This window comes from Micromonospora sp. NPDC048040 (assembly GCF_055587185.1).
Genome location: NZ_JBVJGT010000030.1, coordinates 1 through 57,222, shown reverse-complemented (window position 1 = coordinate 57,222; position 57,222 = coordinate 1). Strand labels below are relative to the sequence as shown.

General features: G+C 70.9%; 50 protein-coding genes and 4 pseudogenes (1 of these 54 only partly in view). 20 read left to right on the top strand and 34 right to left on the bottom strand.

All coding sequences use genetic code 11. From position 1 onward, the window contains the following. The 7 genes from ACZ6O2_RS24330 to ACZ6O2_RS24300 form a co-directional block, all read right to left on the bottom strand. On the bottom strand, positions 1–424 hold the 5' portion of the coding sequence (locus ACZ6O2_RS24330) for a hypothetical protein (protein WP_466024394.1). It extends 200 nt beyond the left edge of the window; only the first 424 of its 624 coding nucleotides appear in the window; the start codon lies at positions 422–424; its stop codon lies beyond the left edge, outside the window. A 127-nt stretch (positions 425–551) separates the two neighbouring features. Beyond that, positions 552–1,445 carry a hypothetical protein gene (locus ACZ6O2_RS24325; protein ID WP_466024393.1) on the bottom strand — a complete coding sequence of 298 codons (894 nt, stop codon included), beginning with the start codon at positions 1,443–1,445 and terminating at the stop codon, positions 552–554. 266 nt (positions 1,446–1,711) lie between these two features. Beyond that, entirely contained in the window at positions 1,712–3,499 is a 1,788-nt protein-coding gene (ltrA, locus tag ACZ6O2_RS24320; RefSeq protein ID WP_466024392.1) for a group II intron reverse transcriptase/maturase, read from the bottom strand. Between the two features lie 94 nt (positions 3,500–3,593). Then, positions 3,594–3,728, bottom strand: a complete 135-nt coding sequence (locus ACZ6O2_RS24315) for a hypothetical protein (RefSeq protein ID WP_466024410.1) — start codon at positions 3,726–3,728, stop codon at positions 3,594–3,596. 205 nt (positions 3,729–3,933) lie between these two features. Further along, positions 3,934–5,616 (bottom strand): Kelch repeat-containing protein, encoded by a 1,683-nt coding sequence (locus tag ACZ6O2_RS24310; protein WP_466024391.1) that lies wholly within the window; start codon positions 5,614–5,616, stop codon positions 3,934–3,936. 23 nt (positions 5,617–5,639) lie between these two features. Continuing rightward, complete coding sequence (locus tag ACZ6O2_RS24305; protein WP_466024390.1) at positions 5,640–7,166, bottom strand: Kelch repeat-containing protein; 1,527 nt, start codon at positions 7,164–7,166, stop codon at positions 5,640–5,642. Between the two features lie 68 nt (positions 7,167–7,234). Then, positions 7,235–9,970, bottom strand: a complete 2,736-nt coding sequence (locus ACZ6O2_RS24300; RefSeq protein WP_466024389.1) for a S8 family serine peptidase — start codon at positions 9,968–9,970, stop codon at positions 7,235–7,237. Between the two features lie 114 nt (positions 9,971–10,084). On the opposite strand from ACZ6O2_RS24300, the gene ACZ6O2_RS24295 reads away from it, so the two are divergent. The 4 genes from ACZ6O2_RS24295 (at position 10,085) to ACZ6O2_RS24280 (ending at position 16,511) form a co-directional block, all read left to right on the top strand. Beyond that, a complete protein-coding gene (locus ACZ6O2_RS24295) occupies positions 10,085–11,209 on the top strand; it encodes a helix-turn-helix domain-containing protein (RefSeq protein ID WP_466024388.1) in 1,125 nt (374 codons plus the stop codon). A gap of 165 nt (positions 11,210–11,374) precedes the next feature. Continuing rightward, positions 11,375–12,040 carry a GntR family transcriptional regulator gene (locus tag ACZ6O2_RS24290; RefSeq protein WP_466024387.1) on the top strand — a complete coding sequence of 222 codons (666 nt, stop codon included), beginning with the start codon at positions 11,375–11,377 and terminating at the stop codon, positions 12,038–12,040. Between the two features lie 220 nt (positions 12,041–12,260). Beyond that, positions 12,261–13,448 carry an amidohydrolase gene (locus tag ACZ6O2_RS24285; RefSeq protein WP_466024386.1) on the top strand — a complete coding sequence of 396 codons (1,188 nt, stop codon included), beginning with the start codon at positions 12,261–12,263 and terminating at the stop codon, positions 13,446–13,448. 441 nt (positions 13,449–13,889) lie between these two features. After that, positions 13,890–16,511, top strand: coding sequence for an ATP-binding protein (locus tag ACZ6O2_RS24280; RefSeq protein WP_466024385.1), 2,622 nt, complete (start codon positions 13,890–13,892; stop codon positions 16,509–16,511). Positions 16,512–16,620: 109 nt separating this feature from the next. Here the strand turns inward: ACZ6O2_RS24280 and ACZ6O2_RS24275 are convergent, their stop codons facing one another. The 8 genes from ACZ6O2_RS24275 to ACZ6O2_RS24240 all read right to left on the bottom strand — a co-directional run bounded on the left by ACZ6O2_RS24275 (position 16,621) and on the right by ACZ6O2_RS24240 (position 25,943). After that, positions 16,621–18,087 (bottom strand): aminotransferase class V-fold PLP-dependent enzyme, encoded by a 1,467-nt coding sequence (locus tag ACZ6O2_RS24275; protein WP_466024384.1) that lies wholly within the window; start codon positions 18,085–18,087, stop codon positions 16,621–16,623. Beyond that, a complete protein-coding gene (locus tag ACZ6O2_RS24270; RefSeq protein ID WP_466024383.1) occupies positions 18,080–19,381 on the bottom strand; it encodes an amino acid adenylation domain-containing protein in 1,302 nt (433 codons plus the stop codon). The genes ACZ6O2_RS24275 and ACZ6O2_RS24270 overlap by 8 nt, the downstream gene beginning before the upstream one ends. Further along, positions 19,378–20,586, bottom strand: coding sequence for a cytochrome P450 (locus ACZ6O2_RS24265; RefSeq protein ID WP_466024382.1), 1,209 nt, complete (start codon positions 20,584–20,586; stop codon positions 19,378–19,380). The genes ACZ6O2_RS24270 and ACZ6O2_RS24265 overlap by 4 nt, the downstream gene beginning before the upstream one ends. Then, complete coding sequence (locus tag ACZ6O2_RS24260) at positions 20,583–20,819, bottom strand: phosphopantetheine-binding protein (protein WP_350708107.1); 237 nt, start codon at positions 20,817–20,819, stop codon at positions 20,583–20,585. The genes ACZ6O2_RS24265 and ACZ6O2_RS24260 overlap by 4 nt, the downstream gene beginning before the upstream one ends. Continuing rightward, positions 20,791–21,882: a condensation domain-containing protein gene (locus ACZ6O2_RS24255; protein ID WP_466024381.1), complete on the bottom strand. Its 1,092-nt coding sequence runs from the start codon at positions 21,880–21,882 to the stop codon at positions 20,791–20,793. The genes ACZ6O2_RS24260 and ACZ6O2_RS24255 overlap by 29 nt, the downstream gene beginning before the upstream one ends. Then, positions 21,875–23,206, bottom strand: a complete 1,332-nt coding sequence (locus ACZ6O2_RS24250; RefSeq protein ID WP_466024380.1) for an MFS transporter — start codon at positions 23,204–23,206, stop codon at positions 21,875–21,877. The genes ACZ6O2_RS24255 and ACZ6O2_RS24250 overlap by 8 nt, the downstream gene beginning before the upstream one ends. Then, on the bottom strand, positions 23,203–24,384 hold the full coding sequence (locus ACZ6O2_RS24245) for a condensation domain-containing protein (RefSeq protein WP_466024379.1): 1,182 nt from the start codon (positions 24,382–24,384) through the stop codon (positions 23,203–23,205). Before ACZ6O2_RS24245 ends, ACZ6O2_RS24250 begins: the two co-directional genes overlap by 4 nt. Positions 24,385–24,653: 269 nt before the next feature. Further along, entirely contained in the window at positions 24,654–25,943 is a 1,290-nt protein-coding gene (locus ACZ6O2_RS24240) for an MFS transporter (RefSeq protein ID WP_466024378.1), read from the bottom strand. Positions 25,944–26,234: 291 nt separating this feature from the next. Between ACZ6O2_RS24240 and ACZ6O2_RS24235 the strand changes: the two genes are divergently transcribed. Continuing rightward, positions 26,235–26,456 carry a hypothetical protein gene (locus ACZ6O2_RS24235; RefSeq protein WP_466024377.1) on the top strand — a complete coding sequence of 74 codons (222 nt, stop codon included), beginning with the start codon at positions 26,235–26,237 and terminating at the stop codon, positions 26,454–26,456. Between the two features lie 213 nt (positions 26,457–26,669). Here the strand turns inward: ACZ6O2_RS24235 and ACZ6O2_RS24230 are convergent, their stop codons facing one another. After that, positions 26,670–27,287 carry a hypothetical protein gene (locus tag ACZ6O2_RS24230; protein ID WP_466024376.1) on the bottom strand — a complete coding sequence of 206 codons (618 nt, stop codon included), beginning with the start codon at positions 27,285–27,287 and terminating at the stop codon, positions 26,670–26,672. A gap of 602 nt (positions 27,288–27,889) precedes the next feature. Between ACZ6O2_RS24230 and ACZ6O2_RS24225 the strand changes: the two are divergent. Further along, a pseudogene (locus tag ACZ6O2_RS24225) lies at positions 27,890–28,381 on the top strand (helix-turn-helix transcriptional regulator); the annotation flags it as partial. Here ACZ6O2_RS24225 and ACZ6O2_RS24220 read toward each other — a convergent pair. The 3 genes from ACZ6O2_RS24220 to ACZ6O2_RS24210 form a co-directional block, all read right to left on the bottom strand. Continuing rightward, positions 28,328–28,561, bottom strand: a complete 234-nt coding sequence (locus ACZ6O2_RS24220) for a hypothetical protein (protein WP_466024375.1) — start codon at positions 28,559–28,561, stop codon at positions 28,328–28,330. The pseudogene ACZ6O2_RS24225 and the gene ACZ6O2_RS24220 sit on opposite strands and share 54 nt — an antisense overlap. 69 nt (positions 28,562–28,630) lie before the next feature. Beyond that, on the bottom strand, positions 28,631–28,999 hold the full coding sequence (locus ACZ6O2_RS24215) for a nucleotidyl transferase family protein (protein WP_466024408.1): 369 nt from the start codon (positions 28,997–28,999) through the stop codon (positions 28,631–28,633). 113 nt (positions 29,000–29,112) lie between these two features. After that, the gene (locus tag ACZ6O2_RS24210; protein WP_466024374.1) at positions 29,113–29,319 is read right to left on the bottom strand and encodes a DUF6817 domain-containing protein; all 207 of its coding nucleotides are present in this window, start codon (positions 29,317–29,319) and stop codon (positions 29,113–29,115) included. An 89-nt stretch (positions 29,320–29,408) separates the two neighbouring features. On the opposite strand from ACZ6O2_RS24210, the pseudogene ACZ6O2_RS24205 reads away from it, so the two are divergent. Beyond that, positions 29,409–29,621 (top strand): annotated as a pseudogene (locus tag ACZ6O2_RS24205) (transposase); the annotation flags it as partial. 37 nt (positions 29,622–29,658) lie between these two features. On the opposite strand, the gene ACZ6O2_RS24200 reads toward ACZ6O2_RS24205, so the two are convergent. The 4 genes from ACZ6O2_RS24200 to alr all read right to left on the bottom strand — a co-directional run bounded on the left by ACZ6O2_RS24200 (position 29,659) and on the right by alr (position 33,665). Next, on the bottom strand, positions 29,659–29,961 hold the full coding sequence (locus ACZ6O2_RS24200; RefSeq protein ID WP_466024373.1) for a M15 family metallopeptidase: 303 nt from the start codon (positions 29,959–29,961) through the stop codon (positions 29,659–29,661). 337 nt (positions 29,962–30,298) lie between these two features. After that, positions 30,299–31,474, bottom strand: coding sequence for a UDP-N-acetylglucosamine--N-acetylmuramyl-(pentapeptide) pyrophosphoryl-undecaprenol N-acetylglucosamine transferase (locus ACZ6O2_RS24195; protein ID WP_466024407.1), 1,176 nt, complete (start codon positions 31,472–31,474; stop codon positions 30,299–30,301). Next, positions 31,474–32,502 carry a D-alanine--D-alanine ligase family protein gene (locus ACZ6O2_RS24190; protein ID WP_466024372.1) on the bottom strand — a complete coding sequence of 343 codons (1,029 nt, stop codon included), beginning with the start codon at positions 32,500–32,502 and terminating at the stop codon, positions 31,474–31,476. The genes ACZ6O2_RS24195 and ACZ6O2_RS24190 overlap by 1 nt, the downstream gene beginning before the upstream one ends. After that, positions 32,499–33,665 carry an alanine racemase gene (gene alr, locus ACZ6O2_RS24185; RefSeq protein WP_466024371.1) on the bottom strand — a complete coding sequence of 389 codons (1,167 nt, stop codon included), beginning with the start codon at positions 33,663–33,665 and terminating at the stop codon, positions 32,499–32,501. Before alr ends, ACZ6O2_RS24190 begins: the two co-directional genes overlap by 4 nt. A gap of 381 nt (positions 33,666–34,046) precedes the next feature. Between alr and ACZ6O2_RS24180 the strand changes: the two genes are divergently transcribed. The 3 genes from ACZ6O2_RS24180 to ACZ6O2_RS24170 all read left to right on the top strand — a co-directional run bounded on the left by ACZ6O2_RS24180 (position 34,047) and on the right by ACZ6O2_RS24170 (position 36,904). Continuing rightward, complete coding sequence (locus ACZ6O2_RS24180; protein WP_350708091.1) at positions 34,047–34,787, top strand: response regulator transcription factor; 741 nt, start codon at positions 34,047–34,049, stop codon at positions 34,785–34,787. Further along, positions 34,784–36,445: a sensor histidine kinase gene (locus ACZ6O2_RS24175; protein ID WP_466024370.1), complete on the top strand. Its 1,662-nt coding sequence runs from the start codon at positions 34,784–34,786 to the stop codon at positions 36,443–36,445. The genes ACZ6O2_RS24180 and ACZ6O2_RS24175 overlap by 4 nt, the downstream gene beginning before the upstream one ends. Before the next feature lie 81 nt (positions 36,446–36,526). Then, positions 36,527–36,904, top strand: coding sequence for a hypothetical protein (locus ACZ6O2_RS24170; protein ID WP_466024409.1), 378 nt, complete (start codon positions 36,527–36,529; stop codon positions 36,902–36,904). 72 nt (positions 36,905–36,976) lie between these two features. Here ACZ6O2_RS24170 and ACZ6O2_RS24165 read toward each other — a convergent pair. Both ACZ6O2_RS24165 and ACZ6O2_RS24160 read right to left on the bottom strand, forming a co-directional pair. Continuing rightward, a pseudogene (locus ACZ6O2_RS24165) lies at positions 36,977–37,182 on the bottom strand (IS630 family transposase); the annotation flags it as partial. Positions 37,183–37,184: 2 nt separating this feature from the next. Continuing rightward, positions 37,185–37,529 (bottom strand): annotated as a pseudogene (locus ACZ6O2_RS24160) (helix-turn-helix domain-containing protein); the annotation flags it as partial. Between the two features lie 462 nt (positions 37,530–37,991). On the opposite strand from ACZ6O2_RS24160, the gene ACZ6O2_RS24155 reads away from it, so the two are divergent. Further along, complete coding sequence (locus tag ACZ6O2_RS24155; RefSeq protein ID WP_466024369.1) at positions 37,992–38,900, top strand: aldose 1-epimerase family protein; 909 nt, start codon at positions 37,992–37,994, stop codon at positions 38,898–38,900. 463 nt (positions 38,901–39,363) lie between these two features. Then, a complete protein-coding gene (locus ACZ6O2_RS24150) occupies positions 39,364–39,789 on the top strand; it encodes a DUF6924 domain-containing protein (RefSeq protein ID WP_466024368.1) in 426 nt (141 codons plus the stop codon). Positions 39,790–40,085: 296 nt separating this feature from the next. On the opposite strand, the gene ACZ6O2_RS24145 is transcribed toward ACZ6O2_RS24150, so the two are convergent. The 7 genes from ACZ6O2_RS24145 to ACZ6O2_RS24115 form a co-directional block, all read right to left on the bottom strand. After that, the gene (locus ACZ6O2_RS24145; protein WP_466024367.1) at positions 40,086–41,051 is read right to left on the bottom strand and encodes a ribokinase; all 966 of its coding nucleotides are present in this window, start codon (positions 41,049–41,051) and stop codon (positions 40,086–40,088) included. After that, on the bottom strand, positions 41,018–41,920 hold the full coding sequence (locus tag ACZ6O2_RS24140; RefSeq protein ID WP_466024366.1) for a nucleoside hydrolase: 903 nt from the start codon (positions 41,918–41,920) through the stop codon (positions 41,018–41,020). The genes ACZ6O2_RS24145 and ACZ6O2_RS24140 overlap by 34 nt, the downstream gene beginning before the upstream one ends. 39 nt (positions 41,921–41,959) lie before the next feature. Then, entirely contained in the window at positions 41,960–42,739 is a 780-nt protein-coding gene (locus tag ACZ6O2_RS24135; RefSeq protein WP_466024365.1) for an ABC transporter permease, read from the bottom strand. Then, positions 42,736–43,752: an ABC transporter substrate-binding protein gene (locus ACZ6O2_RS24130; protein ID WP_350708077.1), complete on the bottom strand. Its 1,017-nt coding sequence runs from the start codon at positions 43,750–43,752 to the stop codon at positions 42,736–42,738. Before ACZ6O2_RS24130 ends, ACZ6O2_RS24135 begins: the two co-directional genes overlap by 4 nt. 68 nt (positions 43,753–43,820) lie before the next feature. Then, positions 43,821–44,576, bottom strand: coding sequence for an ABC transporter permease (locus ACZ6O2_RS24125; RefSeq protein WP_350708075.1), 756 nt, complete (start codon positions 44,574–44,576; stop codon positions 43,821–43,823). A gap of 86 nt (positions 44,577–44,662) precedes the next feature. Then, the gene (locus ACZ6O2_RS24120; protein WP_350708073.1) at positions 44,663–45,463 is read right to left on the bottom strand and encodes an ABC transporter ATP-binding protein; all 801 of its coding nucleotides are present in this window, start codon (positions 45,461–45,463) and stop codon (positions 44,663–44,665) included. Further along, a complete protein-coding gene (locus ACZ6O2_RS24115; protein ID WP_466024364.1) occupies positions 45,460–46,467 on the bottom strand; it encodes a LacI family DNA-binding transcriptional regulator in 1,008 nt (335 codons plus the stop codon). Before ACZ6O2_RS24115 ends, ACZ6O2_RS24120 begins: the two co-directional genes overlap by 4 nt. Positions 46,468–46,917: 450 nt before the next feature. Between ACZ6O2_RS24115 and ACZ6O2_RS24110 the strand changes: the two genes are divergently transcribed. The 7 genes from ACZ6O2_RS24110 (at position 46,918) to ACZ6O2_RS24080 (ending at position 53,485) form a co-directional block, all read left to right on the top strand. Continuing rightward, positions 46,918–47,928: a dihydroorotate dehydrogenase gene (locus ACZ6O2_RS24110; protein WP_466024363.1), complete on the top strand. Its 1,011-nt coding sequence runs from the start codon at positions 46,918–46,920 to the stop codon at positions 47,926–47,928. 29 nt (positions 47,929–47,957) lie between these two features. Further along, positions 47,958–48,782 carry an IclR family transcriptional regulator gene (locus ACZ6O2_RS24105; RefSeq protein ID WP_466024362.1) on the top strand — a complete coding sequence of 275 codons (825 nt, stop codon included), beginning with the start codon at positions 47,958–47,960 and terminating at the stop codon, positions 48,780–48,782. Beyond that, positions 48,779–49,402 carry an orotate phosphoribosyltransferase gene (locus tag ACZ6O2_RS24100; RefSeq protein WP_466024361.1) on the top strand — a complete coding sequence of 208 codons (624 nt, stop codon included), beginning with the start codon at positions 48,779–48,781 and terminating at the stop codon, positions 49,400–49,402. Before ACZ6O2_RS24105 ends, ACZ6O2_RS24100 begins: the two co-directional genes overlap by 4 nt. A 115-nt stretch (positions 49,403–49,517) precedes the next feature. Beyond that, entirely contained in the window at positions 49,518–49,991 is a 474-nt protein-coding gene (locus tag ACZ6O2_RS24095; protein WP_466024360.1) for a hypothetical protein, read from the top strand. After that, positions 49,988–51,286 carry an allantoate amidohydrolase gene (locus ACZ6O2_RS24090; protein ID WP_466024359.1) on the top strand — a complete coding sequence of 433 codons (1,299 nt, stop codon included), beginning with the start codon at positions 49,988–49,990 and terminating at the stop codon, positions 51,284–51,286. The genes ACZ6O2_RS24095 and ACZ6O2_RS24090 overlap by 4 nt, the downstream gene beginning before the upstream one ends. Next, positions 51,280–52,131 carry an iron-sulfur cluster-binding protein gene (locus ACZ6O2_RS24085; protein ID WP_350708060.1) on the top strand — a complete coding sequence of 284 codons (852 nt, stop codon included), beginning with the start codon at positions 51,280–51,282 and terminating at the stop codon, positions 52,129–52,131. Before ACZ6O2_RS24090 ends, ACZ6O2_RS24085 begins: the two co-directional genes overlap by 7 nt. 40 nt (positions 52,132–52,171) lie before the next feature. Further along, positions 52,172–53,485 (top strand): dihydroorotase, encoded by a 1,314-nt coding sequence (locus ACZ6O2_RS24080; protein WP_466024406.1) that lies wholly within the window; start codon positions 52,172–52,174, stop codon positions 53,483–53,485. Positions 53,486–53,503: 18 nt separating this feature from the next. Here ACZ6O2_RS24080 and ACZ6O2_RS24075 read toward each other — a convergent pair whose 3' ends face one another. Then, entirely contained in the window at positions 53,504–54,178 is a 675-nt protein-coding gene (locus ACZ6O2_RS24075) for a DUF6891 domain-containing protein (protein WP_466024358.1), read from the bottom strand. Between the two features lie 589 nt (positions 54,179–54,767). On the opposite strand from ACZ6O2_RS24075, the gene ACZ6O2_RS24070 reads away from it, so the two are divergent. Then, complete coding sequence (locus ACZ6O2_RS24070) at positions 54,768–55,085, top strand: hypothetical protein (RefSeq protein ID WP_466024357.1); 318 nt, start codon at positions 54,768–54,770, stop codon at positions 55,083–55,085. A gap of 1,332 nt (positions 55,086–56,417) precedes the next feature. On the opposite strand, the gene ACZ6O2_RS24065 is transcribed toward ACZ6O2_RS24070, so the two are convergent. Further along, positions 56,418–56,759: a hypothetical protein gene (locus ACZ6O2_RS24065; protein WP_466024405.1), complete on the bottom strand. Its 342-nt coding sequence runs from the start codon at positions 56,757–56,759 to the stop codon at positions 56,418–56,420. Positions 56,760–57,222 lie beyond the last annotated feature (463 nt).

Sequence of the window (57,222 nt, the reverse complement as noted above, 5' to 3'; positions counted from 1 at the left end):
TCAACCCGGTCAGCTCACGCTCACCGGTCAGCGCGACCAGTACCTCGTAGGTGTCGGTGCCGCTGTCCCGCACCGCAAGCGTGCAGCCGAGATCTGCCAGCACACCGGACAGATGATCGAGCTGGCGGACCGGGAAATCACCGCGGCGCAGAGTCGGGTCGGCCTCGGCCGCGTGGTAGAGGGCGTTGGTGTCGACGTCTGTCGGCTCCGCCCCGAAGGCGCGTACCCGACCAGCCACGAACGCCGCCAGCTGGCCTGGGTGATCCCCACCGGTCCAGTCCATCCTGAACATCACACTGTCAACTCGGACCCCCCGAACCCGCTCGCCGGGGGTCAGGACCAGCTCTTCCAGCTCTGCCACGACGATCACGTTATCAACTGCCGGGCGGCGGACCCGTACCGTTGTTGTGCCGTTGTCGCGCATGACCAACACCAGCCCCCGCGCCCATCTGCGCCGACCTCTCAGGCACTCAGATGATCACCGATGGGCTGCGAACCCGTCACGCTCGGGTGGCCCGCGACGACGAAGCCATACCGACCGGCTCGCTCCGTCAACGGGCGTGGCGTTGAAGCCGATGGTCGTCGGCGGTGGTGAGCCAAGAGCCGTCGCCGAGCGGTTCGAAGTCGTACTGTTCAGCAGAGAATGGGGCCAGCTGCCCTCGGACCTCGCCGGTTCGCGGGTCGACGATGTGCCGCTCGCACCACTCCTCCTCATCGTCGGCCTCGCCGATGACGGTCACGACGGCGGTGTCGTCGTCGAGGTAGCCGCCAACCCACTCGACGCACACGCCGTCGGGGTCATGGCCGAGCGACTCCGCCGTTACTCGCGCGACGACTGCGCCGTCGGGATACGCATGGAAAGCGGCGTCCTGCTGATCGTGGTCCACGGTCATGAAATGGCGGCCGTCCGGCGCTACGGCGACAAGGACCCGATCCGGCCACGGATACTCGGTCAGCTCGATCCGACCGTTCTCGAGGCGACCCCGGTAGATCAGCGAGCCATCCTGCCCTTCCCCCACGTTCAGCAGCATGTACCTGCCGTCTGGATGGGCGAAGTGTTTGCCCCCGTGACCGGCCGAACACAAGTCCACCTGCGCCATCACCCGGCCGGTACCCGCGTCGACGGCCAACCACTGATCGGCGCCGGTACCGCGCGCCATCGCGTCAGGTCGGAACACCCACACGATCATTCCGTCCAACGAGTAGGCGCAGCAGCTGTGGGCGATGGGCCACGGTGCCGCAGCGGGGATGAAGTCAAGCTGCCACAGCCTCCGTCCGGTACGGTCGATACACGTCACGTGGTCGGGCATCGCGTACACAGCGCGGCTCAGGTCGGGTGCCACGGCATGGTCGTCCAACTTCGTGTCCGCCCCGACGGGAAAGGTCGCTGCGGGCACCACGTCCGACACCGGCGCTGAGCCGACAGGAATCTCGTAGGCCAGCACAAGCCCATCCCGGTACCGGGATCGCACATGAAATCGCGTCATGGCGCGGGACGGTAGCCGACCCGCAGGCGGGCCTCGCGACCGGCGTGCCAGCCCAACCTCGCTGGAATTCGATCGCCGAGGCGGGGCCCTCTCAGCGGCACGACCACCGGGCGCCCGGATGCGCACCGGCGCAGGATCGAGCAATTGGTCGGGTGGCCCCGGGGAGTCTCACCCCGGGGCTCCCACAGAACGGAGCGTGACAGTCTCCCGTCACTCCGCTCTTCTCATCGAGTCCACACGAACTCGCGCGCCCAAGCCCAGTGCATGAACAAGCCGGATTCTCGTTCGAGGATCCCGGACCACCACGCCTTGAACCGTTTGAAGGAGCGCAGCCTTCGGTACTTCTTGCGCGCCCATCGCATCAGGTAGGTGTTGATGCGTTGCAGGAGTCGATTCAGTGCCGACCGGTAGAACCGGCCGTAGTACGTCATCCAGCCCGCCACGATCGGGTTGATCGCTTCGGCGAGCGCGTCCAGGTCGAGTCCGGTGCGGTGGTGTAACCGCCAGGATCGGATCTGCTGCCCCATCGACTTGAGGGCCTCCGGGCTGACCGCGGGGAGGAAGCCCGTGTAGAACTTCCCTTCCTTGGCGCGTGCCGCCCGGGGGCGGAACGTGTACCCGAGGAACCGAAACGCGACCTGCTCGAACGAGCCTCGCCGTTTACTGTCCTTGCAGTACACGATCCTGGTCTTGTCGGGGTGCAGCCGCAACCCGACCGATTCCATCCTCTCGGCGAGGGCGGCCCACACGGTCCGAGCCTGCCGCTCGGTCACGCAGTGCACCACCGCGTCATCCGCATAGCGCTCGAACTCCACGGTCGGGAACTCCCGAGCCAGGAACATGTCGAACGCGTAGTGCATGAACAGGTTGGCGAGCACGGGCGAGACCGCCGACCCCTGTGGAGTCCCCCGGTCCCGCTCACGCAGGGTCCCATCGGGTAGTGCCAGCGGCGCGACCAGCCACCGCTTGACATACAGCACCACCCACCGCTGGTCGGTGTTCGCCTCCACGGCCTTGACCATGAGGCTGTGATCCACGGAATCGAAGAACTTCTGGACATCAAGATCTAAAACCCAGTCCTTCTTCCAACACCGCGCCCGGCACCGCTCGATCGCCTGCAACGCCGACCGGCCCGGCCGATACCCGTACGAGTCCTCGTGAAAGATGGACTCCGTGCGGGCCTCCAGCGCGAGCGCGACCACCGTCTGGGCGATTCGATCAGCCACGGTTGGCACCCCGAGAAGCCGGGTGCCTCCCCCGGACTTCGGAATCTCCACCGCCTTGACCGGAGGCGGAAAGTACGTGCCCGACGACATCCGGTTCCAGATCTTGTAGAGGTTGTTCCTCAGATCGGCCTCGAAGTCTTCGACAGACACCCCGTCCACCCCGGCGGCACCCTTGTTCGCCTTGACTCGCTGGTACGCCTCCCACACCAGTCGCTTCGGAATATCGAAAGGCTTGTCCTGTGGACCTGACATGTCCCGCCCGTTTCCTCCCGGCGCACGGCCGGTTGTTCGCGCGAACAGATCATCGATGAGCCGGCCCCTTCGCTCCACACCCATTACAGGCGCTTCGCCGCTACTACGAGCCGGTCCGTCAGCGAACAGCGCGACGGTACTCAACGCCTCGCAGTTTCTGCTGCCGGGCGCGCTTCCTCTCGCCACCCCCACCGGCTGACCGGTGCGGGCTTGGCCGTGTCGCTGCTCGCCTTCCCACGTTCCGTGCAGGAGCCGCAGACCGGGCTCACGCCGCCTCCATGCCGGACACCACCTGGCCAGTAGACGGGCACCCGCCAGGCTCATCCCGGGACTACTTGAAGGCCCCGGTTTCGATGTCAGCTGCACATTTCGACACGTCGTCAGCGGTTCGCTCACGCTCGTCTTCCCGATCCCCACCTGACGCATGACCTGCGCCTTTTCCTCAACGCTCACCACGACGGTCTTCAACCAACGCAGCTTGAGGTGGTTTGACGCCTCCCCCCGCAGGGCGACGCCGAAGGGCCAGACCTTCATCTCCTACACAGCACCGCATCCAGTGGGTCTACCTACATCGACCTCACCTTCCTCGTTCGTGGCGCACTCAAGAGTTGTGGATGCAGTGGTCCTGTCAGGCGCTCCGGCCTGGCAGTTCGGCGTTGTCGGTCTCGGCCAGGGCGTTCTTCGCGCCGGGGTGGGCGGACTTCAGTGGTGCGGCGAGGACGTTGGCGATCTTGTGCACCCGGTCCCTGCGTCGGCCCGACATGTCCTGACCACAGCGACGACGGCGGAGTGCTCCCCGCGAGAGGAGGCACCCCGCCGTGGTGTGAGGTACGCAGCTGATGCTCGGCTGGTACTCCAGCTTCGCGTTCTGCGATCATTCGTCAGGTCAGCACCGCCGGCGCTGGGGCAGGTTGGGTGCCCGGGGAGGCCGACTGGCTGGTCCCCGGGCACCCCGAGCAGGCTGAGGGTTACCGGCAGGCCGGGTACGGGTTCAGCCTGAAGGACGCGGTGGCGCCCTTGCCCTTCTTGATCTTGACGTCGACGGCGTCCGCGCGCCAGCCGTCGCTGCTGGCGATTACGGTGACCGGGCTCTGGTGCTTGTCCAGCCAGAGCGCGTAGCCGCCGTCGGGGCCTGTCTTCAGCACCTCCGTGACGTCGCCTGAGGTGACCACCACCGTGGCACCCTCCAGAGGCGTGCCACCCGCACACGAGGCCCTGGTCACCACGCCGCTGAGCTTGCCGAAGCGGGCGGGCGCCTCGACGATCATCGTCACCTTCACCGGGTCGACCAGGTCGCCGGCGTCGGTGCCGATCCTGAACGCCGCGGTGAAAGTGCCGGGCTGGGCCACTCCCGCGCTGTCCATGGTGACGGTCACCGTCCGGGTCTGCCCGGGCGGCAGGTCGAACTGGGCGGGGTCGGCCGACAGCCAGGGCACGTCGTCGCCGCACGCGTCGTAGCCAGGAAGCACCTCGGCCGCCGTTACGCCGGTGAAGTCGCCGGTCGAACCGCCGACCCGGTAGAAGCCGCACGTGCTGCCGCCCCGCCGCAGAAGCTGGCTGGAGTTGGGCAGCGGCGTCCAGCTGGAGGTCTGCGGGTCGAACCGGAAACCCACGTTGGTCAGGCCCTCGGCGGTGGAACCGCCGGAGACGAGCAGCTGGCCGCCCGCAGCGGCGTAGCCCGAGCCCCACAGTGCGGTGGGCATGGGCGCCAGGGCGCTCCAGCTGTCGGTGGCCGGGTTGTACACATGCAGGTTTGCGGTAACTCCCGCGCCGTCGCTGAGCCCACCCGCGCAGTAGATCTTCCCGGCGATCGCGCCGCACGACAGCCAGGAGATCTCCTGCGGGTAGGCCGCCTTGGCCGTCCACGCGTCGGTCTTGGGGTCGTAGGACTGGACGGTGGTCTTGCCGCAGTAGCGGTCGTCGCAGCCGCCGACGACGTACAGCTTGTCGTCTACGACCGCCGCGGCCGAGGCAGCCAGCGGCTCGGGATTCGGCGCTGCCTTACTCCATGCGCCCGTCGCCGGGTCGAACACCTCGACGTCCATGGCCGTGCCGCCGGTGTCTGCCCAGCCACCGACGACGTACAGCTTGCCGCCGACGAAGGCGCCCGTGGGCTTTTCCCTCGGCCTGGAGAGCGGCGCGATCGCGGTCCAGGCCTGGTTAGCCGGGTCGTAGGCGTAGCCCGCGGCGGTCATGGCGCTCCTGGTGACACCGGCGACGGAGTACACCTTGCCCTCGTGGACGGCCATCAGGTTGTCCATGATCGGGATGGGGTAGGCCGCCACGTCCACCCACGGCGCGGCCGCGGCCTCCACCACCGCCCCTGCCTGGGCCGTTGCCTCGGTGTCCGCGAGCCGGTGCCAGCCGCCCTCCGTCGGGACGACCTTCGCCGGTACGGCGGCAGCGCCCTGAACCTCGGCGGCTCCCTGGATCGTGAAGGTGCCGTTCGCTTCGGACACGGTGACGCGCCTGGCCGTGGCCGAGGAGTTGGTGACGGTGAAGGTGGCCTGGCTGGCCTCGCCCATCGGATGAGTCACGGTCAGTTCGCCGGGAGAGAGCACGATGTCCGGCGACGCGGCGTACGCGCTCGACGCCGTGGACAGTAGCGCGACCAGGGCGAGGGCGGTCCCCGCCCGCATGAGGGGTTTCATGACAGTTCCGATCTGTGCGGTCTTCATCGGGCCGAACACCCGCCCGCCGGCTTCAGCGTCAGCTCCGCCCTGGCCGCGCCCTGCGTGACGTGGACGGTGATGACGGCCGAGGTGAGGCCGTCCTTGCTGGCGATGATGCGGACGTCGGGCTTGCCGGCGACCGGCAGCCAGACGACGGCCCTGCCGTCGGCGCCGCTCTTGCGGGCGGCCGAGCCGATCTCCAGGTACGCCGACGGCAGCGCCGTCTTCGTCCCGTCACAGGCCTGCGCGAGGACGCTGACCTCGACCTTGGCCCAGCCCGGTGGGGGCGTCACGTCGAGCGCGACGTCCACGCCGGCGGGTGCGTACGGCGAGTCGCCCATGACCACGACCTGGCCCTGGTGCCTGCCCGGCTGCTCGAGCTTGGTCGTGTCGAAGGTCATGCTGATGGTGGTCTTCTCACCTGGGGCCAGAGGGCTTGCGGGAACCTTGGTCGACAGCCAGGAGCCCTCGCCGGTGCCGCAGCCCTCGTAGCCGGGCAGCACCTGCGACCTGGCCATGTCGGGCCAGCCGCCGGCGGCGCCGCCGATGATGGTCAGACCGCACGTGGCGCCCGCGCGGTACAGCGGGTACTTGGTGTTGGGCAGCGACGTCCAGGCGTTGGTGGCCGGGTCGTAGGCGTAGCCCTGGTTGGTGACGAGGCCGTCGGTGATGCCGCCGCGGATCCCGCCGGAGACCAGCAGCTTGCCATCGCCCGCGCTGTAGGCCGAGGCCCACGCGCCGACGGGCAGGTCGGCGATGGGCGCCCAGTGGTCGTAGACCGGGTCGTAGGAGTAGGCGGAGGCGACGGGGCCCGAGGCGGTGGAGTTCATGCCGCCCGCGCAGTAGATCTTCCCGTTGATCGCGCCGCAGGAGGCCCAGCCGACGTTGGCCGGATACGGCGCCGCCGTACGCCAGGTGTCGGTGGCCGGGTCGTAGACCTGGACGTCGGTCCTGCCGCAGTCGCCCGCGAGCGTGCCGTTGCCCGAGCCGCAGCCACCGATCAGGTAGAGCTTGCCGTCCAGGACGACGGTGCCCGCGGCGGCCAGCGGTTTGGCGGGGCTGGCAGCCACGCTCCACTGACGCTTGGCCGGGTCGTACACCTCAGTGACGCCGACGACCTTGACGGAGGCGTCCCAGCCCCCCGCGACGTAGAACTTGCCGTCGATGAACGCGCCCGAGGCCCGCTGCCTGGCCACCTGCATCTGCGGGATGCTGTCCCAGCGCTCGTTGGTCGGGTCGTAGCTGTAGCCGGTGGCGACGGTCTTCGCGCCGTCGAAACCGCCGACGGAGTAGATCTTGCCGTCGTGTGCGCCGACGGTCGGGTCCATGATGCCCACGGGGTAGGGGGCCAGGACCGACCAGTCGCCCTCCTGCCCGGTCGCGGTGACGTCCGCGTCGGTGCGTGGCGGCTGCTCGGTGCTCGGGGTCAGCGCACTCGGCGTCACGTCCGCCCGCACCTCGACCGACGGCTGCCCGGTCGCGGCGAGGGCCCGCGCACCGCCGGAGACCGCACCGGTGCGCGGGCGCAACGGAGCGGTGCCCTTGTTGGTGACGGTGACCGTGGCGGTGCCGGTGGTGCCCAGCTCCTGGCCGGCCGTCAGCTTCGCGGTGGACAGCTCGGCCAGACCGGCGGCCAGCGAGAAGTCGGCCTTGGTGATCGCACCGGGGTGATCTGCACCGTCTTGCTCTGGGCGGTGAACTTCTGGTGCGTGGCGGCGAGCTCCGCGGTACGGGGCAGGAACGCCCAGTAGAACCCGTCACCGGTGGCGGCGTCCTCCGGCGTGGCCCGGGAGCGACCGGCCTGCGAGCCGGCTTCGGTGGAGGCCACCTCGGTTGCGCCGAGCCAGGCGCCGGTGTTGCGGTCGGTCACCTGGCCGACCACCAGGCCGCCGGTGACCGGGGCGCAGGAGGGCTCGCCGACGAGGACGTCGTCGATCTCCCACCACATGTCGAACGAGCCGGTGTAGTGGAAGCGGACGCGCACGTCGCTCTTGCCCGCGGCCTGCGGGATCGGGACCGTGAGGGTGTTCTTGACGGTGCCCTTGGCGCGGGTCCACACCGCGGCCCAGTTCTGACCGCCGTCGGTGGACAGCTCGATCGTCGCGGTGGAGCGCACCCAGGAGGGGGCGAAGTACTCGGTCGCCAGCCGGATCACGGGTTCGCTGGCGGCGGAAAGGTCGATCGCCGGGGTGACCAGGTAGGTGTCCTGCGTCTGCTGGTAGCCGTGCATCTCACTGTTCACCGAGGCGAAGTTGCCCTCGCCGCCCGGCGTGCGGTTGCCGAGGGGATCGGGGTCGTCGAAGACCCACATGCCGCCGTCCGTCTTGGACTCCACCGACCAGCCGGCGGGCGTCTCGGTGCCGTCGAAGGTCTCGTAGAGGCCGTTCACCTGGTAGCCGGGCGCCTTGCAGCGGTTGGCGTCGATCTGGAGGGTGAAGTCCCTGGCGAGGTCACCCGCGAACGCCACGGCCACGCTCAACTTCTGGTAGCCGGGGTAGACCGCCTGTACGTCCAGCGTGTAGGCGGTGCCCTCGGGCAGCACGATCTCGTACGCGCCGGTCTGCGGGTCGGTGAACCACGGCCCGGCGGCGAGCCCTGCCACGCTGACCTTCGCGTACAGTGGCCAGCCCTGGCCGGACCCGTCGCGGACCACGCCGTGGAGCTTGCCCTGGGGCGCGGTCTCCAGCACGAAGTCGGCCGAGACGGTCGCGTCCGCCCTGACGGTCACGTCCCGGTTGACGTCGACATAGCCGAACATCGACGCGGTGATGGTGTAGTCACCTGCCAGCAGGCGGACGCTGTAGCCGCCGTCGATCCCGGTGACCAGGTCACGCTCGAGTGGGCCGTCGACGTGCACCTTGACGCCGGCCAGCGGCTTGCCGGTCTTGGCGTCGGTCGCCTTGCCGTTCAGCGTGCCGATGTGCTGCAGCGGCGCGGCGGTGACGGCGGCGAGCACGTCGAGCTTGCCCTCGCCCCAGACGTTGTTGTCCTGCGCGGTGCCGCCGCAGGTCGTGTCCGCGACGTCCACGGCGGTCTGGTCGAGCAGCTTCCTGGTGGCGGGGATGTCGCCGACCAGCGGCGGAGCGGCCGACCACAGCAGTGCGATGGCTCCCGCGACGTGTGGGGTGGCCATCGAGGTGCCGTTCATCGAGGCGTAGCCGTTGCCGGGGACGGCCGAGCGGACATTGACGCCCGGAGCGGCGATGTTGGGCTTGATGTCGCCGTCCTCGCCGGAACCGCGGGAGGAGAAGAGCGCGATGGCGCCGTTGGCGTCGAACGCGCCCGCCGCATAGGTGTTCTGGTAGTCGCCGGGGCTGCCTGCGGTGTTGCAGCCGGGGCCCTCGTTGCCGTTGGCGAACATCGGGAACATGCCCGCGGCGATCCAGGCGTTGACCACGTCCTTGAACCACGGCTCCACGATGGGGCCGTTGGGGCTGCCCCAGGAGTTGTTCACGACGTGCGGGCGCAGCTCGGGGCGGGGGTTGTGGCCGTTGAGGTCGGTGGGCGCCAGCATCCACTGCGCCGAGGCCATCAGCGCCGACTCCGGGCAGGTACGGTCTGTGCAGCCCTTGGCGGCGATCCACTGCGCGCCCGGCGCGACGCCGATGCGACTGCCCTCGCCGCCGTCACCGGTCATGGTGCCGATGGTGTGCGTGCCGTGCCCGGTGTTGTCACATGGCACCGGGGACGGCGAGGCGCAGCTCAGCGCGGGGTCGTACCAGTTGTAGTCGTGGCTGAAGGTGCCGTCGCCCCGCTTGCCGCGGTAGGAGTTGACCAGCGCCGGATGGTCGTGCTGGGCACCGCTGTCGATGCTGCCGACGACGATGCCCGCGCCGCGGGCGCCGAAGTCGGTCCAGACGCGGTCGGCGCCGATGGCCTTGATGCCCCACTCCACCGTGTCGGCCGCGGCAGCGGCCGTATCCTTGCCCTGGGTGGGCTCGGGCAGCGTGTATACGTGGTCGGCCTCGATGGAGGCGACCTCGCTCTCGGCGGCCAGCGACTGGGCCAGTTCCAGGGTGCCCTTCTTGACGTACACGGTGTTGGACGCCCAGAACACGTCGAAGTCCGCGCCCGACGACTTGAGCTTGCCGATCACATCGCCCTGGCTACGGGCCGCGCTGCGGCGCAGTTCCTTCATCACGGCTTCGCCGCGCCCGTTCCAGTCCTGCTGCGCGGCGGCTGCCCCCAGGTCGGGTCGCTCGGTGAACCGTACCCAGTACGGCCCTGTCCGCTCGGACTGCAGGGCCGAGCGCAGTTCCGGCTTGATCTTGTCGTTTGCCTCCGCCCGGCTGGACAACGCAACGACGGCGGCGGCGCTGGCCAGAAGGGACATCACCACTCCCAGGCGGAGCGCCAGCCGTCTTCTCAAGAGCATCTCTCTCATGGGATGGCACGATCCCGGCTGCGATACGGCCGAACAAGCGGGATAGAGGTACGGCTTTGCGACATGGCGGTTTTCCGCCATGCTTCATGCGTATCGCTGAGTCGGAGGCGCGCCATGCTCGTACACGTGCTCGGGTTGACGAACGAAGAGTCGCGGGTCTACCGCGAGTTGATCAAGCTACCGTCCTGCGCGCCCGCGGACCTGAGCTCCGGGCTCGACATGGAGACAGCTCAGGTGGCGTACGTGCTGGGACGCCTGGCAAACCTCGGCCTGGCCGCGCGCAGCGGCGAGGACACTGGGCGGTTCGTGGCGTCCCCGCCTGCCGTCGCGCTCGGCGCACTGCTGGTTAAGCGGCAGAATGAGATCAGGCTTGCCGAGCTGGAGCTCAACGCGCTGGAGGAGACCTACCGGGCGGCGGCCACCCAGCGGACCATCGCCGACGTGATCGACGTGGTGCAGGGCGCGGAGGCGATCAGGCAGCGCTTCGAGCAGCTGCAGATCGGCGCGCGCGAGGAGGTGATGGCCTTCGTCACGGCGCCCCCCGTGGTGGTCGAGTCCGACGAGAACACCGCCGAGGACGCGGCCCTGGCACGCGGCGTCTCCTACCGAGTGGTGCTCGAACGCGCGATGCTCGAGGACGACGTCAACTTCTTCGGCGAGATCGAGAAGGTGACCGCGCTGGGTACGCGGGTACGCGTCACCGACAGCCTGCCCATGAAGCTGCTGATCGTCGACAGGGAGCTGGCGCTCATCCCGATCGCGGGCGAGCACAACGTCGCCGCCTCGGGGGCACTCATGGTGCACCGCAGCGCGCTGCTCGACGCGCTCATCGCGCTGTTCGAGTGCCTGTGGAACGTCTCCAGCCCGATCGTCACCAGAGTCGACGGCATCGGTGAGGTCGGCCCGAGACGACTGGAAGACATCGACGTGCAGATCCTGAGCCTCCTGCTGGCCGGGTTCGCCGATCAGGCGGTAGCCAGCCGGCTCGGCACCTCACTGCGAACCGTGCAGCGCCGGGTGCGCCACCTGATGGACCTGACGGGCGCGCAGACCCGCACCCAGCTCGGCCACCGGGTGGCGCGCCTGGGTTGGGACCTGACGCGCCGTCCCGCCTCCGGGATCGAGCATGATCAGGCTGGGCAGGTTCCACGCCCTGCCCAGCCGGCGCGGGAGTCCACGCGGGAGTGATCCCCGGGCCAATGCCCGGCCAGGGCGGGGCACCTGGCGACCGCTGTGGCGGGGCGCAACGGCGGCGAGCTCTGTGTGCGGCTGCGGGTCGAACGGGGCAGCAAATGACGCACATGCTAGGATGGTATACCAAAATTCGCGACTCTTCAGCGGGGCAGTGACCATATGGCAGAGGCGGGGAGCTTCGAGTCGGAGCCGGAGCGCGTCACGCGGCAGCTGCGTGAGGAGATCCTGGACGGGGTTCGCGTTCCGGGGGACCGACTGGTGGAGCGGGACCTGGCAGGCGAACTGGGCGTGAGCCGGGTGCCGGTGCGCGATGCGCTGCGGGCGCTGGTGGCCGAAGGGTTGGTGACCCCGCGACCACGATCCTGGGCCGTGGTCCGGGAGTTCACCGCTTCGGACATCGCGGACCTGAACGAGGTCCGCGCGGCGTTCGAGTCGTTGACGTTCCGGCTGGCTGCGCAGCGGCGAACCCGCGACGGCCTGGAGCGGCTTCGCGGCGTGCTGGATGACGAACTGGCGGCCGCGCGCGCGGGGAACGCGGTGCGGGCTCGCCGTGCGGCTGCGGACTTTCATGAGGTGGTCACGTCGTTGGCGGCGAACGAGCTGCTCGTCGAACTTGAGCGCCCCTTGCGCAGCCGGATGCGGTGGCTGCTCGGGCAGCACGACGACCTGATGGCGGTCGCAGAGCAGCACGAGGGGTTGTACGCGGCAATCGCCGACCGGGATGTCACCCGCGTCGAGCGTCTGGTGGCTGAGCATCTCGCGGCTGGGCAGCGTATGGCGACGGCCCGCCAGCACGGCCGTTCCGACGCGGCGACGAGACCCTGACCCACGCGATGCCCCGGCTCCGCGCGGCCAGGTTCCGACACTCAGTTCGACGACCGTGGTGTACGGCGACGTTCCGTCGAGGCACTTGCGGTCGTTGACAGTTGCCCGACCCGGCGTTGCGGACGGCGAGGCCACCGCAACACGAATCCCGGCGGGCTTTCGAGACACCGTTGCCAGCCACGCTGACCGAACGCCTCCCATTTTGGTATACCATCGGGACATGACGTCTCTGATCTTGACCAACGTGCGCCCATGGGGCGCCGACCCAGTCGATGTGACGATCGCCGACGGGCTGATCGCCGATGTGGCACCCACCGGCACCGGGGATGGCGCCGGCGAGCGAGTCGACGGGTGCGGCCTGCTGGCACTGCCCGGATTCGTCAACGCGCACGCGCACGTGGACAAGAGCTGGTGGGGTCAACCGTGGGTCTCCTACGGCGGCGAGGCCACGACGCAGGGCCGGATCGCCCACGAGCGCGCCGAGCGGGACAAGCACGGCATCCCGAGTGTCGCGAGCACGATCGCGATCCTGCGGGAGTTCCTCCGCCACGGGACGACAGCCACCCGTACGCACGTCGACGTCGACCTCGGGGTTGGGCTGCGCGGTATCGAGACGGTTCGCGAGGCGGTCGCCGCGCTGGACGGCGCGGTGGCGGTGGAGATCGTGGCGTTCCCGCAGGACGGCGTGATGCGCCGCCCCGGCGTCCTGGAGCTGCTGGACCAGGCAGCCGTGGCCGGCGCCACGAGCATCGGTGGTATCGATCCGGCATCCATCGACCGGGATCCGGTAGCCCAGCTCGACGGGCTGTTCGAGATCGCCGAGCGCCGCGGCGTCGGGATCGACATCCACCTGCACGACGGCGGCGAGCTGGGCGCCTTCCAGTACGAGCTGATCATCGATCGCACGCTCCGCGCGGGCCTGCAGGGAAAGGTCACGATCTCGCACGGATTCGCCCTCGGTGAACTCCCGCCGCAGCGTCAGGCCGAGCTGCTGGCTCAGTTCGCCGAGGCAGGCATCTCCTGGGCCACGGTTGCGCCGGTACGCTCGGCGCCGTTGCCATGGCGAGCCATGCGGGACGGCGGCATCCCGATCGGGCTGGGCACCGACGGCATCCGCGACCTGTGGTCACCGTACGGCGACGGCGACATGCTCCGCATCGCCCTGGGCTTCGCCCGGCTGCACGGCCTTCGCACCGATGATGACCTCGCCGACGCGGTCAAGCTCGCCACGACCGACGGCGCCCGGTTCGTGCACCGCACCGGGCACGATCTGGTCCCCGGCGCGCGTGCGGACATCGTCCTGCTCGACGCGGAGAACGTGCCGGACGCTCTGATGAGGGCTCCCCGCCGCCAGGCCGTGGTCGCCGGCGGGCGGCTGGTGGTCCGGGACGGCGAGCTGCTGGTCTGACGACCTCGCGCACGATTGGCTGGCGGCGGCTGGTCGTCAACGAGCTGGCACCGGAGCGCCAAGCCTCGGCCAGCGTCCCGCCCCGCGCCGGTCGCGGCCCCCACCGCCGGACAGCCCTACCCAGCGGGCACGACGTGGTCGGCGGCGACGTCGGATGCGGCGTACCAGGTCGCGCCGCCGTGAGGGCTGTCCCACCGCCCCGAGATCGCCGCACAGGGGCTGTCCACACGGCGGAGCGGCCACCCGTCGCGACAGGGCTACCGTAAGCATGTCGGTTCGCGCCGCTTGATCGACACGAACCGATGCCCCATCGCAGGCCGTGCGTTCCGATGTGTCCATTCCGGAGCATCGGGGCGACGATGCCTGGCCCGGGCCCTGTACCGTGTGACGCACTCTGGCGGAATCGCCCGGCGCCCTCGGCCCGGGCACATGACAGCTGACGTGAGGGCGCGCATGACGGCCGCCGACTTCGGCGTCGACCCGACCACCGCAACCAGTCCGGAGCAGTACGTCAGGCTGCTGCGTCGCGTCCGCGACCAGTCCGGTCTCGCCTATCGCGAGATCGCCCGCCGCGCGCAGCGCAACGGGGCCGTGCTGCCGGCAAGCACCCTGGCGACGATGCTGGGCCGGTCAACGCTGCCCCGCCGTGATCTGGTGTCGGCGCTGCTGCGGGCCTGCGACGTGCCGGACGACCGCGCGACAGCGTGGCTGGCCGTCTGGGGCCGGCTGGCCGCCGCCCGTACGGTGGCGACGCCCCCGACGGCCACGCGGGCGCGCTCCTCGGGCCGACCCGCTCACTCCCCGATCGGTCCGGCCGCGCGCGTCGCCGGTCCGAGCGGCCCGGTCGGCGGGCCGGACACCGCGGGTGTCGGGCCGACCTCCCACACGCAGCGCTCCGCCGCCCTACGCCTGATCCCCGCAGGTGGCGAGACCGGGTCGGCCAGCCCGGAACGGGGGCGGGTCGCCGCGTCCGGCGGCGGTCGGGACCGGGCCGTGTTACGGGGGCTGTCGTGGCCGGCGGCAAGCGAGCCGCCGCCGGTGGAGAGCGGGTCGGGGACACCGGTCCCCTATCAACTGCCACCTGCGCCCCCGTTGATGACGGGCCGCTCGGCGGAGGTCGGCCAACTGCTCACGGCCACGGAGACCGACGCCGCGGTGTGCCTCGTCGAAGGTGCCGGCGGGGTCGGCAAGTCGGCGCTCGCCCTGCACGTCGCGCACCGGATCGTGGGGCGTTACGACGGCGGTTGCCTCTACGCGGACCTGCGCGGGGCCACCGACGGCGTCGCGGCGGCCGAGCCCGCGGACGTGTTGGGCCGGTTCCTGCGGGCGCTGGGCCTGCCCACCGTCCCCGCCTCGCTCGACGAGTCCTCGGCGTTGCTGCGCACGTGGACCGCCGGACGGGGCGTGCTCGTGGTGCTGGACAACGCCGCATCGGCGGCGCAGGTCCGACCGCTCCTGGCCAGCGGTCCCGGATGCACCACGATCGTCACGAGCCGGTGGATGCTCCCCGACCTCGACACGACGGCGCGGATCCGCCTCGGCCCGTTACCCGACGACGCGGCGCTCGCCCTGCTCACCGGGCTCACCGGCGCCCACCGCGTGCAGGCGGAGCCCGCCGCGGCCGCGACGGTGGTCCGCCGGTGCGGCGGGTTGCCGCTGGCGTTGCGAATCGTCGGCGCCCGCGCCGCGGCCCGGCCGGACGCCTCGCTGACCAGCCTCGCCGAGCGGTTGGACGACGAGGGCATGCGGTTGGACGTCCTGGAGGTCGGTGACCTGTCCGTACGGGCCAGCCTGCACCTGGGCTACCAGGTGTTCGGGGACGCGCGGCAGGGCGGACGTCGGCAGGCGGCCCGGCTCTTCCGGCTCGCCGCGTTGCCGGACTGGACGCACCTCACGCCGTACGGCTGCGCGGCACTGGCCGACCTGCCGGTGACCGTCGCCGAGCAGGCCCTGGACGCGTTGGCCGACGCGCACCTGATCGAGTCGGCCGGTGCCGGCGGATACCGGTTCCACGACATCGTCCGGCTCTACGCCCGGGAGCGGGCGCAGGCGGTGGACGACCCGCACCACCGGGAGGCGGCCCTCGGCAACCTCACCGCGTGGCTGCTCGCGGCCACCACCCGCGCGGCGCGGCTGCTCTACCCCGACGACCGGTTCGGCATCGACGAGGCGACCGGCCCGACTCGACCCGGCCCGCCCCTCGCCGACGCGGCCGACGCGTGGACCTGGTTCGAGCGGGAGCACACCAACCTGTTGCTGGTGGCCGGCCAGCAGGCGACGGCGGGACGGGCCCTCACCGAGGTCCGCGACCTGGCCCTCGTGGCGGCCAAGTTCCTCGACTACGCCGGGCACATCGCCGAGCAGCAACAGTTCGGCCACCTCGCCGCCTCGGCGGCGAGCCGGTGTGGCGACCGCTCGGGCGAGGCCGCCGGGCTCAACATCGTCGCCGTCGCGCTGCTGCGCCAGGGCCGGCGCGACGAGGCGATCCCCATCCTCGAGCGGTGCCTGGCCGTCCAGCGCGAACTCGGCGACCGGAGCCGGGAGGCCGCCATCCTGAACAACCTCGGCAACGCCCTGCGCGACGGCGGCGACCTGACCGGCGCCCTGAACCACCTGCGGGCCGCCCTGGTCATCCGGCGGCAACTCGGCCACCGGCACAAGGAGGGGTTGGTGCTCGACAACCTGGCCCTGGTATACCAGCGCCTCGGCGACCACGCCCGGGCCGTCGCCTGCCACGAGGCGGGACGCGCCGTCGCCGACGGCGGCACCGATCCGTTGCGCGAGGCCCAGGCGCTGGTCAACTTCGCCGAGACGCTGCACGCCGGCGGTGACCACCGGGAGGCGATCGCTCGCGCGACCGAGTCGCTGGAGATCTGCCGACGCTACGAGCACCGGCGGGGCATCGGCTTGGCGCTACAGGTGCTCGGCAACGCCCACGCGGGCCTCGGACACCGCGCCGTGGCGCGCCGGCACTGGCGGGAGGCCTTGGGCCGGCTCGACGGGCTGGACCCGCAGGCGTGCACCCTCCTCCGCGCCGCCCTGGCGGCGGACACGACTGCCTGACCGCCGCTGGCGGGCAGCGCAGTTCCGGGTGTCGACGCCACCCCGGGGCGCTCCCGCCCACGGCGTCACGACGCGCGTCTGGCGGCTGCCGGGCGGGCGCTCGCCGTGCTCAGCAGCGTATCCGTGGTGCCAGCCGGACGTCGGCGGGGCCGGCGCGGTCCAGGTAGGTCGACTCGGCGAAGGCCAGGAAGCGCTCCGCGTCGGCCGCGGTCGAGGCCAGACCGAAGGAGACGCGTACCGCTCCGCCGGTCGGCAGCCGCAGCGCGGCGAGATGCTGGTCGATCGTCCCGGCGTGGGCGAGGTTCGTACGGCGCAGCGAGCGGCGGCTGATCCCGAAGGCGGCCTCGGCCGCGCCCGGGTTGCAGAAGCAGCCCGTACGCAGGGCGAAGCCGGCCGCCGACGATTCGAACGCGACGAGCCGCTCGTCGACAAGCGAGCCGTCCGGGTAGCGGAAGTTGAACGCCACGGTGCCACCCCGGGCGTCGCCCGTCGACGGCCCGTAGACGTGGACGAGCGGCTGGCCGTTGCGGTGTCGCAACGCGGTCAGCCGCTCCAGCAGCCATCCGGTGAGCAGGCCGACCCGGGTGTGGACGAGGTCGACGCCGATCGAGTCGAGCCAGCGCAGCCCGAACTCCACGTCGGGGAGGCTGAGGAAGTTCGGCGTGCCGTCCTCGAACCCCGACTCGTCCCCCATCGGCTGGTGCCAGTCGCCCTGGACGCTGACCGCCCGGATGGTGCCACCGGCGAACCAGGGTCGGCGCAGCCGGGCCAGCGCCTCGCGCCGGGCCAGCAGCGCCCCCACCCCGGTGGGGTAGCCGAAGAGCTTGTACCAGCTCAGGCAGACGAAGTCCGGCTGCACGACGCTCAGGTCCAGCCGGTTCGTCGGGGCGAAGGCGGCGGCGTCGAGCAGCACGTCGTACCCGCGCTGCCGGGCCAGCTCCACCCACCCGAGCGGATGCTGCACGCCGCTGAATTTGCTCTGTGCCGGGTAGGCGAAGAGCCCGGTGGGGCCGGACCTGCGCCGCCGGCTACGGCCGGTGGCCAGCGCGGCGATCACGTCGGACTCGGCCACCCGCAGGTCGGGCCCGGCCAGCGGCACGTAGCGGACCGGTGCGTGGGCCGCGCGGGCGTACTCCCGGATGCCGTTGACGGAGTTGTGGTTGTCCCAGGTCAGCACGAGCGGGCGGCCGCGGCCGAAGACGTACGCCTCGCCCACCAGGCGGCAGGCGCCACTGGCGTTCGGGGTGAAGACGACCACGTACTCGCGGGGGTCGGCGCGGAAGAAGTCGAGCACCGCGCGTCGGGCCGAGGCGAGCAGTGCGCCGGTCGCCCCGGAGGTGGGGTTCTCCGAGTGCGGATTGCCGTACGGGCCGGCGAGCAACCGGTCGTGGTGGGCGGCGACCTGTGCCCGCGCGGCCACCCCGGCGCCCGTGTAGTCGAGGTAGACGCGTCCGTCGCGGTCGAGGTGCCGATACTCGGTGGCGCGTAGGTCGTCGATCCGGGCGGTGCTCGCGTACGCGGCGGTCGCGGCGATGCCCACGCCGGCCGGTGCCGGGGACGCGTGTCCCTCAGCCATGAGGTGGAGTGTGGTCGGACCGGCCCAGAGCGCGCCTGTCGAGTTTGCCGTTGGGCAGGGTGGGCAGCCGTTCCAGCCGCTCAAAGACGGTGGGTACAGCCACGGCGGGCAGCCGGTCGAGCAGGTGCGCGCGCAGGGTCCGCTGAGGCACCGGTTCGGCGCAGACCACGTACGCGACGCCCTGGTAGGGGACGGCGACGCCGGCGAGGAGCACCGCCGGGTGGGACATCAGGGCGTGCTCGATCTCGGCCGGTTCGATGCGCATGCCGCCGACCTTGAGCTGCTCGTCGACGCGTCCGTGGTAGCGGAGCAGGCCGTCGGCGCCCAGGCTGACCCGGTCGCCGGTGCGGTAGACCGGTCCCCCGGACACCACCCCGGGCGAGGAGATGCACAGCTCGCCGTCGTCGATGGAGATCGTGGTGCCGGGGATCGGCCGCCCGATGGGGACGGGGTCCTCGCCCGGCGCGCACCTGTGCACGGTGCTCCAGACGGTGCACTCGGTGGGACCGTACTCGTTGTAGAGCGTCGCGTGGGGCATCCGTTCGTGATGCAGGTCGACCAGGCCGGGCGGGCAGCTCTCCCCCGCCACGATCACGGTGGTCAGGCTGGGCACCGGCGAGCGCAGCACCAGCCGGTACAGGGACGGCACCATCAGGGTGTGGGTGGGCCGGTGCGCGGTGCCGGCCCGGACCAGCGCCCGCACGTCGAACGGCCGGTCGCTCGGGATGACCAGTGTGCCCCCGGTGCACAGCGTCCAGTAGATGCCCGCCACGGAGCTGTCGAACGAGATGGACGAGCACAGCAGGAACCGCTGCGGCGCACGACCGTAGTACTCCAGCCGGGCGCCGGTCGAGTAGCTCAGCGCCGCCCGCGACACCGTGACCGCCTTCGGCACGCCGGTCGAGCCACTGGTGAACAGCGTGTACGCGTCGGGCCCGTCCCGCCAGCCGGAGCGGGCCGGGCGCAGCGACGCCAGCAGGCTCTCGGTGAGTGTCACCCGGGCACCGCTGCCCGCGGCCATCAGTTCGCGGCGCGCCGCCGGGAAGGCCGCGTCGACGGGGACGTAACGTGCTCCCGCCCGCAGTACGCCGAGCATGGCCACGACGGCCCAGCACGACAGCCGGGTGTGCACGATCACCGGCTCCCCGACGGCCACGCCCCGCTGCTGGAGATGGAGGGCGACCGCGCCGGACAAGCCGTCCAGGTCCGCGTACGTCAGGGCCTGTTCGGGATCCGTCACGGCCGGCGTCTCCCGGCGGGAGCGCAGCTGAGCGGCCAGCGCCTCGGTGATCATCGTCGCCCGGCCACGACCGGCATCCGCTTGATCCCGCCCAGCCAGGTCGACCGTACGCGCTCGACCTCGCCGGCCGGCTCGAAGGACGCGAAGGTGGCGAAGAGTTCCTCGAAGAAGACGCGCAACGTCAGTCTGGCGACGGCCGCTCCCAGGCAGTAGTGCCGCCCGTCCCCGAAGGCCAGATGCCGGTTCGGGTGGCGGTCCAGGTCCAGCGTGTCGGGGTCGGGGAAGACGGTCTCGTCGCGGTTCGCCGACCCGAGCCACACCACGACGGCGTCGCCCGCCGCGACGCGTACGCCGCCGACGGTGGTGTCCCGTGTCGCCAACCGCATGAAGTGCCCGGCGGGGGACGTGAACCGCAGCGCCTCCTCCACCGCGCGGCCGACCCGCTCGGGTCGCCGGGCCCACTGCTCGTAGCGGTCGGTGCGGATCAGCTCGGCCAGGGCCGCGCGGGGCACGTGCGGGATGGCGGCGCTGCCGCCGAGGAGCAGGCTGTAGCAGTTGGCGACGATCGCTCCGGGGCGCAGCGGCATGGCCCCCAGCAGGTCCACCAGGTCTCCGCGTGGGCGCCGACGGTGTTCGAGCACCAGGTGGAGCAGGTAGGCGAAGAGTTCCCGGTGCCCGCGGTCGAGGGTCGCCGACGGGCCGTCGGGCAGCGCGACATCCGGGTCGTGCTCGGCCACCGACATGGACACCCACCGGGCCAGGGCGGGCCAGTCCGCGGCGGGGATGCCCATCAGCGGCCCCAGGAAGGCCAGCGGCAGGGCGGAGGTGAGCTCGGCGAAGTCCAGGGTCCCGGCGGCGGGGCGGAGCATCTGCCGGACGAAGGAACGGATGGCCGGCGCGTGCCGTGCCACCGCGCGCGCGGTCATCTGCCGTTGCAGCGGCCCCCGGATGAGGCCGTGCCGCGGCGGGTCGGTCGCCGCGAACTGCTGGTTCTGCGCCGGCTCCGCCCGGCCGAGCATGGTGAGCATCACCCCACCGGTGGAGGTGAACCTGGCGTGGTCGGCCAGGACGGTCCTGGCGTCGGCGTAGCGGGTGACCGCCCAGAAGCCCGACCTGCCCTCGACCGGCTGCCAGCCGACGGGATCCCACCGGCGCAGCGTCCGCCAGGCGGCGTGCGGGTCGCCGGCGCCGTGCAGGGCGGGGTCGGCGAGGTCGATCCGGCCCGGTGGCCGGGTCTGGAGGCAGGGCGGGGTCCTCATGCGGCCAGCACCTCGTCGACCAGTTCGGCGATGGTCGGCTTGAGGAACAGCACCGCGGCGTCGACCTCGACGCCGAGCTGCTCGTAGAGGTCCATCAGCAGGTCGGCGGCGAGCAGCGAGTCGCCGCCGAGGGCGAAGAAGTCGTCCTCGACACCCACCGGCGTGACGTTCAGCTTCTCGCTCCAGAGCCGGGTCAGCATCGACTCAAGCTCGCTCCGCGTCGGCACGGACATCCTCCCAACTGTCGATGAATCGCCGGGTCAGGGCCTGCATCTCGGCCTCCCGGTAGGAGCGGCGGTACCGCAGGCAGGCGGTGTAGCCGCCGCCCGCACCCGGCTCGAGCCAGAACGCCAGCCCGTTGACGGGCAGCACCGGCCCGCCCAGCCCGAGCCCGGCCGGGATCGTCAGCGGCTCGATCCCGGCGCCGTCGGGCACCTGGATGACCTCGAACTGGGCCAGCGCCGGTCCGCCTTCGGCGAACAGCGCGTCGGCCTGCGGCACCGCGTCCAGCAGTACCGGAAACGGAATCTCGTGGGCGTACACCTCGGCGAACGCGCGGTGCACCGCGCCCACCGTCGGTGTGCCGAGCCGCACCGGCAGCACGTTCATGTACAGCCCCACGGTGTCCCAGTCGGACCGCTGCCGGCCGTGGGTCAGCACCGGGACGACCGCCTCGCCCGGGCACAGCGGGCCGAGGGCCCGCGCGAACGCGGTGAGCAGGACGACGAATGGCGTGCTGCGCACGGTCCGGGCGACCGCTGCCGCCTGCTGCTGGGTGATGCCGCTCGGCGTCCTGATCTCGGCCGTGCCGGTGTCGCCGCCGGGGCCCTGGGCCAGGGTCGGCACGTCGGCCAGCATCCGGCGCCAGAACGGCAGGGACCGGTTCACCCGCCTGGGCGCGGGGGTGGACGCGCTGGCGTGGTAGGTGGGGGCCGGGCCGGTCCCTGGTTTCATCACCTCGCGGAGCAGCAGCCGCATGGACCACGGGTCGGACACGGTGTGGTGCGCCACGAGAAGCAACTCGCGGCCGGCCAGGTACGCCCAGAGCAGGCACCGCGCGTCGGGCGGGTACCGGCCGGCGGCGGCCGCCGCCCACACGTCGTCGACGGTTCGCAGCGGCACCGGCCCCTCACCGAGTACGGGATGCCGGGCCAGGAGCGCGTCCAGGGCTCGGCGCAGGGCTGCCGGGTCGGGCTCGGCGGGCAGCCGTGCCCCGCCCAGCGCGACGAACCGGTCGGTGTCCGCCGGCCCGCCCGCCCAGGACAGAATGTGCTGCGCGTATGGCTGGTCATCCACCTCGTACACCTCCCATGGCCTTTCCGGCCGGGTCGACCGGCGACCGCCCGTGCGGCGCCGGGAGTCTCGGCGGCGGCTGCCCGCCGTCCGGCGTGCCGGCCTCGTCCGGCAGGTCGCGCCACCGCCGCAGCGGCGAGAGGTAGAGCAACAGACCGGACGCCCACACTCCGGCGGCGGCGATCCACAGCGTCGGGCGCACCCCCAGCCAACTGCCCAGCAGTCCGCCCGTCAGGGCGCCGACCGGCATCACCCCGAAGATCACCCACCGGACCGACGCGGTCATCCTGCCCAGCAGGTCCGGCGGGCAGACCCGCTGCCGGTAGCTGATCGCCGCCGCGTTGTAGATGGCGAACACCGCGCCCAGCCCCGCCATGCCGGCCGTGTAGGCGATCGCACCCCAACCGGGCTGGGCGACCGGTACGAGCAGCACCGTCCAGCCGAGCCCCAACGGGGCGATCCAGATGATCCGGGCCGTGCCCACCAGGCGCGCCAGCCGCGCGGAGACCAGGCCGCCGCCGATCCCGCCCAGCGTGGTGAGCGCCAACACCACACCGACCATGTGCTCGCTCAGGTGGAGGTCACGCACGAGGTACAGGACCGCCAACGCGAAGATCATCTGGCTGAAGAGGTTGAGCGACGCCGAGGCCGCCACCAGTCTGGGCATGATCGGGTGGCGGAACACGAAGGAGAGCCCGGCGCCCAGCTCCCGGCGGAAGTTCCGACGCGGCGCCACGGCCGGCGGTTGCTCCGGACGGCGGAGCAGCATGAGGGACACGGCGTTGACCACGTAGGCGAGCGCGTCGATGCCCACGGTACGCGCCACGCCCAGCGCCGACACGAGTGCGCTGCCCACGCCGTATCCGGCGATCCGCGAGACCGAGTACGTGGTCGTCAGCTTGCCGTTGGCGTCGAGTAGCTGGTTGCTGGCGACGACCGACGGCAGGAAGCTCTGGTGCGCGGTCTCGTACAGCACGGTGCAGACGCTGGACAGCAGCGCCACGATCCACAGTTGCGCCATCGTGACCCAGCCGGCCCACGCGCCGATGGCGACGGTGGCCACCAGCCCGGCCCGCACGAGGTGACAGACCACCATGACCCGGCGTTTGCGCATCCGGTCCACCCACACCCCGGCGGGCAGCGAGAGGAACAGGTAGGCGATCATCCGGGTGGCGCCGAGGACGCCGACCTCGACGGCGGAGGCGTCCAGCACGGTGACGGCCAGCAGCGGAATGGCCAGCATCGAGACGGCGTCGCCCACCTCGCTGAGGGTCCGCCCCGACCACAACACCATGAAGTCACGGTGTCGCCACAGACTCTCGCTCATGCCGGGTCCTCGACCGCGCGCAGCAGGAGGTCGGTCATGGTGGTCAGGAAGCGTTCCACCTCGGCGCGCCCGTACCCGCTGCGCATCACCCGCATGGTGAGCTGCACGCAGGGGTGCACCCAGGCGATCAGGTAGAAGCTGGCCCCGCTGTAGGCGCGGGGCGGGAGGAACTCGACACGCCGGGACGTCACCCCGGACGGCGCGGGGTCGGCGTCGGCGGGGGCCGGGATGAAGGTGAAGAAGCTGCCGTGGTCGAAGTCCATGGGCGCGACGGCGAACGGGTCGTAGACGCCGTGCTGCATGGCGCGCACCGCCGCGACGTTGACCTCGCGGGCCATCGGGCGCAGCGGCCCGTCAGGGTCGCAGGCGGCGAGCATGGGCACCCACTGGGTCATCGACGACACCAGGTGCCGCACCCTGGGATCCATCCGGTTCGCGGCCAACTGCCACAGCAGTTGGTCCGTCCGGCCCGTGGTCGCGGCCAGCGCCTGCGCGTAGACGGTGAGCAGCAGGGTGGGCACGGTGACCTGCAGGCGCTGCGCCGCGTGGCGAACCGCGCCGTACGGGATGCCGGTGTGCGCGCGAGCCCGCACCAGGGCACCCCGGGACACCGGGACCCGCGGTGCGGCGGCGACGATCCGCTGGCGGTACTCGCCGGCCGCGGTCAGCCTGGCCCGGAAGTCGTCGGCGCGCTGGAGTTCGGCCACCACGCGGGGCGCGGGGGCGTCGGCGAGGCGGTCACCGCGCAGCAGGGCGTGCAGGTCGGACTCCAGGATCCGCACGGCGGCGCCGTCGGCCGCGAGGTGGTGGATCACCAGATGGACCCGCGGCGGTCCACCGTCGTCGGAATCACGCACCGAGGCCCGCCACGCCGGCTGGGCGGCCAGGTCGAACGGCTCCCGTACGGACGCCTCGGCGAAGCGCACGAACGGGTCGCGCAGGACCACCTGCCGCACGGCGTCGGGCTCGTCCGCCGGCCGGTAGACGGTGCGCAGCGACTCGTGCCGCACCGCCAGCGCGGTGAGCGCCTGGCGTACCTGCTCCTCGGTGGTTCCGGCCGGAACCGGCCAGAGCACGTCCTGGTTGGACTCCCAGAGTTGCTCCGGAGGGCGCACCGAGAGGGCTCGCCACATGGAGAGCTGACCCATGGTGAGCAGGTGGCCACCCTGACCGCGCATGACTCCTCCAGCGTCTAGGAGGTGGGTGGTCACCCGCGGTGACCACCCACCGTCGTTCATCGGATCTCAGCCAGTGCAGTCGTCCTTCCGCATCGCCCGCACCTCCTCTCGTGAGAGCGGTCGGCTTCCTCCGGCGGTGAGGTCGGAGCCGGAGGCGCGTCGCCGACGTGATGGAACGTCAGGGTCAGGTCCAGCTGACGCCACGCTTGTGGACGCTGCGCATGCGCTTCTCCTCTCCCTTCGTGGCGGCCCCGTGCCCGCCCGTGATCTCAGCGTCGGCCGCCGCCCGCCTCGGCGGTAGGGCTGTCGGCGGTCGAGGTCGTTCGGCCTTGTTCGACCGGGACCTCGAACGTGGTCGGCGTGCAGGCAGACCGCCGCGGCCACAGCGGCACGAGGGCGAGGACCGCCGCCGCGCCCGACAATCCGCTGAGCCCGATCACCGTGGTCGCCGGCCACCGGTCCGCGGCCAGACCCGCCATGACCATCGCCGCCCCCTGGAGCCCGCTCAGACCGGTGATGGCCACCCCGAACGCGCGTCCCCGGTAATGGATCGGCACGGCCCGGCCGAACAATGCGTTCAGCGGGATGGCGAAGGCGCTCGCGGCGCCGGCCAGCACCAACAGCAGGAGTACGACCCACAGTGGAGGGACGAGCCAGGTCGCCGCCAGCACCCCGGCGGAGAGCGCGGCCAGAGGCAGGATCAGTCGTGGCCGGGCCGCCGGAGGACAGAGCCGGGTGAGAGCGACCCCGCCGAGGGCCATCCCCGTCGGCGCCGCCGCCAGCAACAGCCCGACGGTGCCGGCGCCGCCTCCGTACTGTCGGGCCAGCGGCGCCATCAGTCCTTCGGCGGCGTAGGTGAAGGCGCTGGCCGCCCACAGGACGAGGACGTAGGCGCGCAGCCGGGGATCGGTGAAGATCACCCGCAGGCCGGCCGCCCGGTCGCCGCGGGCCGGACGGCCGGGCGCCCGGGGCGCGGGGCGGGAACGAACGCCGATCATGATCAGAAGGGCGGAGACGAGGAACGTGCCGGCGTCCACCAGCAGCGCTCCGCGCAGCGACAGCAGCGCCACCAGGCTCCCCCCGGCGGCGAAGCCGAGCACCTGCACGACCTGGGCGCAGACGTTGTCCACGCCGTTCGCCACCGCGTAACGGTCACCGTCGAGCACTTCGGGCATCAGCGCCGCCCTCGCGGCCACGAACGGCGGCCGCATCAGGTTGACCGCGAACAGCAGCGCCACCAGGGCGGGCGCGGGGAGGTCCGGCAGCGCCGCCGCCGGGACGAGCGCCGCCCGGGCAAGGTCGCACACGACCAGGATCCGCCGCCGGGGGAACCGGTCGGCGAGGCCGGACAGCAGCGGCCCGCCCGCGAGCCAGGCGAGGTAGGAACTGGCGTAGGCGGCCGCCGCGAGCGCGGCCGAGCCGGTGCCGGTGTAGACGAGGTACGCCACGGTCACGGCCGTGAGCTGGTCACCCGCCAGGGACAGCAGGTACGCCACGAACAGGTAGCGGTACTCGCGCACCGCGAACACCTCGGCGTACGTCGCGGCGCGCTCGGTCACTCCGCCCCCCGTCCTGTCCCACCACCGGCTGCCCTGCGGGCACTGGGTCCAGAACGTATCCACGCCTGCGACGTCGGGGCCGGGACCAGGCGTTCGAGGATGTTCGGATCCGTACGGGTGGGCTCGGGAGGCCGGCGGGCTCCGCTCGTGATCACGCCATCGCACCTGGCGCACCCACCCGTGTGGGAATGACCCGACCGTGTCGATTGCGTCGAACAGAGCCCCGCTGCCGCTGCGGTGTCCTCACGATGGGAACGACATGGTTGGACTCGACAAAGACGGGTGGGCGAGATGAGGCGTCGACGGAGCAGGAAGGTGCCGCTGATGCAGGCGGCGGCGACGTCCATGGCCCCGGTGGTGACGGCGGCGGTCGTCGTACGAGCAAGCCGTCGCCGTGCCGTGCACGGCACGACGGCCGGTGATCTTCCTGCCCTGCGGGACAACGTGTTCGGCGAGACAGGCGACGGCGGCGCGGCCGGCCGGGTGAAGGAGACGACGTCCTCGGCGCGGTGAGGGCGGGACAGCGGCGCCCGCGAGCGATCAGGCACGTACGGCTGTGCGGAAGCCCGGTGACCGCCAGGTCTTCCGCTCACCCCGCGTGAGCGGCCCGGTGGGTCTCGCCACGGCGGCCTCGCGCGGCCGGCCGTGCGAGGCCGGGCTCGACTCCGAACAGGTGGCGCGGGGCTGCCGGGCGTCAGTGCACCTGACCGTGCTCTGGGCCGGCGTTCAGGGACGCGGAGTGCCGTCCCATCTCCACGACGTTCGCGCCGGTAGGCCGGGTAGGTCCGCCCGGCCGGTAGCCCAGAGGAGCGTCGACCACGGCTCGCCGGTTGACGGCACGGAGGGGAACAGCCGGCGCAGCGCTCCCGTACACAGGTCGGCAGGCGGCGACCACGTCAGGTCCAGCCCGGCGGCCACGTCGTACATGTGGACCAGGACCTCGACCACGCCCATCGCGGCGAACCCGGAGGGGTCGGAGAGACCGTACGCGTGAAACGACCGCCGGTCCGGCGGCGCGGCATCGATCATAGCTGCCAGCATCGCCCCGCACGCCTCGAAGACCTGCACCAACCCGGACGGCCCCTCAGCCGGGTCCACGTAGATCGTCAAGGGCGGGCCACCCTCGCGGCGTCGCTGCCAACCGAACGGCACGTGGGTACGCGTGGACGGATGCGCGGGACCGAGCTGCGCGGCGTACCCGAAAAGGTCGTCGCTCATGTGCTCGACCGTCTCCCAGCAACTCCACTCCAGTCCGCCGGCCGGCTTCTGCCAGTCGAGATGGGTGGCTGCCGCCAGAGTCTCGCGGGCAAGCCCGGCAGCGCGCGTCACGTCGTCTGCGATCATCCAACGATTACGGGAGCAAGGCCGGGCCTGAAGCAACCCCATTTTCACGCTCGACGGGGTGGACCCACACGGGCAACCAAGACAGTCGGGCAATCGGTCGGGCATCAGCCACCGAGCGGCGCACCACGATGCGCATTGCTCATTCGAAGACCACGTGTTCACAGACAATGGAGAGCCTCGTGGACGCCTCCGAGATCCCCACTCCGTAAACGGTCCCGTCAGCGCTCCGAGACGCCTCCGCGTCCCTGATTCTCCTGAGCATCACGGAGCCCTGGCTTGCCACGCCCGTTACGCCGGACCGAACCGCCGCCTCCGCGATCGGCCGCATCACGGCCGGATCGTCATGAACGACTTTCCTCAAGGCTCTCGCATTCTCCCTACAGGCCCACTCACCCAACGCGGAGCCGCTCAGCGTCCCGGTCGGTATGGGCACAGCACTTGCTGAGTGCGCCTGACCGACAGGACCCGGGGCGTGCGAAGGGGCGGCTTGCGGGGCAGACTCGCCGAACCCGCAGCCCGGCAGAATGGCGGCCAGCCCGAGGAGGAGGACTGTCCGGACACGGTGCGACACCGGCTGAGGCTACCCGGCCATCGGGAAGCGCGTGTTGGCGGCCGGGCCAGGGTCCGGATGCGGCGGACCGGAGGGGATTCGAACCCCCGGTGGGGCATGGCACGCCAGCCGCCCCACACACCCTTGGGTCGCCCGCCGCGACGTCCAAGCACATGATCGGATCGGACCTCTACGGTCGGGCGCAGCCGGGGTCATTCGGCCAGGCTTGACGTCGAAAGGAGGCCCCGTGATCGCGGCACTCAACCGGCTTGTCGACCTGGTCGAGAAGCACCTCACCGAAGAGTTCGACGTCAACGGACTGGCCAGGGCGCTCGGCACGACCGAATACCACCTGCGCCGGATGTTCTCGTCGTTGGCCGGCATGCCGCTGTCGGAGTACGTGCGCCGGCGCCGCATGACCGTCGCCGCTGCCGACGTCGTTCGGGGCGAGGACGATCTGCTGAGCATCGCCGTCCGGCACGGATACGGCTCAACCGAGGCGTTCGGACGTGCGTTCCGGGCGGTTCACGGCGCCAACCCCGGTGACGTTCGCCGCGACGGAGGTCCCCTTCGCACACAACCGCAGCTCAAACTCCGCCTGACCGTCGAAGGAAGCATCCCCATGGACACCCGCATCGTGGACCGCCCCGCGTTCCGGCTCGCCGGACACGCGGCCCGGGTTCCGCTCATCCACCAGGGCATCAACCCGCACATCCAGCAGCACATCACCGCGCTCCCACCGCAGGAGCATCTCCGGCTGAAGGCCCTCAGCGACACCGACCCGGGAGGGCTGCTACGGCTGCGTGGACGAAGGTCGCTTCCTCAGCGTGCGCACCGCGGTCGAAGACACCGCGGCCAGTTCGGGCTGCGCAGGCAGAAACACCGTGGGGACACCCAGCGACTGGTTCATCGCGGCGAGCTGGTACTCGGTCCAAAGGTCGGTGGTGTTACGCACGCCGCGAACGATCACTCCTACTTCGTGGCGACGGCAGTAGGTGGAGGTCAACCCGCTCCAGGCCGCAACGGTGACGGAGGTCCATTCGACCGGCAGAATGGCCCGAACAGCGGCCGCTCGTTCTTCTTCGTCGGTGCCCGGATGCTTGCTGCTGTTGACCGCGACGAGCACGACCACTTCGTCGAAGAGGTCGCGTGCCCGTTTCACCACATTCAGATGCCCGGGAGTGAAGGGATCAAAGCTGCCGGGGTAGACGGCTCGCACGCGTACACGACCGGGGGTGCGTGCTGTCGAACGTGACCCTGCCGACGGTTCGGGTGTCACGGCCGCAAGACCCCCTGCACGTCGCGGATGACCTGCTCAGAGGCCAGCGGGAGGCTCGCGGCTCGCACGTCACTGCTGCAGCCAGGCACGGCGAGTCGTTCGCCGACTCGACCCAGGTGGGCGTACAGGTTGCCCCCGGGATGCGCGATCTGCTCAGCTCCATGCCGGCGGAGCCAGACCCGCACGCCTTTGTCGGTGCTCATGGCCCGACTGTAGGTATCGGCTGTCGGATTCGCCTGCCCCTGGGTGTGGGCGATGTGTCACAGCGCCGTGGATACGTCTGGCACTCGCCTGGCTGAGGGTCGGCAAACGCTCGGCCGGGGTGCAGGCGGTACACGGGCACCGCGGGTCGTGGCGAAACAGCCAGGTCGGGGTGTTCCTGGCCTACGCATCACCCGGAGGCCGGGCGCTGATCGACCGCAGGCTCCACCTACCCGAGACGACCTGGTGCGACCGCCCCGATCGCCGCGCCGCCGCCGGAGTCTCCGACCAGGTCGCCTTCGCCTTCTCGATGTCCGAGAGTGAGTCGACACGCAGAGGCTTCAGGGGAGGTCGACCGGCCCGTACCGGGTCCGGGTGGCCCCGGTGCTCAGCGCCCAGTAGCGGTCGCCGAACGACCAGTGCCACCATTCGGTCGGGTAGTTGACCATGCCGGCGGACGAGAGCGTCCGGGCGAGGATGTCGCGGTTGGTGCGGGCCTGCGGGGAGACGTGGGGTGATCCGGTGAAGCAGGCGTTGGCGCTGTCCACCGGGCTGGCGTTGACGATCGTGCCCAGGTCCAGTTCGAGGCCGTCGGCCGTGCAGAGGGTGAGGTCGACCGTCCCGCCGGTGCTGTGCGGAGCCACCTCGGGCGGCGAGATGTACTTGCTGGCCTCGAGGTGCCGGCGCGCCGAGTCCCACTCCGGGTACCTGCGGCGCAGTTCGTCCTTGTAGCTCTCGAAGTAGGTCGTCTGCAGGCTGAGCGGCCGGTACCCTCGATGATCAGCAGCCGCAGTCCTCGGGGCAGGGTCCGCTGGGCGGCGAGCAGGCGCTGGACCGTTGCCTCACGAAGGTGCGCGTAGGCCCCGGCCTCGTCGGCCAGGCGATCGTCGACCCGAAGGTCCGCAACCTGGCGCACGTCGACCAGGGCTTCCCCGTTGTCGCCCAGCGGGATGGCCGAGATTCGCCGATCAGACAGCAGGATCATGACCGGCACCGGCCGGCGGCGTCGATGATTGCGCTGGCCACGGCTGCGGCCGCGTGGGGGCGGCCGTGTCGACGGGCGACGTTGGCCAGTTCCTGGCGTCGTTCCGGGTGGTCGAGCAGCACCATGATCTCCTCGTAGAGGCGGTTGGCGGAGGCGTCGGGGCCGGCGAGCATCCGGGAGGCACCGGCGTCGGCGAGGTGTCGTGCGGTCCGCCGTTGTTCGTCGCCGCTGGTGGGGATGAGCGGGATGAGGACGCATGCCTTGCCCAGGGCGGTGAGTTCGGCGACGGTGCCGGCGCCGCTGCGCGCGACGACGATGTCCGCGGCGCTCAGGACGTCCGGCAGCTCGCCGTGGACGTAGTCGACGACCCGGTACCTGCTGCGCAGGTGTTCCGGAAGGGCGGCCGCGACCTGCCACATCCGGTCGAGGGAGTAGTCGCCGCACTGGTGCAGCACCTGACATTTCGGCAGGAGTCCGGGGAGGATGTCGGCGATCAGGTTGTTGACCTGGACGGCGCCCTGGGCGCCGCCGGTGACGTACACCAGCGGCAGGCGGGGGTCCAGGTGGTATGCGTTGAGCGCCCGGTTGCGGTCACCCGTGAGGATCTCGGGTCGGACCGGGTTGCCGGTGATCACCGCGCGGGTCCGCGCTCCGGCGGGCAGGTGGTCGATGGAGGATTCGTGGCTCAGCAGGACTCGATCAGCGAGGCGGGCGAGGATCCGGTTCGCCAGCCCGAGCGTGAGGACCTGCTCGTGCATGACCAGCGGGCGGCGGGTCATCCAGGCGGCGATCCCGATCGGGACGGAGACGTATCCGCCGGTGGAGAAGACCACCTCGGGCCGGGTGCGTACCACGATCATGATGGCCTGGACGATGCCGAGCGGCACGCGCAAGGCGTCGGCGACGTTGCGGCCCCACTCGTGCAGGTTCGGCGAGCGGCGCAGTTTGCCGGTGGTGATCGCTGTGAAGGGGATGCCCTCCTGCCGGGCGATTCTGGCCTCCAGTCCGTGGGCGACGCCCACCCAGCGGACGTCGGGTTCGGTGCCGGCTGTCGCTAGCCGGTCGCGGAGCGTACGGATCGTGGTCAGCGCCGGGTAGGTGTGCCCGCCCGTTCCGCCGCCCGTGACGATCATGCGGAGACCACGGAGATGTTCCGCGGTGTAGACGGCCATCAGGAGGGACTCTTGCATGGGGAGGCGGTGTCGCGTCGGTGCAGTGCGCCCTGGACGAGGATGTCGAGCAGTGCCGGGTAGCCGACGCCGGCCCGCTGCCAGATCTGCGGGTACTGGGAGGCGGCGGTGAATCCGGGGAAGGTGTTGACCTCGTTGATCACCGGCTCCCGGTGGTCTCCGGTCCACCCTGTGCCGTGGTCGGCGTCCGGATCCGGGAGGAAGAAGTCGACGCGGAGCAGCCCACGGCATCCGAGCGCGTGGAACGCCTGCACGGCCCGGTCCTGCAGTAGTCGGGTGGTGCCGGGGTCGAGCTGGGCCGGAATGTGGAAGACAGCACCGCCGTCGTACTTGGCGTCGTAGTCGAAGAAGGAGGCGTTCGCCACCCGTATCTCCAGCGGCGGCCCGGCCTCGACGCGACCGTCGGGGTGCTGAAGGACGCCGACGTCGATCTCGCGCCCACGCACGGCGCGTTCGACGAGAACCTTCGCGTCGCTCTCGCGCGCGAGCCGCAGGGCGGCGGGCAGTTGCGCCCATTGTTCGACCTTGGAGACGCCCAGGCTGGAGCCGGCCCGGGCCGGTTTGACGAAGACAGGCAGTCCCAGCCGTTCCTGATCCCGCGACGACAGCTCCTCGTCGGGGCGCAGCGTCACCCCGGCGGCCACGCGCAGGCCGTCGGCGGCGAGGAGTTTCTTCGTGACCGACTTGTCCATCCCGGCGGCGCTGGCGAAAACACCGTTTCCGACGAACGCGACGCCGAGCCACTCCAGCATCGACTGGACGGTGCCGTCCTCACCGTACGGGCCGTGCAGCGCCGGGAACACCACGTCCTGGTCGCCGAGGGTCCGCAGCGCCTGCGCGAACGTGGCCCGGTCGCCGTTCACCCGCCACTGGCCGTCCCGCTCGATCAGCACCTCCGTCACGTCGTACGTGTCGCGGTCGAGATGGGCCAGGATGCTTTCCGCCGAGCGTCGGGAGACGTCGTGCTCCCCGCTGCGCCCACCGAACAGCACCGCCAAACGAACAGTCACGATGTTGCCGCTTCCCCGTGTAGGTGTGCGCGCGCCACCCGCGCGCCGATTCCGGTCAAGACCTCGTGCGGGATGGTGCCGGCCCACTGAGCCCAGTCGGCGGCCGTCGGCTCGGCCGGGTCGGGCGAGCCGGGCTCGGCGCCGGGGCCGAAGACGACCACGGGATCGCCGAGCGCCACCGGTAGATCGCCGGCATCGACGACGCACTGATCCATGGCGATGCGGCCGACGATCGGGCATCGTCGACCGGCGAGCCAGACCCACGCGCGGCCCTCGGCGGTGCGCGAGAGACCATCGGCGTACCCGAGCGGCAGCAGAGCGAGCGTGGTCGGCCGATCGGTCACGTGGTCGGGCCCGTACGAGACGCCGGTCCCGGCGGGCACGCGTTTCAGGTTGATCACCTTTGACCGCAGGGTCATGGCGGGTCGCAGGCCGAAACGGCGGGGACCGGCCGCGCCAAAGGGGTCGATGCCATACATGGCCAGGCCGATCCGACAGAGATCGAACCGGGTCTCCGGGGCGGCCAGTGCCGCCGCCGAATTCGCCAGATGCACCACTTCCGGATCAAGTCCGGCATCTCGGACGATCCGCAGTGCCTCCCGGAACGTCGACAGCTGCCGCGCGATGCTCGGGCAGCCCGGCACGTCGGCGTTGGTCAAGTGGGACCACACCCCGTGCACCCGGACGCTGCCCTCCGCCTCGTGCTTGCGGGCCCAGGCGACCAGCTCGGGCCATTCGTCGCCGGTGGCACCGTTGCGGGACAGACCCACGTCCGCCTTGAGCTGGACCATGGCGGGCACACCGAGACCCGTGGCCGCGTCGGCGATCGCGCGCAGATGGGTCAGGGTCGACACCGCGATGTCGACGTCCGCGGCGATCAGGCGGGTGAAGTCCTCGTCCGGCCGGTGCAGCCAGCTCAGGACGGGCGCGCCGATGCCCGCCGATCGCAGTGCCATCGCCTCCGTCGCCGAGGTCACGCCCAGCCAGTCGGCGCCGGCCCCCAACGCAGCCCGCGCCACCGGCACCGCGCCGTGCCCGAACGCGTCGGCCTTCACCACGGCCATCAATCCGGTACGTGCGATCGCTGCGATCGTCCGAACATTCTGCGCGATCGCCGCGAGATCTATCACGGCCTCGGCCAGCTCGGCACTCTCACTGATCACACCGGTCCCCGCGCGCCGACCGCGCGTACCCGGCGTCACCCGGCAGCCCTGGGTTCGACGGGCGGTTCGTCCGGCGGTTCGGCGGCCCCGTGCCCGCCGACAGCGGCGGCCCGGCGCACCGCGAGCGTCTCCCGGATCCGCCGCCGGACCGCCCGCCGCTGTCGCTCCCCGCGGCGGCCTGGGTGTGCTGGTTCCAGGATCATGTCCGGCTCCTGACTGACATGACCGGCACGGTAGGCAGCCTGTGGTGAAGAACCCTTGAAGGCGCTGTGGGCCAGCTGTGCGGACATCCCGCTCGCCGCTCTCCGGAGCCGTCCGCATCAGTTCTTCACAGGTTTCGGTTTTACTTGACCCCGCCACCACTAGCCGGAACGGGGAAACATGAGCGCGCGGATCCTGGTCGCCGAGGACGACCCCAAGCAGGCCAACCTGGTACGGGTCTATCTCGAACGCGAGGGGCACAGCGTGCTGCTGGTCGGCGACGGGCGGGCCGCGCTGGACCAGTGCCGGTCCCGCCGGCCGGACCTGGTGGTCCTCGACGTGATGATGCCGGTCGTCGACGGCCTCGACGTGTGCCGGGTCCTGCGCGCCGAATCGGAGATTCCGATCCTGCTGCTGACCGCCCGCACCACCGAGGACGACGTCCTGCTGGGCCTCGATCTCGGTGCCGACGACTACCTCACCAAGCCGTACAGCCCGCGGGAGCTGGCCGCCCGGGTACGGGCGCTGCTGCGCCGGGCCCGGGTGGTGAGCGCCGACAACCGGGCGGTGCTGCGCGTCGGCGAGATCGAGGTGGACGCCGGCCGGTTCGAGGTACGCGTCGGCGGCCGGCCGGTCGCCCTGACGGCCAAGGAGTTCGGCATCCTCGAGGTGCTCGCCGGCGAGCCCGGGCGGGTGTTCACCCGGGCGCAGATCATCGACCGTGCCTTCGGGTTCGATCATTTCGTGCTCGAACGCACCGTCGACGCGCACGTGATGAACCTCCGCCGCAAGATCGAGGCCGACGTTGCCGAACCGCGGTACGTGCAGACCGTCTACGGCCGCGGCTACCGGCTCGCCGAACCGGCGCCGGAACCGGCGGCGACGCCGACGCCCGAGGGGACGCCCGGAGCCAGCCGGTGAGTTTTCGGCTACGGGTGCTCTGGCTGGTCATCCTCGTCGCGGTGAGCGCGACCGTGGCGACCGCGTGGCTGACCCTGCGGCAGGCCTCGCAGCAGATCAACGAGTCGGCCACCGTCGACCGGGCGCAGCTCGACCAGGTCGTCGCCCGACTCAAGGCGTACGGCAGCCGGCACGGCACCTGGGAGGGCGTGCCCGGCCTGGTGCAGGACCTGCGCGCTGAGACCGGTCAGCGGATCCACCTGGTCGCCGATACGGGCCAGGTGATCGTGGACACGGACACCCAGGAGGATCGCACCGCCCGGCCGCTCGGCACGATGGTCGGGTTCGTCGACCCGCGGCCGGTGCTGAATCTGGCCGCGTTGCCGACGGAGCCGGCGGGCCGGGAGAAAGGCGTGGTCGGGGCGATCGCCTCCTACCGCACGGGCGTGCTGTTCGCGGCCTGCCTGACCCGGGAATCCGTTCCTGTCGTCGCCTCACCTACCAGCACGGGAGTTCCGCAGTTCGACGCGGAACCGAGCACGACCGACGTGCGCGGTCGCCAGGGCGTCGACGAGATCGTCCGCAGCTGTCGCGACATCGCGGCCCGGCCGAACCTGGACCGGGCGGCCGGCGCCGACCGGGTGCAGGGCTGTGGCGCCCTGACGGCGGTGGAGCCACTGGATTCCTGCCTGGCCCAGGTCTTCACCAACCAGATCAGTGACGTCGCGCCGGTACCCGCCCGGGTCTACCTCGGCGCTCGTGGCGATCCGGCGTCCGCGCTGGCGGCCGGTCCGCTGCTCGCCGCGGCCGTGGGCGTGGCGGCGGTCGCGATCATCGGCACCGTACTGCTGAGCCGGCGGGTGCTGCGCCCCATCGACACGCTCACCGCGGCCGCTCAGCGGCTCGGCCGGGGCGACCTCACCGGACGGGTTCCGGTGCGGGGCAACGACGAGCTGGCGGAGTTGGCCCGGTCGTTCAACCGGATGGCCGACTCCCTGCAGCGCGGGGAGGAGCGGCAACGCCGACTGGTCGCCGACGTCGCACATGAACTGCGCACCCCGCTGGCCAACCTGCGCGGCTATCTCGAGGCGCTCTCCGACGGCGTGGTCACGCCGGACCAGGAGCTCTACGCCTCGCTGCTCGAAGAGGCGGTGCTGCAACAGCGCATCGTCGACGACCTGCAGGACCTGGCCCTGGCTGAGGCCGGCAACCTGGCGTACCACCGGGTCACGGTGGATCTGGCCGAACTCCTGGAGACCTGCGGCACCGCCCACCACGCCCGGGCGGAGTCAGCCGGGGTGTCGTTGCGCGTGGCAGCCGAGCCGGTTGCGGTACACGCCGATCCCGACCGGCTCCGCCAGGTGGTGGGCAATCTCGTCACCAACGCACTACGGGCGACCGCTGAGGGCGGCAGCGTCCGGCTGGTCGTGAGCCGCACCGAAACGCAGGCGATCGTCCAGGTCGTCGACACCGGCTCGGGAATCGCAGCGGACGCGCTGCCGCATGTGTTCGACCGGTTCTGGCGGGCCGACGCCGCACGGGGCCGCCGTACGGGAGGCAGTGGCCTCGGCCTCGCCATCGCCCGGCAGATCGTCACCGATCACCAGGGCACCATCACGGTCGCGAGTGAGGTCGGCGTCGGGACGACATTCACCATCACGCTCCCCCGCGTTTACTAGTGCTGTGACCGGGGTGGTTCACCGTGATCGAAAGGCGGCTCGCGGGACGAGCGCACGCGAACCGGCTGGTATTACTGGGGCATGCAGGAAGAGATTGCACGCTCCGCGATCGACACGTTCATCTCCGCGTTCAACGCCTCGGACGACAGCTATGTGACTGCCCTGCTCTCCCAGGCCCTGACCTCAGACGTGGTCTTCTGGGGGCCGTTGGGTCGCAGCGAAGGAATCGGGGCGGTCGAGCGGTTCGTGCTGGACATCCGACGCCACCCGGCGGGGACCGGCACGATGGTGCGCTGCTCAGCGGTGGACATGCCTGACGAATGGGCCCGGTACCGGTGGGTCTTCACCACGCCTGATGGAGGCCCCCGCCTGGCGGGAACGGATGTCGTCCATCTGCGACGGAGCCTCATCGACCAGGTCATCGTCTTCGCGGGGGAGATCGAGCCGTTCGCCTCCTGAGTCATCCTTCTGTCGCTGTCCTTCTCCTGAACTTGCCCCCTTCGGCGCTCGGGGGCTGCGGTTCGCGGTTGGTCAGGCTGCGGTGTTGAGGGGGCGTCCGCCCCAGCGGATGCCCTTTTCGCTGCGGACGCGGGCGCGTTCCTTGCGTTGGGCGGTGAGTACGTCGGGGTGGCGGGCGTTGGTATTGCGCCAGCGCAGGTAGCGGTGCAGTGCCTGGGTTTGCGCGGGTGGCTGCGGTGGTGGGAGTTGGCCAGGGTGAACTGCCGCAGCGGGCCGAAGTGGACCAGCGGGTGCAGGGTTGGCCGAGCCTGGTGGGGCGAGTGGTGGCCGTCCGGATGACGAAGTCCTCGTCCTCACGACTGAGTAGGCGGGGACGGCCTCCCGCCCACTGAGGGTCCAGGCAGGCCAGGCCGATCTCGTTGAAGCGGTGGATCACATCGCGCACGGTGTCCTCGTCGGCCTGGACCAGCTGGGCGATCACCGGCACCCGGTTCCCGCCCGCTGAGGCGAGCAGCATCATCGCGCGCCGGTAGCGCACCGAACTCGTGCTGCCCCTGCGCATGATTTGCTGCAGCTTCTCCCCCTCCCGGTCGGTCAGTCTACGTACACGGACAGGCTCGGCCACCGGGCCTCCAGCGATCGGATCGGACGTCGCCGCACATCCAACCGCCACGACCGCCAACCCGGTGAACCTGTGCGGTCACAGCACTAGCGAACGGCTCAGGCGGGGTGAAGTCCAGCTCGGTCGGCGCTATCCCGCCCGGTAGCGCCATCGGCCCCACAGGTTTGGCCGTCGGCGATCGGACGCGGTAACGGCTGCTTCCGCACCCACGCCTCCGCCTGCTCCCGCACGGGGTCGCGTTCGCCGCAGTAAGCATCGAACGGCCCGACGAACCGCGGCTCCGTTCTTGGCCAGGTGGGCCCGCTCGACCGGTACCGATCCTTTGGTCACCACAGGGCGTTCCGCCCGCAGGGGCACCTCCTACTGCGACTCGGCGATGTCAGCGGACCTGCCCGGCGCTGTCGGCGGCGATCGGCTCGCGATCGACAACACCTCGTCGTGCTCGAACGGCAGTAAGGTTCGCGCATGCCAAAAGCGCCAACAGGTTCGCAATGGACGATCAGCTTCGCCGACCAGACCGCCGTCATCGTGGAGGTCGGCGGGGGCCTGCGGACCTACCGGGCCGGAGACCGCGAGGTCGTCGACGGGTACGCCGAGGACGTGATCTGCCCGGCCGGCGCCGGTCAAGTCCTCGCGCCCTGGCCCAATCGGCTGCGCGACGGGCAGTACACCTTCGGCGGCCACACCTACCAGCTGCCGCTGTCCGAACCGGCGAACCGCAGCGCCGTCCACGGCCTGGTCCGCTGGGTCCCCTGGCGGCTGCTGGAGCAGACCCCGTCCGCCGTCACGCTCGGCTTCGACCTTCCGGCGCAACCTGGGTATCCGTGGAGCCTGAGCCTGACCACCCGGTGGGAACTGGCGGGCGGCGGCCTGACGGTGACCCACACCGCGACCAACGCCGCCGCGGAGCCGGCGCCGTTCGGCTTGGGCGCCCATCCCTACCTGCTGCCGCCGGTCTCGGTCGAGGAGACCTGGCTACGCGTTCCGGCCCGGTCACGGCTGCTCGTCGACGCGCGCCATTTGCCGATCGGGGAGGCGAAGGTCGCCGGCTCGGAGTTCGACTACACCGTCCCGAAGCAGATCGGGACCGGCCGCCTGGGCACCGCCTTCGGCGACGTCATCCTTACCAGCCAAGATCGGCATACCGTCACGCTCGGCACTCCGGACGCGCCGGTGACCAGTGTGTGGGCCGACCCTGCGTTCGCCTGGTGGCAGGTGTACACGGCCGACAGCGTGCCGTCACCCCGCCACCGGCGGTCGATCGCGGTGGAGCCGATGACCTGCCCGCCGGATGCCCTGCGGTCAGGTCGCGACCTGATCGTGCTCAAGCCGGGCGAGCTGTGGAGCGCTTCCTGGGGCATCACCCCCCACTGACGCCCACGCCTGTACCGTGCCTGGCCCGGCAGCGTCGACCGCAGTTGGCAGAGTTGGTTCAGCGACGGTTACGAGATCGGCGGACCGCCCATACCCCGCCAACGATCGCCGCAGCAGTCGGCAAGAGACAGCAGAGCGTCAGGACGAACACGTGCCACGGCTTGAGGGCTCCCATGGCCGAGAGGATAGGGACCACTTCCCAACACCGCTGTCCCTGAGCGGGGCCTGATGGCCCGGATGGGGCCCGACTGGCTGCAGGCCGCGCTGATCTACCAGCACGCTGTGGCCGAAGCTGACCGGGCCATCGTCCAGGCGCTGCACGAGGCAGTGCGGGCTGACCGAGAGAAGGCCAAAAGCCGGGAAAGGGCAAGAAGCTGACGGACCAGCCGGCGAAGACGAAAGACAAGGCCAACCGCGAGAAGCGGCAGAAGGCCGATGGCGACGGACTGGGAGGATCCGCTTTGTGACACCCCTGCCCCAACCCGACGACCTGGCGTCGCTGGTCCTGCGTGTCGACTTCACTGAAGACGCGGCGTGGGACGCGCTCAAGGCTGCCATCATCGCTGGCGACCCTTACCCCAACGCCACTTTCGTCAACGACCCACGGTACGACGGGGTGAGCATCCAGGATCTGGTCCAAGCGGATGCCGACGCAGCCGACGACGACAAACTGACCTACCTGTTCCTCACCGATGCCACCACCATGGCTGGCGACGAAAATCCGCTGCTCGCTGTCGATCTGTACGACGAGCCGGGCCGCACCTTCCGGATACCGCCCCGCTGGTACGCCGAGGTCTCGGCCAACCTCTCCATCGCGAACATGGACTTCGCCGACTTCGCAGACTCCGTCGACGCTTCCGGCGTGTTCCGGGGCTTCGAGCGGGCCTGAACGCCTGACGCGGCGTGGGCAAATGGCACACCGCATGATCGTTGACCTTGGAACATCGAAGGCCCTGACCGGATTGATGTCCTGGCCAGGGCCTTTCGCGTAGAGCGGGGTAACGGGAACCGTGATAACTGAGGGTGACTGTTGCGCCCGAGCCGCCGTGCATCGCGGCATACATCTCGTGTCTCGGGATCGCTGCCGGATCCGGCTGGCTCGACGAGGTGAAGGCCGACGCGCGCTGCATCCGGGTCGGCCAGCCGTGCTGGTGCTGTGGATCGAACGGGAGCTGCGGAGGCCCGCTACGAGAACGGTCGGTCGGTGGCACTCATCGCCCTGGACACCTCATCCAGGGTCGGCAGCGCGCCTTGTGCGCCCCGGCCGCGTGTCGACAGCGCCGCCGCGACGGCCGCCCAGCGGGCGGCTTCCGCCACGGCGCGGCCGGGCCGCGTCACCAGGGCGGTCGCGAGGGCTCCGCAGAAGCAGTCGCCCGCGCCAGTCGTGTCCACGGCCTCGGTACGGAGCGCCGGAACGTGGTCAACGCGGCCGTCCGGCTCTATCACGGCCGCGCCCTGCGACCCGAGCGTCACCACGACGGTCGCCGCGAGCCCGAGTTTGCCGACGGCGCTCGCCACGTCGTCCAGGCTCTCTGGCAGGGACGTGCCGGCCAGGACCGCCAACTCGGCCCGGTTGGGCACCAGCACATCCACCCGGCGTACGAGGGCGTCGGGAAGCGGAGTTGCGGGCGCGGGATTCAGCACCAGGAGGCCCCCGGCCAGCGCTGCGGCCCGCTCCAGGGCGGGCGTCGCGACCTCGCACTGCATGAGGGTGAGCGCTGCCGTCGCGATCATGTCCCGGTGCCGGTCGACGCGGGCCGCGTCCAGTGCGCCGTTCGCCCCGGGGTGTACCACGATCACGTTCTCGCCGGCGCCGTCCACCGTGATCAGCGCGGTCCCTGTGGGGAGGTCATGGACGACCGCGAGCCCCGACACGTCCACGCCCCGGCCGGCGAGCCGCTGCCGCACCTGCTCACCAGCGGCGTCGGCGCCGACGCATCCGACGAAGCCGACGGGCGTACCGAGGGTGGCGATGGTCATCGCCTGGTTCGCGCCCTTGCCGCCGGTACCCTCCCGGTATTCCCGGGCGGTCAGTGTCTCCCCGGGCTCGGGGAGCCGGTCGGTCACCACCATGCGGTCAAGGTTGGCGCTGCCCACCACCGCGATCTTCGGGCTGTTCAACGCACCGTCGCCTCTCTGTCCGTCGCCCATGCCAGGACGATCTCGCGCCACGCCGTGTCGTCGAGGCGGCTCACCACCGTCACGGCCACGTTCCCCTCGGGGGTCATGTCCGAGCGGCCGTCCGCGTCGACGGCCACCGTGGCGGGCGTCTCGACCGCCACCACCTCCGGTCGCGCCACGACGGCTGCGGCCACCAGGTCGTGGCAGTGTCGGCTGGCTGTGCCGGACCAGTAGTGCGCCAGCAGTTGCGCGCGCATCCCGGGCCACCCGTTGCCGCCGTCGAGCACCCGCCGGACGGCCTCCGGCGGGCAGCTCGCCCGGGTGGTCGCGTCCGTCGGCACGACCCGTACGCCCTGGCCGGGCGGCTCGGCGAACAGTTGCCGGGCGGCCCGGGGGTCGCGGGCGAAGTTCGGCTCGGCGCCCTGCACCACGCCGGGCAGGGAGAATGCCCCACCCATCACGGTCAACCGGACGTGCGCCGGCCAGTGGCTCACCTGCCCGGCGAGGCGCCCGGCGGTGGTCAATGGGCCGAGCGCCAGGTAGTCGGTGTGCGCCGGCAGTGACGGGTCGACGCGTATGTCGCCGTCGAACTCGGCGCCGTGCGTGGGGATGAGCGGCCCGAGACCGTACTCGCCGTGCAGCCGCGCGCCCGACGGGACCGCGGCCCGCGCGGCGGGGTCGATCTCGGCGCCTCGCAGCAGCAACGGCCGCCGGGCCGGAGCGAGCGCGCGAAGCGCATGGTTGACCGCCGCCCCGACGACATCGGCGGGCCGTGCCCCGCCGGTGGCGATGATCGCCGGTATCTCCACATCCGGCAGGCGCAGCAACCAGGCGAGTGCCACCAGGTCGTCCACGCCTCCGTCGGTGTCGACCACGATGCGCCGGGGTGTCCCGGTCATCGTCCCGGCCTCCGCCGACGACAGCGGCTCCGCGGCGGCTCAGCCATCGGTCACGCCGAATCGGGTGCGGAGCCAGCCGGCGACGGCGCCGATACCGGACCAGGAGACCAGCCCGAGCATGCTCAGCAGCAGCAGCCCGACCATTGCCTGCGGGATGTTGTCGGTCTCCTGGCTCTGTGCGACCAGGTATCCGAGCCCACCCTGGGCGCCGATCAACTCGCCGATCACTGCGGCGGTGACTCCGGCCAGGGCACCGAGGCGGAGCCCGACCACGATGTGCGGCAGGGTCATCGGCAGTTCGAGCTGGAAGAACCGCCGCGGGCCGGAGAGTGCGAGCACCTGACACAGGTGGCGGTAGTTCGTGCCGATGCCGCGCAGCCCGGCCAGCGTGTTGATCAGTACCGGGAAGAACGTGACCAGCGCGACGAGGGTGATCTTGCTGGTCACGCCGAGCCCGAGCCACAGCACCAGGAGTGGGGCGATCGCGATCTTCGGGGTGATCTGGATGAACACCAGCAGCGGCATGGCCGCTCGTTCCAGCCAGCGCCATCGGGCCATCGCCACCCCGGTGAGCACGCCGACCGTCAAGCCGATCGCCACTCCCTGTAGGAGTTCGGCACCGGTCACCCGGAGGTGGACCAGCAGTTGCTCGCCGGTGAGCATCCGCCAGGTGTACGTCACGATCTCGATCGGGCCGGGGAGGGTGTACGTGGGCACGTGCGCGAGGTGGACGTAGCCCTGCCAGGCCAGTAGGAAGGCCGCTACCGACGCCGTGCCGAGCACGGCGCGCGGTAGCTTGCCGAGTCGCTGCTCGGTCACGAGGTGGCCTTCACGAAGTCGGACGCCCGCACGTCGCCCTGGATCAGGCCGTACTTCTTCTGCGCGTCCACGGCGTTCTGCCAGGCCGTCGGGTCACCGTAGCCGAGCCCGTGCGCCTTGGTGGCGTCGCTCTGCCACAGGTCCTTGACGAAGACCTCCTGCATCACCTGGGTGACCGACTTTTCCTGGCCGGCGAAGCTGGTGGCGTACTTCTGGATGGACATCTCGACGGCCTGCGGCAGCTTGCCGTCGATGAGGTCCTGCAGCGCGGCGTTGAGCGCGGTGGTGAATCCGGTGACGGCCTTGGGGTTCTCCTTGGCGAACTGCTGGCCGGTGATCACGACGTTGCCGAACGACGGGAGGTACTGGTTGGACAGGATCTGGGTGACCTGCACTCCGGCGGCCTGCAGGGTGTAGTAGCGCAGCCGCGAGAAGACGATCGCGTCGACCTGCTTGTTCTGCAGTGCGGAGACGATGGCGCCGGTACCGACGACCTTGACCGTCAGGTCCTTCTTCACGTCCAGGCCCGCCGAGGCGGCAATCGCCGTCAGCTGGACGTAGTTCGGGGAGCCGAGGCTGGTCACCGCGACCGTTTTGCCCTTCAGGTCGGCCGGGTTGGTGATGCCGGAGTCGGCGAGGGTGAGCAGTGCGCCGATGCCCTGCTGGTACGTGGTGTGCACGACGAGGTCCGGCACGCCGTTGGCCACCGCCTGGATCACGCTGTCGGCGTTCGGGAAGCCGAACTGGACGTTGTTGGCGGCCACGTTCTTGGTGATGGTGGCGGCGTCGGCGTACAGGAATTCGACGTCGAGGTTCTGCTTGGTGAAGTAGCCCTGTTCCTTGGCCCAGTACAGCGGCGCGTAGTAGGGGGCGGCGGCGCCGTCGATCTGGATGCTGACCTTGGTCGTGCCACCGTCGGTGCCGCCGCCGGGGGCCTCGACGCCGCCGCAGCCGGCGGTGAGGGCGATGACGGTGCTGGCGGCGATACCGGCAAGGAGGGATCTACGGTTCATGGAGCGCATGGGTGTACCTCGTATTCCAGTTCGATGGGGGTTCGGCCTACGACGGACGGGTCGTGTGATCAGGCCGTGACGGGATCGCGCCACCGCAGGGCGCGGGCCTCCACGTAGGAGACCAGCTGGTAGAGGGCGAGTCCGACAGCCACGATCACCACGATCGAGGCCATCAGCATGGGGACCTGGTAGGAGGAGTTGGCCTCGACCAGGAGGTAGCCGAGTCCCTGGCTTGAGGAGATCCACTCGGCGAGGACCGCTCCGGTCATGGCGTCGACGGCGGCCACCCGGGCGGCGGCGAAGATCGACGGCGACGCTGCGCGGATGTCGATGCGGAACAGTCGGGCTACCGGGTTCATCCCGACGATCGTGGCGAGGTCCCGGTAGCCCGGGTTCACCTGCCGCAGCCCGGTGGCGGTGCCGACCAGGATCGGGAAGAAGGACAGGCTCACGATGAGCACGAACTGGCTGGTCAGGCCGAGGCCGAACCAGAGCACCAGCATGGGCGCGAGCGCGATCTTCGGCATCGCCTGGAACACGACCAGGAACGGGGAGAGCATCGCGTCGACGACCTGCGACCGGGAGACCGCCACTCCCAGCGCCGCGCCGATCACTGCCCCGATCGTGAAGCCGACACCGATGTTGCGGACCGTGTATCCCAGGTGGGTCCACAGCGTTCCGGTCCGTACCAGGTCCAGCAGTTGCGATCCGACCTCGGCCGGGCTGGCGAGCAGGTATCGCGGGACGTCCGCCACCGCCTGGTACGCGCCCCAGGCGCCGACGATCACGAGGACGTACAGCAGCGCGACGAAGGGCTTGGCCACGAGTCGCAGGCGGCCGCGTCGCGACCAACCAACCGGTGCCGGCGCGACGGCCGGTGCCGTCGGCTCGGGTGTCGAGGTCTGAACCGTCACAGTTCCCCCCGCAGCATGGCCTGGAACTCCGCGAACCGCGGATCGAGCTTCGTGCGCGCGTCCCGGGGTCGGGGCAGGGGGACGTCGTGGACCGCGCGTACCCGGCCGGGGCGGGGTGAGAGCACGACCACCCGGTCTGCGAGGTAGGTGGCCTCGTCGACGCTGTGCGTCACGAACACGATGGTCTTGCCGGTCGCGGTCCAGATGTTGAGCAGGTCGTCGTGCAGCTTCTCCCGGGTGATCTGGTCGAGTGCGCCGAAGGGCTCGTCCATCAGCAACAGCATCGGATCGTGGGCGAGCGCCCGCACGATCGAGGTCCGCTGCCGCATCCCGCCGGAGAGTTCGCGCGGCAGCGCGTCGGCGAAGTCGGTCAGTCCGACCAGGCTCAGCAGTTCGCGTACCCGAGGCTCGTACTGCTGCCGCGGCTCCTTCAACGTCTCCGGGGCGATGCAGGCGTTACGTAGGACGCTGCGCCAGGGCAGCAGGACCGGCTCCTGGAAGACGTAACCGATGTCCCGGCCGGGTGTCGGCTGGCGTGACCACTCCGCCTGCCCGGAGGTGATGGTGTCGAGGCCCGCCATGATCCGCAGCAGGGTGGACTTGCCGCAGCCGGACGCGCCGATGATGGCGAGGATCTCGCCCTGCCGCACGTCGAGCGACACCTCGTGGAGCGCGCGCACCACCTTGCCCCGGTCGGACCGGTACTCCTTGGTGATCTGCGACAGCCGCAGCAGAGTCTCCTGCCCGGCCTGTGGGGAACGGCGTTCGGTGATGGGGTTTCCGGTTGGCACACTCATGGCTGTCCACATCCACAACTTGTTCGGAACACGGGCTCGGCGGGCAGGGCGATGTGCCGCGCCGGTCGGTACGGGTCGCGTATTCGCTCCTCGAGAAGCGTCAGGGCGCCGGCCGCGAGCGCCGGCAGGGGCTGCCGCATGGTGGACAGCGGTGGCGTGGTGTAGGCGCTGACGTCCGTGCCGTCGAAGGACACGATGGCGACGTCTCGCGGTACGTCGAGTCCCCGTTCGCGCACGGCGCGCAGCAGGCCGAGTGCCTGCCGGTCCGAGGCGACGAAGACGGCGGCCGGGAAGGTCAACCGGTCGAGCAGTTCGTTCCCGGCCGCCCGTCCGCCCTCCGGTGTGAAGTCCGCCGGTACCTCCCACACGCCTTCGGTGACGCCGTGGTCGGCCAGCGCCTGCCGCCAACCGGCGGCCCGGTCGCGCCCGACGATGGTCTCGCTCGGGCCGGACAGGCACGAGACCTGCCGGAAGCCGTGCTCGACCAGGTGGCTGGTGGCCAGCCGGGCGCCCTGGTGGTGGTCCACCGCGACCGAGTCGTACCGGGTCGTCGCGTCCGCCGGCACCCGGTCGAGTACCACCACCGGGCAGGGTGCGTTGGCCAGGGCGGATGCGGTGGACGGGCTCTCGTGGTGCGGCACCCACAGCACCCCCTCGGCCCGGACATCCCCCATGGCGGCGAGTCGCTCGCCCTCCTCGCCGCCGTCGGAGTGCAGCAGGAACAGCAACTTTCCGCGGCGTGCCGCCTCGGTCTCGATGGCGTTGGCCAGTTCGGCGAAGAAGGGGTTGCCCCCGTCGGGCATCAACAGGCCGAGGAAGCCGCTGCGGGTACGGCGGAGCGCCTGGGCCACGCGGTTCGGGCGGTAGCCGAGGTCCCGGATGGCTGCCTCGACCCGGGCCCGGGTGGCCGGTGCGACCGGGCGTGGACCGCCGTTGAGCACGTAGCTGACCACCGACGGCGAGGTCTGCGCCCGCCTGGCCACATCGGCTCGAGTCACCTTCATGAACACCTCCGGGGGAAGGAGAGCCGAAGATACGTCCATCACACCGGGTAGTCAATACGTGTTGATAACCTCGGCCCCGGCCGACGCTCGTCGGCGTCACCGGCACGCGTGACCGTCGCCCCGGCGAGACAGAAACGTTACTTCGGCCAGTCGGAAGTCATCCCGGCCGCCAGGCGCTCTCGGCACTCTGTAGCGCGCCCTCCAGACCGGATCAGCGGTCCCGGAAACAGCGCTGGGTAGCCGGAGAGCGGAGGCCGTCCGGCGGGAGGCCCGCGCCATGGCTAGCAAGCAACGCATGACCACACCGCTTTCCACATGCTGAAACGCGCCGACTCTCCGAGCGGTGCGAAAGCTCTGACGCCGCCCGGGACAGAGGGATCCACCCCTTGACGAAGCACGGCCGGTGACGCATAGTCGACTCTTCCCAGACGGAAGAGGTACATCCGCGTCGTGGAAACGAGACTGCATACCTCAACCGACAACTCGGGTATTTCAGTCGCCATCCCGGGCGGCGAGACCGACTCGAGAGCTCGGTTCTGGACCCAGGAACAACGAACCAGCATCGATTTATCTGTCACTCTCGGTGATATCCGGCTGAGTAACCCGGTCATGCCCGCGTCCGGCTGTTTCGGCCCGGAGCTCGGCACGCTGGTGCCGCTGGACGAGCTGGGCGCGCTGGTCACGAAGACCGTCTTCGCCGCGGTGCGCTCCGGCAATCCCGCACACCGCATCACCGAGACTCCCGACGGAATGCTCAACAGCGTCGGCATCCCCAGTCCCGGTATCGACGAGTTCCGCTCCCGCGTACTCCCCCGTTACCTCGCCACCAACGTGCCCACCATCATCAGCGTCGGCGGGCTGACCGTGGCGGAGTACTGGACGGCGACGGAGCAGCTGGCCGGCCACGGTGCCGCGGCGCTCGAGGTGAACGTCTCCTGCCCCAACCTCGAACACGGCGGCCTGGCCATCGGCACCGACGCGGCCACGGTCGAACGGGTCGTGTCCGGTGTGGTGGCCCGCTCGCACGTACCGGTGTTCGTCAAACTCACCCCGAACGTGACGTCGATCGTGGACATCGCCCGCGCCGCGGAGCGCGCCGGCGCCACGGCCATCACGGTGGCCAACACCTTCCCGGCAATGAGCGTGGACGCCACCCGCCGTACGGCCGTGCTCGGCAACGGCGTCGGCGGACTGTCCGGTCCCGCGGTGAAACCGATCGCGCTGCGCCTGGTCTGGCAGGCCGCCCGCGCGGTCGACATCCCGGTCATCGGCTGCGGCGGCATCAGCTCGGCGCGGGACGTCCTGGAATTCCTCCTCGCCGGGGCGAGCGCGGTCCAGGTCGGGACGGCCAACTTCGCCCGCCCGTACGCCATGGCGGAGATCGTGCGGGAGCTCGGGCCGCTGCTGGCCGCATCGGGCACCATGTCCGTCTCGGAAGTCGTCGGCTCGCTACGGGTCTGAGCCCGCCGAGCCCATTCGAAGGAGACAGCGTGCAACCGGTCGTCAGAGCGCTGGAAATGCTGCGGACCCTCGCCCGTCACGGCGACGGGATGAGCATGAAGGACCTACACGAGACGCTCGACATCCCGCTCGGCAGCGCGCACCGGCTACTGGCGGTCCTGGCCGAACAGGAGTTCGTCACCCGATCCCCGGTCAACCGCCGCTACTTCCTCGGCCCCGCCGCCCGTCAACTGGCCGAGCAGAACAGCCGCCGTACCTCCACACTCGTCGCCCCGCACCCTGCGGTGCTCGCCGCGGCTGCCGAGTCCGGGGAGACGGTGTTCCTCGCCGAACTGGTCGGCAACCGGGTGGTCTGCATCGCTCTCATCGAGAGCGTGCACCCGCTGCGGCTGTTCGTCCGGATCGGCCAGGAAATGCCGCTGCACGCGGCGGCGTCCGCCCGCGCTCTCCTCGCCGACATGGACACCGACATCGTCCGCGCGCTGCTCGCGGAACGGCCGCTCACCGCGTTCACCCCGGACACCCCGGCCACCCCGGACGCCGTGATCGAACACCTCGCGGTCGTCCGGGCCCGAGGCTACGACGTCTGCGACGACGAACTGGACCGAGGCGTGTGGGCGGTGGCCGCGCCTGTTCGCTCGTCCACCGGCACGACCTGCGCGAGCATCACGCTCGCTGCGGCCGCCGATCGGATGCGTGATCCCGTCGCCCGGGCCCGGGCGACTCATCTGGTGCTCGCCACGGCGGCCCGGCTCAGCGCCGAACTCGGTTACAGCAGCGAGTTCACCCCGTCACCGCTGATCACCGATGCCGACCAGACCGACAGCACCGCGACCTACCGAGGGACCCCATGACCAGAGCCGCACCCAGCACCATCGGCACCGGCGACACGACCGCCTTCCAGAACCGCCACCAACGTTGGCTGGAACTCGCCCGTGATCTGCGCGCCGCGGCGTGCCTGCCCGGCGAGTTCACCCTCGCACCGGCCGGCCCGATCGACGTGTACATAGATGTCTTCCTGTTCGAAACCCGCCCGACGATCCTGCGGCGGATGGCCGCCCTGATGGCCGACCTGTTGGACGCCACGACGGACCGGCTGGCCGGCCGGGCAGAGGTGGCACCGCTCGTCACCGCCCTGTCCCTGGAGACCGGTCTGCCCTTCGCGGTGGTCCCCACCGCTGCTGCCGGCGACCACCCGACGCAGATCGAGGGAGAACTGCACGCGGGCGAACGCGTCGTCCTCGTCGAGGACGTGATCATGTCTGGCTCACGCGCCACCAGCGCCGTCCACGCGCTTCGGGACCGCGGCGCGGTGGTGCCCGCCGTACTGGCGGCCGTCGACCGCAGCGGCGGCCAGGGCGAGGCTGCGGCCCGCTGCCCCGTCCGGGCCCTGTTCACCCCAGCGGACCTGCACATCCCCGATCAGCCACGAGTCCGGGACCGCCAGGGCACAGTCGACGTACCACCAGCGTGACCCGTTTTCCACCGCTTCACCCGAACTCCGACCGCTGTCAGTCCACTGGATCCTGAAAGGGGGACGGCGCTTCCTCCCCATGGCCAACGCCGAGGGTCACCGCGCCACGAACGCCATGAACACTCACCCAACACCGGCGAGCCAGCTCGCCGCAGCTGTCGACGAACTCCACCGGGCGGTCGCGGCCGACCGTGCCGGTGCCGCGGCGGCCGTCGAACTCGTCGGCGCGGCGATCGCCGACGACCTGCGGCCGTACACCCCGACGGTGGTGGTCGTGCGGGACAACCTCGACGACGGCGTGCTGGCCCACGTCGTGTCCCGGGAGCTGGACCTCCCCACCGTACGCATCTACGAAGACTCCGGGCTGCTCTCGCTGAGCCCGCCCCCGGACCCCGGAGCACGCGTCGCACTTCTCGGCGCCTCCTGGCACGACGTGGCGGCGCTGCCGGCGCTGCGGCTCCTGCTCGCCCACGCCCACGCCGAGGTGGTGGCGGTCGCGGCGGCGCTACCCGTCACCGACGCGGTCCTGGCAGCCGTCGACGGCACCCCGGTCGTCACCGCCGCAGCCTCCTCGCGGACACAGCGATGAGCCTGGACACCGTCGCCGTCGCCCTGCCCCGGGCCGACGCCACCCGGTTGGCCGACCTGCTGACGCAGTTCGCCGAGATCAGCGAGAGCACCGACGGCGTGACGCGACTCGCGTACACCCCGCTGGAACGCGCGGCGCACCGGATGTTCACCGACCAGCTCTCCGCGCTGGGCCTGCGAACCTGGACCGACGCGGCGGGCAACAGCTACGCCGAACGGCCCGGCGATGCCGGGCCCGCCCCTGCCATCGGCACCGGCTCCCACTTGGACAGCGTGCCCCGGGCCGGACGGTTCGACGGCATTGCCGGGGTGGTGGCCGCCATGGAGGTCGCGCGGCTTCTCGTCGAGGCGGACGTACGGCACACCCACCCGATCAGGTTCGTGGCGTTCGCCGGTGAGGAGGGCGCGCGGTTCGGCCAGGCGTGCACCGGCAGCCGGATCGCGGCGGGCCTGCTGAGCTCGTCTGATCTGGCCGACCGGCGGGACGTCCACGGAGTGAGTCTCGCCGAGGCCATGCAGGCCGTCGGTCTCGATCCGAGCCGCGTCGAGGAGGCACGCTGGCGCGCGGACGACTGGGCATCGTTCGTGGAGCTGCACATCGAGCAGGGTGGCGTGCTCGAAGCCCAGGGCGTGCCGATCGGCATCGTCGACCTCATCTCCGGCAGCACCCGGTTCCGCCTCGACCTGCACGGCCGCGCCTCGCACACCGGCGGGACGCCGATGCACCAGCGGGCCGACGCCATGACGGCCGCGGCGGAGATCACGCTCCTCGCCGAGAGCATCGCGACCGACCCCCGGCACCACGGCACTCGGGCCACGGTCGGCCGGCTGGAACTCGAACCGGGCTCGATCACCACGATCCCCGGCGAGGCTCGGCTCTACGTGGACATCCGCGACGTGGACAGCGACCGGCAGCGGTCGACAGCGACCGAGCTGATCCACGGCGCCCGCGCCATCTGCGACCGCCGCGGGGTCGGCCTGGACATCGAGTTGCTCGGCGACGCCTCCCCGGTGGTGCTGCCGATCTGGCTGCGCCGCCGGATCGCCGAGACCTGCACCGCCACGGGGACGGCGTACCGGGTCCTGCCCAGCGGCGCCAGCCACGACAGCCAGATGATCAACAAGGTGGTGCCCGCGGGGATGATCTTCGTGCCGAGCCGGGCCGGGCTGAGTCACGTCCCCGAGGAGTGGACGAGCAGCGCGGATCTCGCCGCCGGAACCGACCTGCTCGCCCGCAGCCTGCTCGCCCTCGATCACGAACTGACCACGACGTCCCCGGCGGAGGGGCCATGCTGAACACCACCAGCGGACGACTCGTCCCGCTCGACCTGCCGCCGGCGCACCGGCCCCCACCCACCTGGCACCACGCGCCGGTCCTGCGCCACGAACCGGTCGGCGACCGGTACCGGTTCCTCCGCCTGCACGCCCCGACCATCGCCACCCGGGCCCAACCCGGCCAGTTCGTGATGCTCACGGCGGCCCGCGCCGACGAGACCGCCCCCGTCCTGCCGCGGCCGATGGCGATCTACGACACCGCACCCGAACACGGCACGTTCGACGTGATCTACGGCGTCGTCGGCGGCGGTACGCGCCGGCTCGCCACCTTCGCCGTCGGCGAGACCATGCTCGCGACCGGTCCGCTCGGGCAGGGGTTCCACCTCTCCCCCGCGACCAGCCGGGTGCTGCTGCTGGGCCGGGGCATCGGCACCTGTTCGCTGACCATGGTCGCCGCGGTCAACGCCCGCCGTGGCGGTACGACCGTCGCCGTCATCAGCGCCCGCCATCCCGGTGCGCTGATCGGCGCCGACACCCTGCGCCGGGACGGCGTCGAGCACCTGCACCAGGTCACCGACGCGGACGGGACCAGTGAGCCGGACTTCCTGTCCACCCTGCTCACCTCGACGCTGGACGCCGACCCTCCGCAGCTCATCCTCACCTGCGGCTCGCAACGGCTGACCGACCTCGCCGCCGACCTCGGGAACCGGTGGAAGGCGGAGGTGCAGGTATCCGTCGAGGCGCACATGGCGTGCGGCCTCGGATACTGCCACGGCTGCTCCTCAGGACAGCGGAGCGTGGGGGCTGAGGCGCCCCTGGTGTGCCTCGACGGGCCGGTGTTCAGGTGGGGATCCGCGGATGACTGAGCCTGGCGGGAACCTGCGGCCGCTGTCCCGGCAACCGCTGCTGCCACCCACCGTGCTGCGGGGCGTACGACCCTACGGCGAGGAACCGGTGGACCTGCTGATCGACAACGGCCGGATCGCCGCGCTCGATCCCGCCGGGCAGGGACCCGCCGTCCACAGCATCGACTGCCACGGCCTGATCGCGCTGCCAGCGCTCACCGACCTGCACACCCACCTGCGCCAACCCGGCGCGGAGGACGCGGAGACCATCGCCACCGGCACGCTCGCGGCGGCCAAGGGCGGCTACGCGACGGTGTTCGCGATGGCGAACACCCAGCCGGTGGCGGATGATCCGCGACGCGTGGAGTACGTCGCCGAGGTCGCCGAACGCACCGCGCACTGCCAGGTACGGCCCGTGGGCGCGGTCACCGTCGGCCTCGGCGGCACCACGCTGGCACCGATCGAGGCGATGGCCGCCTCGGCCGCCCGCACCCGGATGTTCTCCGACGACGGCCGGTGTGTGGAGGACCCCGCGTTGATGCGACAGGCGCTGCGCCGGGCGGCCGACGTCGGCGGGTTCATCGCCCAGCACGCCCAGTCCTCGCCGCTGAGCCCGAACGCCCAGGCCAACGACGGCGCGGTCGCCCGCGAGTTGGGCCTGCCCGGATGGCCCGCCGTCGCCGAAGAGGCGGTCATCGCCCGGGACTGCGTGCTGGCGGGCGCGGACGACACCCCACTGCACATCTGCCATGTCTCGACGCGAGGCAGCGTGGAAATAATCCGCTGGGCCAAATCGCGGGGCTGGCCGGTCACCGCGGAGGTCACCCCGCACCATCTCCTGCTCACCGACGAACTGGTACGCACCGGTGACACCCGCTACAAGGTCAACCCGCCGCTGCGCAGCGCCCAGGACGTGACGGCCCTGCGGGAAGCGCTCGCCGAGGGGATCATCGACGTGGTCGCCACCGATCACGCGCCGCACCCCGCCGCCACCAAGAACCGTCCCTGGTGCGAGGCGCCCCCCGGCATGCTCGGACTGGAGACCGCGCTGCCGGTCGTCGCGGAGACCATGGTGCGCACGGGCCTCATGTCATGGCGCCGCCTCGCCGAGGCGATGGCCATCCGGCCGGCGGCGATCGGCGGAACAGCTGTCGGCGGCGGGGATCCGCTCCAGGTGGGCATGCCCGCCACGCTGTGCCTGGTCTCCACCGACGCCGACTGGACGGTCGACGCGGCCCGACTGGCCAGCCTGGCCAGGAACACACCGTTCTCCGGTCATCGGTTCTCGACTCGGGTCGCCGCCACGATCATCGGCGGCAGGCTCGCCTGGTCAGCCGACCCGGGCCGGACGACTCAACCCGCGTCTGACCGATGATGTCGAGTCTTCGCTGATTCAGGTCAATGGCGTGTACCACTGGGCGCCGGTCACCCGTATCCGCCTGGATTGCTTGCGGTTCCACTCCACCCGCATGCCGTGCTTGCGAAGCACCGGAAAGGCGATCTCGTCCAGTAGCCGTTCCAGGTCGGCCTGGTAGCGGGCCTGCTGTTCGGCCTCCGGCAGGGCGGCATAGGCGACCTCGTCGAAGTCCGCTGGCGGATAGGCGCCGTAGCCCAGGTAGACCTCGCCGTCCTCGCTCGCGAGCAGCGACTCCGTGTCCTGCTGGTGGTACCAGAGGTACCCGTGCCAGTGCCGGGAATCGTCCCGCTCGTCGTGGATCTCAGCGGCCGCGCAGGTGCCACAGCAGCTGAAGTTCTCCCTGGCCAACACGCCGAGCTCGTTGAGGTCGACGAACGCGCGGGTGAGGTTGCTCCGCACCTCGCCCCACTCACGCTGCTGCTCCCGCCGAGCAACCAAAGCCTTTTCGTACGCCGCCCTGAGCTCCTCGTCGGTGGCGCCGTGGCGCTGCTCGTCCTCATCGAAGAAATCCACGAACTCGTCGGCGTCATCCTGGCCACGCACGACCCAGTCCCAGATCTCGGCCTCGATCTCCCCACGGCCCGGCTCCGCAATCCGCTCGGCCAGGAACCTGACGCCCTCAGGGCGATCGTTGTAGATCCATCCAGTCACGGCGACGATCTTTACACGGGCCTGTGACAGGTCTGAGCCAAACGGAAACCGGCACGCGGCAAGCGTCCATCGTGCTCATGGATGCGCATGTGGGGCCCAGGTACTGACCCCGGCTCCAGAGAAGGGCCGGGGCCTGACTCGGGCCCCACATGGTCGGGATCTGCGAAGGCAGGCCCGCGTGGACCCACGCCTCGACCGCCCGGCTTCGCGGTCACCGTCCGCCGGGCAGGCCGCCGCCGCGCCCGCCTGCCGGCCCGGCGCCTCGGCGTTGATGAAGACGCCCGCGACCACTGCAGCCAGCAGCATGATGCCCGCCGAGGTCCAGGTGGCCGCGGAGGCGCCCGTCCGGATCTTGTGACTCGGTCTGACTGCTCGCTTACAAGCTCTGTGCATCGCGTCCGCACACGTCCGGGAATGGCTGCACGCTCGGAGCTTCGTCCATGCCAGTGCTCGTCAGTGTGCTGCCATCCGGCGCGGTTGCTGTCAGCGTTGCTGTCGACAGCCATTCCGCCGGCGACCCGGCCGACCCCGCTGACTGATGTCCCCATCGTCGGTTGGCATCGCACGAGCAAGCAGGCAAGATCGGCCCGTGGCTCACGAAGAACGCTTTCTCCGCTGCGAGGTGGTCGCATGGGTCAGCCAGGATTTCCCGGGCTGGGTGCGCGTCCGCCTGGTCGACGCGGACGGCAAGTCGTGGTTCTTCGTCGACAAGGTCCCCGTCTTCACCGGCGGCCAGTTAAGCGCCGACACTCGTCTGCCAGCACCAGTTCACGTGCGATGCGGCATCGTCGGACATGACGACGACCGCGCCCTAGTCATCTCCACCCAGCCGGACGGGGTCGAAGCAGAGGGTGGGCAGAGGCTGTTCCGGGTGCGCGAGGACCAGCTGAACCGACACACGGTTTAGGAAGGCGGTGCGGGCTAGAGGCAGACCACAGCCTTGACCTGCGGCGGACACCTACGTCTACGGCCTCAACACCAGCGCCATTGCACGTACTCTGCACGCACCAAGGCTGCGAGGAGAACTATGGGTCGTCTAGCTCCGGGCGTTGATCCCGCGCAATTTTGCCAGGGCATATCGACCATCCACGAAACAGAGGTCGCGACCTGTTCCCTCGGCGATGCCTGCCCACGTCCCACCAGCTTCCATCCGCGCGGCTTTGACTTCTGCCAGAGTGACGGTTGCGAACTCTGCCCATCGGGACCCGCCTGGTTGGAGTGACCTGCTATCCGACCTGGTCGATGCCCGTAGAGGGGACAAGTGACCTGACGTAGTGGCGAGTGTGATCAAGTGCCGTACCGCGTGGTCAGACGCATCGGTTGTGCCGCCGAGCATGATCGAGAGTCGCCACGCGGTACGGCGTTCGCTGACGATTCGCTGACTTTCGGAAGACGCGCTGCGGGCGCCCGAGGACGGCCGGAGGCCGCCCGCAGGGCAGTCCGAGCGCGTGTCCCGAGCCCTGCCTTGCAAAGATCAAGACTGGTGTCGGTCGCGGTCGGTAGCTGCCCGTTGACTTGCTCGTCCCGTCGTCTCGCGTCGGCCTGTGACCGGGTCCGTCGGCTTGGCTGTACGGATGGCTGTACGGTTTCGAGATGGAGCGCGCGCAATTGATCTCCCTGCTCACCGATCGGGATGGGGCATTCGAGGCATGCCGTGGGGCAGTCGAGCGCGGTGCGTCCTTCGACGTATTCGATGGTTCGCTGCCGGCAAGCCACTTCGCGGAGATCTATCGGGGTCGGCAGATACACACCCGGAGAGGGGCATTCCGACACTTGGCTTCGCTGAAGCCGTCGAAGTGCTGCATGCCCTTCGTGAACGGCCGTTACGGGTCGGACGCGTCAGGCTGAGCGATCCGCCGTACTACTTCCAACTGTTCTTGTCGGCCGACGAGTCCGCCGTTGTTGCCTGCATCGGGGTCGATCAACAGCACCAAGCTCAGCGCGCCCGACAGGCCGCGCCGGAGAACCTCTACGGAGGCTAGCCGGACGCCCGCTGGACACTTCGTCCCGCGCGGAGCCTGCGCCACTGCCGGCGTCATGTGGAACCGCCAGTTTGGAAGAGCGTCATCAAGTGATCGTGATGCCCGAAACGCCTGCGGCCAGCGGCCAACCTGGTTACCCCTCGTGCCCGCTCGTGACTACTTCGCGCCACGGTTACTGGCCCACGGTTGGCCCATGCCGGACACGACCAGCCACCTTCGCGCCCTTGACTCCCATCCCTCTCGTCCATGAGAGACGGCTACCCACCGCCCGCCTTCTGCCACGCCGACAGCTCCTGCCGAAGCCGTCTCACCTCCTCAGGAGGGGCGTCCGGGAAGCCCGGCACTGCTTCAGCGATCTCCTCCGTCGCCTCCTCACCGATCACCTGACTGATGGCATCCCACAGGACGAATCGCGCCCGAGACGCTTGAGGGCCGATCAGCCACTCGGTGATGAACCGGTCGACGGTCTCGGTGTCTGCCTCGCCGCCCGCCATCCGTGAACCGATCCGGTCAATCGAGATGGTGAGGCACTCAAGCAAGCGAGCTACCTCGATCGCCCGATCAAGCGGGACGGTCACCGTTGATTCGCCGCTGTTCACGTCCAAGGCTGCCCCTTTGGATCAACATGCCGCCGTACACCGTCCAGATCCTCGGACGGATAGCCGCCAGTCTGCCCCCGTCCCCCGGATAGGTGCCAGAACTGCGGCGCCCGGTCGGAGTCAAGGGTGGCCGTAGGCCATCGGCATGCCGACGCGCAGCGCCCTTGACGCCGGGCGGGTGGCGTAGAGGATCGGGCACCCGGGGGACGGGTCACGCCCTGGTCTTCATCGCCGTTGAACCGCGGACGGCGACCACGAGAGGCCAGGGGCAAGCAGCTCCGCTGCGCGGCAGCCGATCGCCCCAACCTCGACGGGGAACAGCCCCGACGGCGATCGTCCCGCCTCAGCCCCTCAAGCCCTTGGTAGCCCCGTCAGCGTGGCCGGCCGGCCCGGCCGATGCCGGCCGGAGGTCGCCAGCAGGCCGGGGCCGGGCCGGCGGGGGGGGGGGGGGGGGGGGGGGGGG

Coding starts and splice junctions, on each gene's coding strand:
- ltrA (WP_466024392.1), bottom strand. CDS start 3,499: ATGAAGGTCTGGCCCTTCGGCGTCGCCCTGCGGGGGGAGGCGTCAAAC.
- ACZ6O2_RS24315 (WP_466024410.1), bottom strand. CDS start 3,728: ATGTCGGGCCGACGCAGGGACCGGGTGCACAAGATCGCCAACGTCCTC.
- ACZ6O2_RS24310 (WP_466024391.1), bottom strand. CDS start 5,616: ATGAAACCCCTCATGCGGGCGGGGACCGCCCTCGCCCTGGTCGCGCTA.
- ACZ6O2_RS24300 (WP_466024389.1), bottom strand. CDS start 9,970: ATGTCCCTTCTGGCCAGCGCCGCCGCCGTCGTTGCGTTGTCCAGCCGG.
- ACZ6O2_RS24295 (WP_466024388.1), top strand. CDS start 10,085: ATGGCGGTTTTCCGCCATGCTTCATGCGTATCGCTGAGTCGGAGGCGC.
- ACZ6O2_RS24290 (WP_466024387.1), top strand. CDS start 11,375: ATGGCAGAGGCGGGGAGCTTCGAGTCGGAGCCGGAGCGCGTCACGCGG.
- ACZ6O2_RS24285 (WP_466024386.1), top strand. CDS start 12,261: ATGACGTCTCTGATCTTGACCAACGTGCGCCCATGGGGCGCCGACCCA.
- ACZ6O2_RS24275 (WP_466024384.1), bottom strand. CDS start 18,087: ATGGCTGAGGGACACGCGTCCCCGGCACCGGCCGGCGTGGGCATCGCC.
- ACZ6O2_RS24270 (WP_466024383.1), bottom strand. CDS start 19,381: ATGATCACCGAGGCGCTGGCCGCTCAGCTGCGCTCCCGCCGGGAGACG.
- ACZ6O2_RS24265 (WP_466024382.1), bottom strand. CDS start 20,586: ATGAGGACCCCGCCCTGCCTCCAGACCCGGCCACCGGGCCGGATCGAC.
- ACZ6O2_RS24260 (WP_350708107.1), bottom strand. CDS start 20,819: ATGTCCGTGCCGACGCGGAGCGAGCTTGAGTCGATGCTGACCCGGCTC.
- ACZ6O2_RS24250 (WP_466024380.1), bottom strand. CDS start 23,206: ATGAGCGAGAGTCTGTGGCGACACCGTGACTTCATGGTGTTGTGGTCG.
- ACZ6O2_RS24245 (WP_466024379.1), bottom strand. CDS start 24,384: ATGCGCGGTCAGGGTGGCCACCTGCTCACCATGGGTCAGCTCTCCATG.
- ACZ6O2_RS24235 (WP_466024377.1), top strand. CDS start 26,235: ATGAGGCGTCGACGGAGCAGGAAGGTGCCGCTGATGCAGGCGGCGGCG.
- ACZ6O2_RS24230 (WP_466024376.1), bottom strand. CDS start 27,287: ATGATCGCAGACGACGTGACGCGCGCTGCCGGGCTTGCCCGCGAGACT.
- ACZ6O2_RS24210 (WP_466024374.1), bottom strand. CDS start 29,319: ATGAGCACCGACAAAGGCGTGCGGGTCTGGCTCCGCCGGCATGGAGCT.
- ACZ6O2_RS24195 (WP_466024407.1), bottom strand. CDS start 31,474: ATGGCCGTCTACACCGCGGAACATCTCCGTGGTCTCCGCATGATCGTC.
- ACZ6O2_RS24180 (WP_350708091.1), top strand. CDS start 34,047: ATGAGCGCGCGGATCCTGGTCGCCGAGGACGACCCCAAGCAGGCCAAC.
- ACZ6O2_RS24170 (WP_466024409.1), top strand. CDS start 36,527: ATGCAGGAAGAGATTGCACGCTCCGCGATCGACACGTTCATCTCCGCG.
- ACZ6O2_RS24155 (WP_466024369.1), top strand. CDS start 37,992: ATGCCAAAAGCGCCAACAGGTTCGCAATGGACGATCAGCTTCGCCGAC.
- ACZ6O2_RS24145 (WP_466024367.1), bottom strand. CDS start 41,051: ATGGGCGACGGACAGAGAGGCGACGGTGCGTTGAACAGCCCGAAGATC.
- ACZ6O2_RS24140 (WP_466024366.1), bottom strand. CDS start 41,920: ATGACCGGGACACCCCGGCGCATCGTGGTCGACACCGACGGAGGCGTG.
- ACZ6O2_RS24130 (WP_350708077.1), bottom strand. CDS start 43,752: ATGAACCGTAGATCCCTCCTTGCCGGTATCGCCGCCAGCACCGTCATC.
- ACZ6O2_RS24120 (WP_350708073.1), bottom strand. CDS start 45,463: ATGAGTGTGCCAACCGGAAACCCCATCACCGAACGCCGTTCCCCACAG.
- ACZ6O2_RS24115 (WP_466024364.1), bottom strand. CDS start 46,467: ATGAAGGTGACTCGAGCCGATGTGGCCAGGCGGGCGCAGACCTCGCCG.
- ACZ6O2_RS24100 (WP_466024361.1), top strand. CDS start 48,779: ATGACCAGAGCCGCACCCAGCACCATCGGCACCGGCGACACGACCGCC.
- ACZ6O2_RS24095 (WP_466024360.1), top strand. CDS start 49,518: ATGAACACTCACCCAACACCGGCGAGCCAGCTCGCCGCAGCTGTCGAC.
- ACZ6O2_RS24090 (WP_466024359.1), top strand. CDS start 49,988: ATGAGCCTGGACACCGTCGCCGTCGCCCTGCCCCGGGCCGACGCCACC.
- ACZ6O2_RS24085 (WP_350708060.1), top strand. CDS start 51,280: ATGCTGAACACCACCAGCGGACGACTCGTCCCGCTCGACCTGCCGCCG.